The organism is Arthrobacter sp. AQ5-05 (assembly GCF_003287975.1).
In the GTDB taxonomy this organism is placed as follows: Bacteria; Actinomycetota; Actinomycetes; order Actinomycetales; family Micrococcaceae; genus Paeniglutamicibacter.
In genome coordinates, this window is the sequence record NZ_QMKQ01000003.1 from 226,082 (window position 1) to 281,584 (window position 55,503).

Sequence of the window (55,503 nt, forward strand, 5' to 3'; positions counted from 1 at the left end):
TGCGCGGCGGCACCGAAGGGGCCGCCGGTCGCGGAGGCGAACTCCGCCCGGGTGCAGAAGGAAAGCAGGGCGGTCTTGGCCCCGGTGACGTCCCCGGCCGGCAGCTCGATCCGGCCGGCGGGGCGGAAACCCAGCCGGGAGTTCAGCGAGTGGATGGCCGTGTTCGCGGCGTCGGGTTCGACCACGATGCGCAGCACCGCCGGGTCCGCGAAAAGGTGGGCCACCGCGGCCTCCATGGCCGCTGCGCTGAATCCCGGCAGCGGCTTGCCCCTACCGGGGCCGGCGAGCAGCAGGTGCATGCCCTTGTCCCCGTGCCGGTGGGCGTAGCGGCCGGCAAGCACCGAGTGCTCCGGGGCGTAGTGCTCGAGCAGGAACGCCGGCTCCGGCTCGCCCGCACCGCGCGGGGCGGGCAGCAGGCCCAGCAGCACGTGGTGGTGGGCCGAGGCATCGAGCTGTGCGTAGGCCGCGCGGACCTGGGTGACGGTGGTGCCGAACATGCCCCAGTAGCGGGCCCGGTCGGTGTTCACCCACCCGTGCAGCAGCCCGGCGTCTGTCGCCGGGTTCAAGCGGCGGAAGGTGAAGTCGCCGGCTTCGGGCCTGCGGCGGGCCGGGGCGATGACAATGGAGGGCGTGGAAATCATGCGTGGGCTCCTTCGAGCGTGGGGGAGGGCGGTGTGGGGGCGTTGGCGGGGCTGCCGAAGGACTGGAACCCGATGCGTTTTTCCACCGCGTAGTGCTCGTACCCCAGGATCCGGTTGATGATCACCGAGTTGCGGTAGGCGCCCATGCCCAAATCGGGGGCGGTGAAGCCGTGGGTGTGCAGCTCGGCGTTCTGCACCAGCACGTCGGCGTCGTCGCTGATCGCGTAGTGCCGGTCCACATCCAACCTGCCGTCGGGCAGCCGGTTGATGTGTGTCCCGAGGCCGGCCAGGAAGTCCGGCTCGTGGTAGGCGTAGCCGGTGGCCAGCACCAGGGTGTCGGTGGCCGCGGAGAATTCCCCGCCGTCGTCCTGGTTGCGCAGGCGCAGCTCCAGGGCGCCGTCGCGGTGTTCGATTCCCTGCAGGGAGGTGGCGGCGCGGAGGGTGACCGGAACGTGCCCCGAAACCTGGCGGCGGTAGAGCATCTCGTGGATCTCGTCGACCAGATCCGCGTTGATGCCCTTGTACAGGCCCTTCTGGTTGGCGGACAGCGTATCGCGGGTGCCCTGCGGCAGCCCGTGGAAGTGGTCGATGTATTCCGGGGAGGTCATTTCCAGGGTGAGCTTGGTGTACTCGAGCGGGAAGAAGCGCGCGGAGCGGGTCACCCACTGCAGGTGCTGTTCCGGGCCCAGGGTTCCGAGCAGGTCGGCGAAGACCTCCGCGGCGCTCTGCCCGCTGCCCACCACGGCGATGCGGGAGCCGGCGGCGATCGCTGCCCGGGCGGGGCGGTAGCCGCTGCTGTGCACCGCGGCCCCGGTTCCCAGCACGCCTTCGGGGACGGCGGCGGGCACGTGCGGGATGGTGCCGGTGCCCAGCACCAGGTGCCGGGTGCGCACGGTGTGCACTCCGTCGCGGGTGTGCACGTCAAGCTCGTAGAGACCGTTGGCATAGCGGGCGGCGGCCACGTGCGCACCGAAGCGGACGGCGGGAAGTCGGGCGGCTGCCCAGCGCAGGTAGTTGTTGTACTCCTCGCGCAGCGGGTAGAAGTTTTCGCGGATGTAGAACGGGTAGAGGCGTCCGGTGTCCTTCAGGTGGTTCAGGAAGGACAGGGGGTGGGCGGGGTCGGCCATGGTGACCAGGTCGGCCATGAAGGGAACCTGCAGGTGGGCTCCCTCGAGCATCATGCCCGGATGCCAGGCGAATTCCTCGGCGCGCTCAAGCACCAGCACCTCGAGCCCCGGTGCGGTGTCCGCCAGCGCGGCGAAGCCGAGGTTGAAGGGGCCGGCACCGATGCCCACGGCATCCCAGATGCGGTCGTGAAGCGGCGCGCTCATGCGGCAGCCATCCCGGTGCGCATCGAGCAGATGGCCCGGCCGTGGGACACCACGGCATCGAGGATTCCCGCGACGTCCCCGGGCGTGGTGTTCGGGTTCAGCAGCGTCAGTTTCAGGTGGCGCACCCCGTCGATGGTCGTGGCGGCGACCATGGCCGCCCCGGAGTCGTAGAGTGCGGTGCGGATGGCGTTGGCCAGCGGCTCGGTCGCGGTGTTGGTGGCGGATCCGGGGTCCGGCGGCACGTAGCGGAAGACCACGGTGCTCAGTTGCACCTCTGCTGCCAGCTCGAGCTCGGGGTGCTCTTGAACCATCGCTGCGGCGGCGGTCGCGAGGTCCATGACCGAATCGAACAGCTGCCCGATCGTCTCGGTGCCGAGCGCGCGCAGCGTCACCCAGAGCTTGAGGGCGTCGAAGCGGCGGGTGGTGGCCAGGGACTTGTCGACCTGGTTGGGGGTGCGACCGGCCTCGGCTGCGGGATTCAGGTACTCGGCGTGGTGCGAGACCAGGGCGAGGGCGGCCCGGTTGCGGACCAGGATTGCGCTGGAACCGATGGGCTGGAAGAAGGACTTGTGGAAGTCGACGGTCACCGAATCGGCTGCCTCGATCCCGGAGAGCATCCCGCGATGGCGCGCCGAGGCCAGCAGCCCGCAACCGTAGGCGGCATCGACGTGGAACCAGGCCTCGTGCTCGGCGGCCAATGAGCCGATGGCCCCCAGCGGGTCGATGGAGCCGAAGTCGGTGGTCCCCGCGGTGGCCACGATGGCCATGGCGTGCAGCCCGGCCGCGCGGTCCTTTTCCAGTGCGTGCCGGAGGGCGGAGACATCCATCCGGTGGAGCGCGTCGCATTCGATGGCAACGACCGCCTCGGCGCCCAGCCCCAGCAGGGACGCGGAGGTGGAGATGCTGAAGTGGCTGTTGGCGGAGGCGTAGATGCGCAGTCCGGCGAGGCGTTCGGGGAGCGACCCAGGGGTCCCTGCCACCGCGGTGTTGCGGGCCAGCAGCATGGCCTGGAGGTTCGAGGCGGTGCCGCCGCTGGTGAACACGCCGTCGGCTTCCGGACCCAGCCCGGCCAAGCCGGCTGCCCAGTCGATGAGCCGCTGTTCGATGAGGGTGGCGCCGGCGCTTTGGTCCCAGGTGTCCATCGAGGTGTTCACCGTGGTGACCAGGGCCTCGGCGGCAATCGCGGGCAGGGCGACCGGGCAGTTCAGGTGCGCCGCGTAGCGCGGATGGTGGAAGTAGACCGCATCTCGCAGGTACAGCTCGGTCGCTTCCTCCAAGGCCGCGGCTGTGCTGCCCAGCGGTGTGCGCAGGTCCACGGCGTCGAGCCGGGCGCGCAAGGCTTCCGGGCGGGGCCCGGTGGTGGGCCCCGTGGCGGCGGCGATCGATCGGGCAGCGAGCCGGGCTGCGGAGGCGAATTCCTCGGCCATTCTTTCGGCGGTTTCGCTGGTGAGCAATTGCCCGGCAGCAAGATCTGCAGCGGAGGACAGGGGTTGCGCCAATTGACGTTGGGGCGTCATGGGGCTCCTTCAATATCGGGGACTGCCACGATGCGAGATGGATAGGTTATGCTTACCTAACTCGTGACCAGATATTAAAGACATGGAAACGGGAGCTAATGCAACTTAAGTTCAACGAACAACCAAAAAACCGATGTCGGACGGCGTGAAGTGGCCGCCGGGTTTCTGGGTGCCCGGAAACGACCGGAGGCCGCCGATTGCCGGGTGTAACAATTCGCAAGGAACCAAGGAAGAGGCCGGGTGTGGACCGGGCCTGGCGGCGCTGGAAAACGGCACCTTCAAGGGTTGTGCGCGTCCACCATGAATGGAGCCGCGCCCGGAGCCCGGGTGCGATCTTGGGGGGTCTTTAGTCCTCGTGCGTACCGGTGTAGGCGACCACGCTGAGCACCATGTCGGATTCACCCTCGAAGCGGATCTGGATCTGCCCGGCTTCCTGGGTTTCCTGCAGGCCGGTACGCATGCCGCTGGGACCCTCGGAACCGCATGAGCCCATGATGCTGCCGCCTGTTTCCCGTCCATGGCCGTCAATAATCGAGAAGGCGTGCGGTACGGACCTTGAACAGGTCAGTTCAACGCTTATGCGGTCGCTGGTGAGATTGCGGGGCAGTTCAAAGTCCATGCTGGATGAGAAGCGTTCGGCCAGCACCACGTGCTCGCTGCCCGGTTTGCCATCGTCGAGCGGGTGCAGGCCCTGCTGGATCTGCTGGGCGGCCATGGACGGGGGCAGCTGCGAGATTCGTTTTTTCAGTCCGTCCGCGGAATACGGCTGCAGGGGCACTGGTGTTTCGGGCACCTGGAGGGGCAGCGGGTGGGCATCGTGGCTTCCGCCGATCGAGGAGGAAGGCTCCGGGGCATCGTTGTTCCCGTCGATCGGCATGCAGGCCGTCAACAACAGCCCCAGACCGGCCAGAGTCGCAACCACCATCGAAAAACGATTCATGACCTGACCCTATACGCATGCTTCGGCGTGTTGGCGGTCTGGTGGGTTCGATCCCCCATCATTCGGGATTCACTGCCCGTCAGCGTGCGTGAAGGTCACGACGCTGAGTTCCATCCCGGATTCCCGGTCAAAGGCGAGTTGCACCTGGCCCAGCTGGGGGTTGCCCCTGATGCCGATCCCAAAGCCGTTGGGCCCGCCGGGCGAACATTCCGATGACGAGCCGCCCCCCAGCGGGGCCCCGTCGATGTCGAAGAGCATGACCTCGAAGCCGATGCTCCTTGAGCAGGCCACCTCGATGAGGACCCTGTCGCCCGTGTTTTCCCGGGGCAGTGCAAAACGGCTGCTTGCGGTCAATTGCTCCGCCAGAAGCACCCGTTCGCTGCCCGGGACTCCATGGTCGATGGGGTGTGACCCCTGTTGGATCTGGGGTGCGGCCATCGAGCGCGGCAGCTTGGCGATCCGCTGGTCGAGGTCGATGGCGCTGTATTCCTGCAGCGGCAGATCCTCACGCGGCGCTTCGACGGGCGGCACGTAGGTGTCGCCGGTGGAACCCGTGGATTCGTCGGGTGGCGGGATGGAGGCGTTCGTGTCAATCGGCACGCAGGCCGTCAACACGAGGGCAAGGCCGGCCAATGCTGCGATCAATCCCGAAAAACGCTTCATGGCCTCACCTTATCTGCGCCACCCGGTACCCGCTCGCTTCGGCAACCCATCCTTGCAATGTGTCGGATTCCGTCGGGACGTTCCTACGCCAAGAACGAAGAGGCCTTGCCCCTGGACCGGGCACGATGTTGGCTCGAGACATGACACAAATACTGTTGCTGGGTGGGACCGGGTGGCTGGGACAAACGCTTTCCCGCCAGGCTCTGGATCGCGGACACGCGGTGACCGCGCTGGCCCGCGGCACCAAGCCATTTGTCCCCGGGGTCAGCGCCGTGATCGCCGATCGCCAAGCACCTGCCGCCTACGGGCAGGTGGCGGGCCGGGCCTGGGACCTGGTCATCGAGCTCACCGACAGGCCGCGATTCGCCCGGGAGGCGGTGCAGCACCTGGGCGGAGCCGCCGGGAACTGGGTCTTCGTATCCTCGTGTTCGGCCTATGCCCTGCAGTCCGAGCCCGGCGCCGACGAAACCGCCGGGACCGCCGAACCACTGCCCGAGGCTGAAGACGGGGAGGGCGCGGATTTCGGGCGGGCCAAGTCCGCATGCGAGGCACTAAGCATGCACGAGCGCAACGGGAGGGCGCTGGTGGTCCGTCCCGGGTTGATTGGCGGGCCCGGGGACCCGAGTGGACGCAGCACCTACTGGCCGCTGCGTTTTGCCCAGCGCCGGGATCCGGTCCTGGTCCCCGCGGTGCCCAACGGGAACGCCCCTGTGCAAATCATCGACGTGCGCGACCTCGCCGCCTTCATCCTCGACGCGGGACTGGCCGGGGAGCGCGGATACGTCAACGCCGTCGGCGCGTTGCACACCTTGGGGCAGACGCTGGAGATGGCCCGGGAAGCAGCCGCAACCGTGGCGGCCTCGACCGGACACCCGGCGCCCACACACCAACTGGTTGGCTACGACGTTTCCAGGATGGCCGAGGACCGGGTGAATCCGTGGGCAGGTCCCACATCGCTGCCGCTTCTCCTGCCGCAGGAGGACGGATATGCAGGGTTTGCCCGCCGCTCGGATGCCCGTGCCCTGCGGCTGGGGCTGTATCGGCGGAGCCTGCGCCAGACGATTGAAGAGATCATCCGTGGCGGAGGGGGAATCGACGTGGATTCGCTGCGCTCCGGGCTCACTGCGGCGGAAGAGCAGATGCTCATGGGCCGCTGGGAATCAGGACCCGGCCTGGTGGCCCGCGGCGCGGACGGTTGACCTCCGGCGACCGCGGGCCGGAGGATTGGATGGTCCGATTGCCACGAACGGACACGACGTGCTTGTGGTTCTCGCCTTCGCCTAACCGCGCCACGGGCCCCCCATGACTTCCACCCCGAAGTCGGGGCGCGAACGAGGCCATGGTGAAGTCTTGGCGCATCCATCGTCGAATCGAGAACAACCATGCAGCACCACAACCCCATCGTCATTGACCGCCTCGGCTATTCATGGCCCAACGGCGGCACCGTCTTCGATGGCCTCTCCACCAGGTTCTCCAGCGGAACCACCGGGCTGATCGGGCCCAACGGCTCGGGCAAGTCAACGCTTCTGCGGTTGATCGCCGGAGAACTGGAAGCCGTTCGGGGTGCAATCCACGCGGACTCGCAACCCGCCTACCTGGCACAAGACATCGTCCTGGACACCCACCGCAGCGTGGCCGGCCTGATGGGAATCGCCGCCAAGTTGGCGGCGCTGCGGCGCGTCCTGGCGAACACCACCGAGGACCTGGAACTCGACATGGAAACCATCGGGGACGACTGGGACCTGGAGAAGCGTTCGTCGGCGCTGTTGAACGGTTACCTGGAGGTGCCGGTCGCCCCGGAATTCCTGTCGCGGACCGTGGGCACCCTCTCGGGCGGCGAAACCATGGCGGTGGGCCTGGCGGGAGTCGGAATCCGCGGCGGCGGGATCATGCTGCTGGACGAGCAGACGAACAACCTGGACCGGACCGCCCGCCACCGCTTGTACGACATGGTGCAGCGCTATCCCGGAACCATGGTGGTCTCCACCCACGACAAGACGCTGCTGCGGCTCCTGGACTCGTTGGCGGAACTGCGGCCGGTGAATGTGCGCGCATGGCGCGCCGAGAAGTTCGACCTGGTGCGCTTCGGGGACTGGGAATCCAGGGCCGAAGCCAGGGGCCATGAGGGGGACAGTGCCGAGCGCCGTCTGAGCGATGCCCGCCGCAAGCTGGCCATCGAGAAGCGCCAGCGCCGCGAAGCCGAGACCAGGATCGCCAGGCGCTCCAGGCAGGGTCGGAAGGCCGCCGGGTCGATGCCGAAGATCCTGGCCAACTCGCTGCGCAACCAGGCCGAGGTGGCCGCCGCCAAAAACCGAGGCATCATGAAGTCGCATGAAGCGGATGCTGCCGCGGAACCGGCTGCCGCACGTGAGGCGGTGCCGGTTGACCTGCGTATCGCGATCGATCTTCCGGAGACCCGAGTTCCCGCGGGACGCGGCATCGTCGAGATGCCGGTTGCCGGGATCTCCCGCGGGGTGGTGCTCGAACATGACGAGCCCCTGGCGGAGGACTCGGTGCTCGCGATACGGGGGCCCGAACGCATTGGGCTGGCCGGTGGCAACGGTGTCGGTAAATCGACGTTGCTGGGCCGGCTCGAGGCCGGGGCCAAGGTGCCGACGGGTTTCCTGCGCCAGCGGCTTGGCATCGCGGGAACCGACGGCTGGGCGGGCCTCCATGACGGATTGAGCATGTTGGAGAGCCTGCGTCTCGCGGCGCCGGGTGTGGAGCCGGGGACCTTACGGGAGAAACTCGCGGCATTCCACTTCCGTGGCAGCCGGGTCGATGAACCGGTGTCCAGGCTATCCGGTGGTGAAAGGTTCAGGGTTGCCTTGGCGATGATCCTGTTGGCCGACCCAGCTCCCCAGCTCCTGTTGCTTGACGAGCCCACGAACAACCTGGACATGGCCACGATCGAGCAGTTGCTCTCGGCGCTTGAGTCGTTTGGGGGTGCCATGGTGGTGGCCAGCCACGACGACGATTTCCTCGCCGCGCTGGCCACGGACCGTGAATGGGAGATGCAACGGGCGGTTACGTCGCCGGACGCATGACGCCCTTGGTGTGCGGCACATGCTCCGGTGCATGGGCAACCGCCCGGGCGCCGACCTCGGCCAGCGCAATGATGCTGAAGGCATTGAGCCCGTGAAGCGCCCCGACCCATGCAGCATCGAAGGCGACGAAGGCGAGCGTGATCTGCACCGCCACGGCCAGAAGGAGCCACAAGGCCCATTTCAGGCCTGCGTGGGCCAGCAACGCGATGACCACCAGCGCCAGCACAAGCACCGGCACGGCGTACATCCCGATCATGCCGTGCAGCATCGCGGCCAATGGGGGCTCAGCCGGAACCGTTCCGTTTTCCAGGTCGGGGATCAGCCCGAACATCGACCAGGCGATCAGCGCCGCCTGGATCACGACGGCGGCGGCAATGATGTGTGCAACAACCTTGTATGCGGTACGCAACTTGAAGGTCCTTTCCGGGAATTTCTCAAGGTACCGAAAATGATGGCCAGCGCTGGCCACGTGGCCGCATTCCCATGCCAAAGGTGCGAGTGTTGTCGTGTCGTGTGCGCGGCCCAAGCGTTTTGTTGGCTAAGAATAGCCCCGGAAAGCGCCCGATTTCCAGCACAGCGGATGTACCAATTCGACCCGGGGGTGCGGGTGCGAAGCCGAAACACTGGATGCCTACCAAACCTCGGCGATGAGTTCGGCCAACAACTCTTCTGGGTCGACATCCAGTCCGCGCGACTGGAACCAGACGCAGATGTTTTGGCAGTCGCGTTGCAGCAGCCAGACACCGCGCTCATTGCCCGCAAGGTCGACAAATTGCGGCAAATCGATGACCACAAGGCGGTCCCCGGCGGCGAGCACGTTGTAGGGGGAGAGGTCCCCATGGGCAAACCCCAGCCGTGCAAAGACCTTCATGGCATCCACGAGTTGCTCCCAGTAGCGGTCCAGTCGCTCGGGGTCGGGACGCACATGTTGCAGTCGCGGTGCCGCGGCGCCCGGGGCTTCAGGGTCCTCGATGAACTCCATCAGGATTTCCGTGCCCATGATCTGTACCGGATAGGGAACCGGGGCGCCTGCCTCGAAACAGAGCCGGAGGTATTGCCACTCGGAATTGGCCCAGCGAGAGGCCTCAACGATTCGACCGTAGGTGCTGCCGTTTTTCAAGGCCCGGGCATCGCGTGAACGCTTGACGTTGCGCCCCTCGGTGTAGGTCGAGGACCGGGTAAAGGACCTCTGCTCCGGTGACCGGTAGCGCTTGGCAGCCAACAGCACGTGCTGGTCCGAGGTGGCGCGCTCGATCAGGAAGACGTCGGCTTCCTTGCCGGTCTTGAGCACGCCGAGCTCGGTGTCGATGGCACCGGCATCCTCGATGACGAATTCGGGGTACGGCAGGGGCCCGCGCATGAGCTTCTCGGTGGCCGGCCAGGTAGACCAGCGCTGGGATTCCGAGAGCTGGTCGTCAAGATAGTTCCAGTCATCCGCACGATCGGTGTGCCTGGCGTTGGCGCCGGCGGATCGCCGTTCAAAGGTGTCTGGAAAGTTGTTTTCTACGTAATTCTGCATTGCTGGAGTAACTCCTGTGGGAAGGAAAACATGGATCCGGGGTCACGGCTGGGACACTCATTGGTTTCCTCCTCAGGTAGTTACTGTCGCTGTCGGTTCAAGGACACCACAACTCATTGACACATGTCAATCACTTGGAGCTGTGGGTTTGTGGCGGGTGTGGGTGCCATGGTCGAGCATCGCGATAAGCATCTTGGCTGCATCAGGATGGGGTGCACCGGGATACGGCCAACGTGGGCCGCGAAAGCCTGAACGACATCATTGGCCAGCTGGAGCCAAGCGGGTTCGAGTTTGAGGTGATTTTCTGGCCGCTCTGGGCCGCTTTGGGCCGGCCTTGGCTTGCTCACCACGGCGCAGATCTTCAGGCCCGGTCTCGAAATGCAAAAAGACACGGCAGGGCTGATTTAGTGGCTCGTGACGAGCCCGAGGAACCCACCGAGTTCCAATGTCATTTGGGGGAGTTGCTTGAAGGGAGGTCGATGACGCTGGTGGAACTGGGCGAGCGGGTGGGTATCGGCGTGGTGAATCTGTCGATCCTCAAGAACAACCGTGCCAGGGCGATGCGCTTCTCCACCCTGCAGGCGATTTGCAGGGCCCTGGACTGCGAGGCCGGGGAGCTGCTCAGCTACGCTCCGGCGTGGTGGCAAGCCGACGGTCGCCTGCCGACCTTGAGCCGGTGGCGTTGCGGCACTACTTCTTGATGTCGATGATCAGGTTGGTGATCCGCAGCGTGCACAGGCGCTCGCCGGCTTCGTTCTCGATGAGGACCTGGTGGCTGGCCAGGCGCCGTCCCAGGCTGATGGGGGTTGCGGTGATCGTGACGGTCCCTTCGCGGGCGCCCTTGTGGTGGGTGGCCGAGACGTCCACTCCCACCGCGGACTTGCCCATGGTCGAGGCGTGCTTCACCGCGGCCCATGAGCCAACTGCCTCGCCCACGGCCAGCGAGGCACCGCCGTGCAGCAGCCCGAATGACTGGCGGTTTCCCTCCACCGGCATGGTCGCCACGACCCGCTGCACCGATTCCTCGATGATCTTGATGCCCATCTTGATATCAAGCTCGCCCAGGGCAATTTGCCAGACGCCGTCGATGGAGGTTTCCGGGGTGGGCGCGGTAGGGCGCTCTGCGCTCATGCTGCATGTCTCCTGAGTGTCGAGGCTGTGTGACGCCCGAGGCTCGTGGCGTTCTTCCCCATACTGTACTGTGGTTGCTAATACTGACCGATCGTTCAGGAAGGATTTCGTCGATGACGACAACTCCCATTGCTCCACTGGTTCCCAGCTTCGTCCAAAACTCCTGGTGGACCCCCTCCGATCCGGACGGCGGGACCCCCGTGCTGGATGCCAACACCGGCGAGCTCCTGGCCACGGTCAACAGCGACGGCCTGGACCTTGCAGCCGTCGTCGAGTACGGCCGCACCGTCGGCCAGCGCGAACTGGGCAAGCTGTCCCTGCACGAACGCGCCCTCAAGCTCAAGGAACTGGCGCAGTTCCTCAACGAACGCCGCGAGGAGCTCTACGAGATCTCCTACCGCACCGGCGCCACCAAGATCGACTCGATGGTGGACATCGACGGCGGCATCGGCGTGCTGTTCACCTTCTCCTCCAAGGGCCGGCGCGAACTGCCCAACTCCAACGTCATCCTCGACGGACCCATGGAAGTGCTCTCGCGCGACGGATCCTTCGCCGGCGAGCACATCTACACCCGCATCCCCGGTGTTGCCGCACAGATCAACGCGTTCAACTTCCCGGTCTGGGGCATGCTCGAGAAGTTCGCACCCGCCTTCATCGCCGGGGTGCCGACGATCGCCAAGCCAGCCACCCCCACCGGCTATGTCGCCGAGGCGATGGTGCGCCTGATGGTCGAATCCGGCATCCTGCCCGCCGGTTCCATCCAGCTGATCTCCGGCTCCGCACGGACCCTGCTGGATGTGCTGGACTACCGCGACATGCTGTCCTTCACCGGATCCGCCTCCACCGCCTCGGCGCTGAAGGCCCACAAGAACGTCATCGACGGCGGCGTGCGCTTCACCGCGGAGACCGACTCACTCAACGCGGCCATCCTGAGCCCGGACGCGGTGACCGGCACCCCCGAGTTCGAGGCCTTCGTCAAGGCCGTCACCACGGAGATGACCTCCAAGGCCGGGCAGAAGTGCACCGCCATCCGCCGCAACATCGTCCCGGCCGCGCTGGTCGACGACGTGGTCAAGGCCGTGGGCCAGCGCCTCGATGCGCGTGTGGTCATCGGCGACCCGCGCGCCGAGGGCGTGACCATGGGAGCCCTGGCTTCCCTGGAACAGCTGCGCGACGTGCGCGGCGCCGTCGAGGAAATGATCGCCGCCGGCGGCGAGATCGCCTACGGAACCCTTGACGCACCTGTGGTTCGCACCATGGGCGGCGAGGAAAAGACCGTCGATGCCGGGGCCTTCATGTCCCCGCTGATCCTCACCTGGGACGACGTGGAAAACCAGGCCGTGCACAGCCGCGAGGCCTTCGGCCCGGTCTCCTCGGTGATCGGCTACACCGACCTGGACGACGCCATCCACCTGGCGGCCATGGGCGCCGGTTCGCTGGTGGCCACGGTCTGCACCAACGATGCTGACACCGCACGGATACTGACCACCGGCATCGCCTCGCACCACGGGCGCGTGCACATGCTCAACCGCGAAACCGCACGCTCCTCCACCGGCCACGGCTCCCCGGTCCCGCACCTGGTCCACGGCGGCCCGGGCCGCGCCGGAGGCGGCGAGGAGCTCGGCGGCATCCGCTCGGTCAAGCACCACATGCAGCGCACCGCCATCCAGGGCTCGCCCAATATGCTCACCGCCGTCACCGGCGTCTGGCACACCGGGGCCGACCGCGTCATTGCGGGGGACCCGGAATTCGGCGCCGTCGCCGGTGCCATCCACCCGTTCCGCAAGTCGCTGGCCGAGCTGAAGATCGGCGACGCCTACGCCTCACCGCTGCGCAAGGTGTCCCTCGAGGAGATCACCGCCTTCGCCAACGAAACCGGTGACACCTTCTACGCGCACACCGACCGCGCCGCGGCCGAGGCCAACCCGTTCTTCCCCGGCATCGTCGCCCACGGGTACCTGCTGGTCTCCTGGGCGGCCGGGCTCTTCGTCCAGCCCGCCCCGGGGCCGGTGCTGGCCAACTACGGCCTGGAGAACCTGCGCTTCATCACCCCGGTGCCGGACGGGGACTCGATCCGCGTCACCCTGACCGCCAAGAAGATCACCCCGCGCGTCACCGACGATTACGGCGAGGTCGCCTGGGATGCGGTCATCAACAACCAGGACGGCGAGATCGTGGCCACCTACGATGTGCTGACCCTGGTGGAGAAGGAAGACACCACCTACGCCAACTGGGACAAGTAGCACCACGCCGCGCGCCCGCGCCGGCACTTCCATTGGCCGGCCGCCTGATTCCCTTCAAGGGTGCAGGCGGCCGGCCATTGCCGTTTGCCGGTGGCCTGCACCGCGGGCGGGGCGCGTGGTGGGCCGCGCCCCGGATGTGAGAAGGTAGCGGGCAGGGGAATGAACCCCCTTCCGCATGGCCCCCGGCGCCGGTTCGCCCCGCGTGCGTACACGAGGAACGAGGAATCGATGAATGCACCGGTCATCCAGGATGCCAACGCCTGGACCGAACGCGAACAACTTGAATTCTTCGGTTCGCCGGAGTTCGCCGGGATCCTGGCCGAGGTGGTTCGGCCCATGGGGCTGGCGGATGCCAGGATCACCGTGGCCGAGTTGCACCACCGGCCCGGGGCGGGGGTCTCAGGGGTCTTCGAGGCCACCAACGGATCCACCACCCTGTACCTGGGAGCAACGGCCGAAAGGCTTGGGACGGTTCCCGAGGGGACCGTGCACCTGGACAGCGGGCGGGGAAGCGTCATCGTCTGGCTTCACCCGGCCGACCCGCTGCTGCCCGGACTTCCCCTGGCAACCACCCCGACGCTGGTCGAGGAGCACTGGGGAGGGGGCCGGGTGATTGAGGAACTGCGAACCCTGGCCTATCGACCGCTGCGCCGGGCAGTGATGCTGGCCCGATTCGGCGACGGGCAGCAATTGTTTCTCAAGGTGCTGCGCAAGGACGCCGAGCTCCTGCATGGGAAGCACCTGGCGCTGCTGGCCGCCGGAATCCCGGTACCGATACCGGCGGGGCCGCCGATCGACGGGGTCCTGGCATTTCACCGGGCCCACGGAGTGCCCCTGGCCGAGGACCTTATGCACGCCCCGGAGCTGCCGCTGGCGCCGCAACACATCATCGGGCTGCTCGACGCGTTGCCGCAGACCCTCCTGGACGTCCCGGCGCGACCGGCTTGGTCCGACCGCCTGGGCTGGTATGGGCATGCCGCGCAAACCGCCGTCCCCGACCAGGCCGGAAAGATCGGGGAGCTGCTCACACGCCTGGTCCGCATCCTGGAAACCGCGCACCGCGGTGAGCTGGTGCCCAGCCACGGGGACTTCTACGAGGCGAACATCTTCGTCGAGAACGGAACCATCACCGGGCTGCTCGACATCGATTCGGCCGGTCCCGGGTACCTGGTCGACGACCTGGCCTGTTTCCTGGGGCACCTGGCGGTCCTGCCGGACCTGGACGCGCGCTATGGGCGCGTCAACGGCTACTTCGAGCTATATGCCACGGCCTTCGAGGCGGAACTCGGGAACCGCGGGATCTGCGCCAAGGGGCTGTACGCCCGGGCGGCGTGCGTGGTCCTGTCGCTCGTGGCAGGGGCCCGTGACGAGGCGAATCCCGACTGGCATGCAGTGGCCCTGGCCCGGTTGGTGTTGGTGGAACAGTTGCTGGTCCGCGCCGAATAAGCCCACGGTGGCGAAGATGAGAGCGTTCTCATCGGGCTCTCCTCTTCGGCTCACATTCATTGGCCATGCTGGAAGCAGATCAAGAGCAAGACAATGAACGAGAGGTTCGCAGCCATGAAGAAGTCACGTACGTTTTGGTCCATCACCGGTGCGCTGGGCGTAGTCGCCATCGGAGCGGGCGTTGCAGTCGCCCAGCCGATCGCCCCGGCCAACGAGACCGTGGTCATGCAGGAAAGCGCTGCGCAGCACGGATTCTCCTCCGTGGAGCGGGTCGCTGAAAAGGCCGATGCCTCGGCCGCGGTGGCCGACTCGGCACAGTCTGCAACATCCGCAGTCTCGGCCAAATCCGCAGTTTCCCCGGTGTCGGCGAAGTCGGCCGCCTCGCCGGTTTCGGCGAAGTCTGCGTTTTCGCCGGTTTCGGCGAAGTCGGCCGCCTCGCCGGTGTCGGCGGTGTCCCCGATGTCGCCGCAGTCCGCTCCCTCGGCGGCCAGCGCCGCCTAGCGGACAGAAGCCAAGACACGCGGCGGGTGCCGGTTCCATTTCAAGAGCCGGCACCGGCCGCCGACCACGCCGACGGGAACCACACCTACTGGGTGGATATCACCTGCAAGTAGGCAAGCAAGGAAGCGTTCCGGCCGGGTGCCCATTTCGGGCATCCGGCCGGAACGCGTCAGGCACGCAAACCGTGCCGGCCCGACCCGCGGGACCCGCGGGGCCCGCGGGGCGCAACCTCGCCGGCCGCCCGGGCCCGGTGCCGGACTCCCGGCTAGCCCGGTTCCTCGAAGCGGTAGCCCATGCCACGTACCGTGGTGAACCATTCGGCTCCCAGCTTGTTGCGCAGGTAGCGCACGTATACGTCCACGACGTTGGAACCGGGGTCGAAGTCATAGCCCCAGACCCGGGAGAGCAGCTGCTCGCGGCTGAGGACCTGCCCGGGGTTGCGCATGAAGGCCTCGGCCAACCCGAATTCCCTGGCCGAGAGGTCGATCTCGCGCCCGTGCAGACGGGTGCGGCGGCTGCCTGCATCAAGCTCCAACGGCCCCACGCGGATCACCTGGTCCTCGGGCGCCGCCGCCTGCGGACGTAGCCTCAGCCGCACCCTGGCCAGGAGCTCCTCGAAGCGGAAGGGCTTGGCCATGTAGTCGTCCGCCCCGCCTTCGAGCCCGGCAACGGTGTCGTCGATGCTTGAGCGCGCGGTCAGGATGATGACCGGGGTATCGACATTGGTGGAGCGGATCCGCGAGAGCACCGAGAACCCGTCCTCGTCGGGCAAGCCGAGGTCGAGGATGATCAACTCGAAGTCCCCGGTCTGGGCCAGGTAGCCGCCCTCCTTGCCGGTGTCGGCGACGGTCGGCTGGAAGCCGGAGGACTTCAGTCCCTTGGCAACGAAGGAGCTGATGCGTTCCTCGTCCTCAATGATCAGTATCCGGCTCATCTACTTCTCTTTCCAGGCTGGTGGGGATTTCAATGACAAAGGTCGAGCCGACGCCCACGTCGGAGCTGACCCCGACGGACCCGTGATGCGCCTCGGCGATGGCCGAGACGATATTCAGGCCCAGGCCCGAACCCTCGGTGCGCTTGGAGTTGCGGCCCCGCCCGAAGCGCTCGAAGATCCTGGATTGGTCCTCGGCCGCGATGCCGACCCCCTCGTCGCGCACCCAGATGCGCAGCACCGATTCCCTGTTGGTGCCATGGGTGATATTGGTTCCCATGGTGATCGTGGACCCGTCGGCGGAGAACTTCACCGCGTTGGAACACAGCTGCAGCATGGCCTGGGTGATCCGCTGGGGATCGACGTTGGCGGTGGCCTCCACGCGGTGCCCGATCCGCCAGAACCGCTCGCCCAGCGGGCGGGCCCGGTCCAGCAGCTCGTCCAGCAGCGTGCCGATGTTCGTGGGCACGGGTTGGACGAAGTCGACGCTGTTGGAGGTGGCCAGGGTGACCAGGTCATTGATCAGCAGGGACATCCGGTCCAACTCGGCCAGGGCGATGTCCCGCGACTGGTCCACGTCCACCGGATCCGACCGGTCCATGAGTTCGAGATGCCCCTGGATGATGGTCACCGGGGTGCGCAGTTCGTGGCCCACGTCGTCAAGCAGCTGCCGCTGGGAGACCATGGCGTTTTCCACGCGGTCCAGCATGGCGTTGACGGTGATCGTCAACTCGGCCAGGTCGTCGCGCCCGACGACCTCGATGCGCTGGGACAAATCGGATTCGGAGATCTTCCGGGCCGTGTCGCGCAGCAGCGCCACCGGGCGCAGGAACCTGCCCACCAGCAGCCATCCGGCGGTTCCCGCGGCCAGCAGGATGACCATCCCCACCACCATGTACATCACGAAGCCGCGGTTCAGTGCCTGCTTCTCGGCCGCGTAGTCGTAGGCGAAGACCAGGTGTGCCGGGGTCCGGGGCTGTGTGACCGTTAGCGGGATGCTGACCGCGCGATAGGTGGACTGGCTGGTCGGCACGGTCTGCAGCATGATCTTCTCGTCCGGGGCCTCGTGCGCCGCCCAGGCGACGAATCCCGGGTCGTTTTCCAGGCGGGTCTGCACGACCTCGGGGGCCGTCCAACGCACCTTCTGGTTGACCAGGCTCAGCATCCCCTCGTGCCGTGCCGGCAGGGTTTGCTGCATCGCGGTGTACAGCAGCACCTCGGCCGTGAGCGGTTCGGCGGCGGTCGCCAGGTCCGAACTGTGTGCGGCCAGCACCTGGAACTCCTGGACGCTGCGCTTGAGCGAGTCGTCGATGCGGGCGTCCATGGTCTTGACCTGCAAGAGGTAGACCACGGTTCCGGTGACGGCGAAGGCCAGGGTCATCAACCCGAGCATCCCGGCCAGCACCCGGGTGCGGACGGCGAACCCTCGGCGGGCAAAACGGGTGCCTTCGGGCGCGGAGGCAAGTTGTTGGGCGAGCTCGGGAATCCTAATCATCATCGTCCCCGTCGTCGTCATCTCGATCGTCGTCGTCGTCATCGTCATAGGCCTTGGACGGCGGCAGCGGCTTGACCGGCGCCGACTTGCCGGGCAGGACCGTGGGCTTCTTGGACGGGGGGCTGGTCGAAGGCCTGGTCGATGTTGAAACCGATGGCGTTGGCGTGGGCACGGCCGAGGGGCCGGGTGTCGCGGATGTCGGTGACGGGGTGGCGGGCGCGGTGCCTTGCTCGATCGTGATCCCCGGGCCCAGGTTCACCGCCGGCGGAGCCGAAAGTTCCAGGGCAACCACGTAGGCGCCGAAACCCAGTGCCAAGAGCGCCGCCAGCGTGGCCACGATCTTGCCGATCTTTCCCAATCCCATGACCCCAAGTATGGCCGAGATTGATGAGACCCAAATGAGAGCGAGCCCATGTCGGCGTCGTTTCCCGCAAGAGTGCCCCGACAACCGGCCTGCCCGGGCACCGCAGGGGAGGCCGCCGCCCGGCTCCGGCTCATTGACAGGGGCCCGGGGAAGGTCGACCCTGAGGACTGGGACGGCACGGGAAATCGTGGCGGTGGGCGCACGGGGTTGGTTCAGGGGCAGGGCTACGCGAGGGGAACCACAATGAGCAGCTTCGGAGGCATCGAACGAGTCCGGCGAGTTTGGCTGGATGCAGTGCAGGCGGGACCTTCCCTGCTGCAGGGACACCGGATCGCCAGGAACATCCCGAGGCTCCAGGGGGCGGCGGGACCCAACCGGGGCCTGGTCGATGCGGCCGGAAGCGGCGGGCTGCTGCTGCGGTTGCTGGTCATCGGGGATTCCAACGTTGCCGGGACCGGGGCTCCCACGCACTCCGTGGCGCTGACCGGACAGCTGGCGGTGGGTCTCTCTGCGCGGCGGCACCGCCCGGTGGCGTGGGAGGCCGATGGAGCCAATGGCGCCACCATGGAACGCATCCGGTTCGAAGTGCTCGGACTCATCCAGGAACACGACCCCGACATCGTCGTTCTGGTCGCCGGGGCCAACGATGCGATGGCCGGACGGAGCCCCGCGCGTTGGGGCAGTGACCTGCGGGCGGTGCTGGGGGCCTTCCTGGACCCGGGCAGGGAACGGGAAATCGTCGTGGCGGGGGTTCCGCCGTTTCGGTACTTCCCGGCACTTCCGGCACCGCTGAACGAGTTCCTGGAACGCCGGGCCAGCCGCCTGGACGCCGTCTCGGCAGCGGTGTGCGCGGAATTGGGACTGGACTTCGTGTCATTTGCCGATGACCCGCCGCTCGGGGATGCCTTCTTCGCCACCGACCGCTTTCATTCCTCGGTGGCCGGTTACGGGCATTGGGCGGGGTACCTGCTCGATGCCTTGCCGGATCGCGATTCGAACACCGGCTGAGGTGGCCGGCCGCGCAGCAACGCACAGGTGCCTGCCGTTTCCCCGGAGGCGGGGATGCGGCAGGCACCTGTGGTTTTTCGGTCGTGTGGCCGGGTCAGTAGGCCTTGACGCGCTGTTCCACGATCAGGTGGACGAGGGCGAACTGGCCCTTTTCATCGATCGCCTCCAGCGCGGCCTCGAGGGCCGCGGGAACATCGGCGTCGTTCTCGACGCGGATGCCGAAGCCGCCGAAGGCCTGGGCCATCAACGCGAAGTCCGGGTTCTTCAGCTGGGTGCCCGAGATCCGCTGCGGGTAGTGGCGTTCCTGGTGGGTGCGGATGGTTCCGTACTCCTGGTTGTCCATCACGATGACCAGCGGGGTGGCGCCGTACTGTGCCGCGGTGGCCAGTTCCTGGCCGTTCATCAGGAACTCGCCGTCACCGGCGATGGTCACCACGCGGCGGCCCGGGAAGTTCAGCGAGGCCGCGATGGCGGAGGGCACGGAGTACCCCATGGACCCGTTGCGTGCCGAAATCATCGAGGCGTATTCCTCGGTAGGGAAGTAGCGGTGCGCCCAGTTGGTGTGCTCGCCGGCGCCCAGGGTGATGATGGCGTCCTTGGGCAGGGACGGGACCAGGTTGGCCATGAGCGTGTCCATGCGTGCCGGCCCCGCCGAGGGAGTGGCCGGGGGCAGGGCGGCGAATTTTTCCTGTTCGCCGCGCATGCGTTCGGTGAAGGACCTCCATTCGGGCTTGCCGGAGAACTCCATCATGACCAGGTCCCTGACAAAGACATCGGGCTTGGACACGATCTGGTGGGAAACCGGGCCGGAGCGGCCGCGCAGGGACGGGTCGATGGTGACCAGGAAGTTCTTTTTGGACCAGTCCTGGCGCACCAGGAAGCCGTCGGTGATGACATCGCCCGGGACGGTGCCGACGAAGATCAGCAGGTCGGTTTCCTCGAGCAGGTCGTAGGTGGGCTTCGGGCGGCCGTAGCCGATGGGACCGACGTAGGAGGGCGAGCTGAAGGGGATGTTGCCTTCGCAGCGCCATTCGACGGCTGCCGGCAGGTGGTGTTCCTCGAGCCAGGTGGCGAGCTGGCTTGTTCCTTCATGCGTCCAGTCGTTGCCGCCCAAGACGAACAGGGGCTTGGAGGATTGCTGGAGTGCGTTCTTGAGCTCCTTCCAGTCCGTCACGGTCATGCCGCCGCTGGCCACCGGGATCACCGGGTGCAGGCCGGGGTCGACCATTTCCCGGATGACGTCCTCGGGCAATCCGACGACCACGGGGCCGGGGCGTCCGCTCATGGCGGCGAACATGGCTTCGGCCACGATTTCCGAGGCCCGCTCCGCGTGGTCCAGGACCATCACGCGCTTGGCTCCGGTGTCGAACCAGGCCTTGATGTCGAATTCCTGGAAGGCTTCGCGGTCGCGGTGGGCGAAGGGAATCAGGCCCACGAACAGGACCAGCGGCGTCGAGTCCTGCCATGCGGTATGCAGCCCGACGTGCGCGTTGGCGGCACCCGGTCCGCGGGTCACCATGGCGATGCCCGGGCGCTGGTGCATCTTGCCGTCGGCCTCGGCCATGTAGACGGCACCGCCTTCGTGGCGGCAGACGATGGTCTCGATGGGGGAGTGGTGAAGCCCGTCCAAGACGTCCAGGTAGCTCTCCCCGGGAATCACGTACGTGCGTTCCACGCCGTGGGCCACCAGGGTGTCAACGATGATGTGTCCGGCCGACTTCTTGGTCGGCACCTGGACCTCGGCGGGTTCTTGCAGTGCTTGGGTGCTCATGCGTCATTGCTCCTTGCTGTCACCACGGCGAACGGGGACAAGTGTTGCACGGCGGTCACGTCATTGTGCCGCGTCGGGTCGAACTAAATCTGAAGTTTCAGCAAATGTACATGATGCTCGTGCCTGACCCTAAGTATGATGCGAAATGCTTCTGTCATATTGGGTCGTTGATCACAATGTCTTGTCTTTTGCCCAAGCACCGGCAGCAAACCTTGCCGTCCAGCCCGGGGCGGAGGCCGGGTGGGCAGGATCTTGGCACCTTCGGACCTAGGGTGGCACCATGACTGACGGTAGGAATTCCGCTTCGGGACCATGCCTGCGCCCGTGGACCGACTCCGGACAAGACATCGCGGCAATCCTTGATGCCTTCGACAGCGATGACATGGCGGCACAGGCCGGGGAACCGATCAACTCGGATGCGGCGGCCGGGCGTTGGCTGGCCCAGTGGCTCGAGGCGGGGAACCAGGGTGCCGTGGCCTTCGCCATCGACGTGGCGGGCAGGGCCGTCGGGCACGTGATGGCAGGCGCCATCGACCGCCGCCACGACACGGCGTGGGTGTCGTACTGGGTCGCTCCCGAAGCCCGCGGTGCGGGGCTGGCATCGCGGGCGACCGCCGCCCTGGCCGAGCACTGCTTCGGGTCCCTGGGGCTTTTCCGGCTCGAACTGGCCTACCGGGTGAACAATCCGGGCTCTGCGGGCGTGGCCAGGAACGCCGGGTTCCGCGTCGAGGGCCTGGAACGGGCAAAGCTGCGCTACCTGGATGTAGACGGGAACCCGGTGCGGTACGACGTGCAGACCTGCGCCCGGCTGTCCAGCGACGGCCCCGCCCTGGTTCCGCCGCTGCCGCTCGCCCCTGCGGGTACCGCGTAAACCGGGGATCGACGTTGGACGGCAAATGGCCCGGAACCAACTGGTTCCGGGCCATTTGCCGTGACGGAAAAACGCGCCTGTGTCTATGCGGTGTATGGGCTTGGCGGGTACTTCGCGCCAGGCGTCGCGTCGGCTTCCATCGAGGCCTGGGTGGGCAGGTTGCGCCAGGCGAACCAGCCGTAGAGTCCGGCCAGGGCCTGGAAGACGGTGACGCCGAGCAGGGCCAGTGCGGGGTTGGTGTCAAAAAGCAGGGCGACATAGACGATGGCCGACGCGGTACTGGCCAGCCAGGCCCAGCGGTAACCGCACGCGATGCCGAGAAGGGACACGATCAGCGCGGCCTCGGCCGCGAAGGAGAACCACAAGGCGGAGGTTCCCTCGGTGAAGATGAACCCGGAAGTCAGCATGCGGCCCATGCGCAGGGCCGTGAACACCAGCACCAGCAGCAGGCCGATCAGCAAGGACTTGACGCTGAACCCGCGCTGGATGACCTTGCGTCCGAACTTCCCGGAGATCTCGAACTTGGAGAAGCGCCACAGGCCGAAGGCCGCCGCCAGCAGGGCCGGCACGGCGTAGGCGAGCAGGGACGCCTCGAATTGCAGGGCGATGACCAGCGGGCCGGCGAAGATGGCCAGGATCTGTGCCCACCAGCCCAGGTCGTTGCGCCGGGCGAGCAGCACCATGGCGATGCAGCTGAGCAATGCCGAGAGGGCAAAGAGGGCCACCTGGGTTCCGGAATCCGTTCCGGGGGCCTGGGTGAAAAGATTGTAAAAAAGTTCGTCCACGAAGAATGCTGCCTATTCACAAAGAAAATCGGTGGGGGCGGTGCGGTGCCTCAGCTATTGATCGTAGCGCGACTTGAGTTGGTGATCCCTATTGGCTGTTCTGGTGCAATCCATCGAACATCATGGTGATGGCGTGCTCCTCGACCTGTTCGGCCGTGACGTTTCCATCTTCCCTGAACCATTCGACCAGGGAGTTGATGGTGCCGAAGAGCAGCCGGGTGGTGGTGCGAGGGTCGATGTCGCTGCGCAGCGAGCCTTCCCGCTGCGCCTCGACCACCAGGTCCGAGACCTTGCGGTCCACGGCGCGGCGGCGCTGGAGTGCGTCGCGCTCGATCTCGGTGTTCCCGCGCAGCCGCAGCAGCAGCGTCACGTATTGCTGGCGCTTGACCAGGACCCGGATCGTGGAGCGGAGGAAGAACTTCAGGCGCTCCTCGGCGGTGCCCACGCTGGCACGTTCGTCCTCGGCGATGGCCTCGAGCGGCACCAATGCCTCATCGAGGGCCAGACGCAGCAAGTCGCCCTTGGAGGGGACATGGTGGTAGATCGCGGACTTGCTGATGCCCAGGTTCTCGGCGAGCTTGCCCATGGAGGTGGCGTCGTAGCCGTGCTTGTTGAACACCTCCACGGCGATCGAGAGGACGGATTCCTGGTCGTATCCGGGGCGACCGCGCTTGGTCGGTGAGGAGTTCGTAACGCTGGCAGTCATGATTCCTCATTCTCTCACGAACGGTCGGTCCGTAAATCCGGGCCTGGATGCCGCTTGGAGGGGCGGGCGGTGGTGTATCCATCGCCCGCCCCTCCAGGCGGCGGGGGCCGGCCTACTTCTTCTCGCGCAGGTCGTAGATGCGGCGCAGCTTGCCCGAGGAACGGGCCAGGGAACCGGGGTCCACGACGTCGATGGCGCAGGACGAACCGACATGGATCTTGATCTGCTTGGCGAGTTCCTTGCCGGCAGCCTCGGCGCGGTCAGAGGTGCAGTCCTCGCGGCGCTCGATCTTCACCGCGAGCTGGTCCATGCGCCCGGGGCGGGTGATCTCCAGCTGGAAGTGCGGGGAAAGGCCGGGCACCCGCAACGCGATTTCCTCGATTTGGGACGGGAAGAGGTTGACCCCGCGCAGGATGATCATGTCATCGCTCCGCCCGGTGATCCGTCCCATGCGGCGGTGCCCCGGCCGTGCGGTTCCCGGCAGCAGGCGGGTGAGGTCGTGGGTGCGGTAGCGGATGATCGGCAGCGCCTGCTTGGTCAGCGAGGTGAACACCAGCTCGCCGTGCTCGCCGTCGCCCAGGACCCGGGTCTCGTCGAAGGCGTCAATGATCTCCGGGCGGAAGTGGTCCTCCCAGATGTGGCTGCCGTCCTTGGTCTGGTTGGACTCGCCGGCCACGCCCGGGCCCATGACCTCGGACAGGCCGTAGATGTCGCAGGCGTCGATGTCGAACATGACCTCGAGCTCGTGGCGCATTTCCTCGGTCCATGGCTCGGCACCCAGGACCGCGGTCTTCAGCGAGGTCTTGCGCGGGTCGATTCCGGCCCGCTGCATGGCATCGCCGATGGTCAGCAGGTAGGTGGGGGTGCACAGGATTGCGTCGGGCTCGAAGTCCTGGATCAGCGTGATCTGCTTTTCGGTCTGGCCGCCGGACATCGGGATCACGGTGGTGCCCAGGCGCTCGGCCGCGGCGTGGGCACCGAGTCCGCCGGTGAACAGGCCGTAGCCGTAGGCGTTGTGGACCTTCCATCCCGGTTTGACGCCCGAGAGGCGCAAGCAGCGCGCGCCCATCTTGGCCCAGTCGTCCAGGTCCTTCTGGGTGTAGCCGACCACGGTGGCCCGGCCGGTGGTGCCGGAGGATGCGTGGATGCGGGCGACCTCGTGCTGCGGAACGGCGAACATGCCAAACGGGTAGGTCTTGCGCAGGTCTTCCTTTTCCGTGAACGGGAACTTGGCCAGATCCGCCAGTTCCTTCAGGTCGCTCGGGTGCACGCCGGCGGCATCGTACTTTTCCCGGTATAGGGGAACCCTGTCGTACGCGTAGGCCAGGGTGTCCTGCAGGCGCGTGAGCTGGATCGATTCGATCTGATCGCGGCTTATGGTTTCTTCCGGGTCCAACGGGTTGGGCAGTTCGATCCGGGTGGAGGTCTGGGTCATGTCGTGGCCTTACAAGCGATGGGGTTTTGGGAGGGGTAAAGGTTTGGCCCTAGGCGGGCTTGGGGATGGTGCGGGAACGGCCGCGGAACTCGGCCAGCACCTCGTCCTCGGAATCGGGGACGGACTGGAAGATCTGGATGTCGTAGATTCCGCTGCGCCCGGATTGCTGGCGGCGGTTGGCCACGGCGGTCAGCGTCCGGCCGGGGATGCCTGGCTTGAGGAAATTGATGTCCACGCCCGCTGCCACGGTCATGGTGTCGGCCGAGCCGGTGTGCGGGTTGCAGGAGAGCGCGAAGGCGGTGTCGGCGAAGGCGAAGATCATGCCTCCGTGGGCGATGCCGAATCCGTTGAGCATTTCCTTGCGCAGTTTCATGGTGATCGTGGCATGCCCGACGTCGACCTTGAGCACCTCGATGCCCATCCACTCGGATGCGTAGTCGTTCTTCAGCAGGGGATGTGCCAGGGGTGCATCGACGCCGGTGTCGCTCATGAAGGGGCCTCTCAGTTATTTACCGAACGATCATTAGGTAATCCTGAAATGTGAGATAAGTCAAGACGGGTGGGCAGGAATCCCGAGTTTTCGGGCGACATCCATTCGTCATCAAGGACCCAACCGAGCCAAGCGTCCAGCGAGGAGCGCCGGGTCGGGCCCGAATGCATCTGCGGGACGAAAGCCCCTACACGCCACGACGCACCAGGCCCAGACTGAAGGCAGGAGCAAGTACGTGGCATCAAAGGAGTTGAAGTCCGATGCGTAGATTCAGGCGTTGGGAAGATTGGGTCGTGGTGGTCGTTGGGATCGTAATGGCCTTGACGCCCATCTGGTCGGAGGGCATGGGCAATTCGGTGTCGATGCTGATCATCTCCGGGGTGCTGTTGCTGGCTGTCGGGGTGGTCAACCTGGCCGGGCCAAACCTGTTCGGGATCGAGATCGGGCAGGTCCTGGCTTCCATTCTGGCCATCATCCTGCCATGGCTGGGCCACTTCAACGGGACAAATGTCCCGGCGCTCACCGCATGGATCGGTGGGGGATTGGCCTTGCTGGCAACCTTCCTGGCCATGAAGCCCAGCATTGACGTTTCGGAAAAGCTGCACCACCAAGAGGGTTAGGCGCGGCCTGGGCCGCCTGTGCATCCGCCGGCACAACCGTGCGTCGGCGGATGCCTGCGTCTTAGGCATTGTTTCCGCGCGGTTCGGGGCCCAGGTGCCAGGTGCGCAGCGGGGAGAGAAGGAGGGGTAGGGCAGACAGCCCTGCCAGCAGCGCCCAAGCCCACAGCACCGGTTGGATCCCGAAGGCGGACGCCGCAATGCCTCCAGCGATGCTGGCCACCGGCATGATCCCCAGTGTGAAGAAGCGGTTGCCCGCCATGACGGCGCCAAGCCGCGATTCCTCGCACAGCCGCGGGATGACCCCGGCGCCGGCCACGGTCGCCAGCACCAGCATGAATGCCCACAAAAATGACTGTGCGGCCACCCAGGCCAGGGCGGGGCCCGGCAGGATTTCGGCCAGGGCCAGCGCCGCAACGGCCGGCACGCAGCCCAAGGATGCCGCGATCTTCAGTCTTCCGATGCCCAGGAACCCGAGCAGCCGCGGGGCAACAAGCGAGGCAACCAGGCCGCCGCTTGCCGAGACGGTCCCGACCAGGGCGAAGGTTGCGGCGGAAAACCCCAGTGATGAGATCACGAAGACGGCGAGGACCGAGTTGCCCAGCATTGCCGCGGCATTGAGCAACAGGTTCGACAGCAGCAGCGCGCGCATTGTGCGATGGCCAACGGCCATCGACAGCCCCTGGGCGATCGAGCGCCAAAACCGTGGCCTTGGCCCGGCCGCCGGGAGCGAGGGGTGGCCGGAGGCTCGGGGCAGCAGGAGCGCAGAGCACAGGTAGCCGACGCCGCCCAGGACCAAGGCCAGCGGGGCGGCGAGGATCTTCAACCCCGCGGTCGCCATTGCGGGGGTGCCGATCGAGGCCAGGCTGGAGACCCGCTGGAGCCTGGCATAGGCGCCACCCAGTTCGTTGGTCCCCACAAGGGACGGGACCAGCGCCCCGCTGGCCGAGGTGAAGAAGACATCGGCGATGCCCAGCAGTGCGGCGGCCACCAGCAAATGCCACATGTCCAAGGAACCCCGCAGGAAGAGCAGCGGGATCGACAGGATGAGTGCGGCCCGGGCGAGGTCTGCCGCGCGCATGGCCCGGAGCTTGGGGAGTCGGTCGACCAGGGCGCCGATCGGCAGTCCCAGGACCAGGAAGGCCCCGAGTCCCAGGGCGTTGAGCAGGCCGACCTCCGCCGTGCCCGCGCCGAGGCTTGCCACGGCGATCACCGGCAGCAGGGTCCGGGTGGCGTTGTCGGCCAAGGATTCGAAGGCGGTGGATGCCAAGAGCCGCCGGAAGGCCGCCGGGTTTCCCTGCCGTTTCGCCGTCGTTCGTGCTGGTGCCGGATCCACTGCTGAGCGCCTCTCGATCATGTCAGGTGAGTCCTGACAGAATGTCAGGTTTAGCCTGACAGTACAACCCCGTTGATCGCGTAGTGTTGGGATGTGAGTGATACAGGGGCAACGATGGATCCGGCCGACCGGATGGCGGATACCGGCCAGTGCAGCTTTTGCGGGCGTTCCCGGGAAGCCTGCGGCAAGCTTGCCTATGGGCCGGGCGTCGCCATTTGTTCCGACTGCACGGAAAACTGCGCTTCGCTGCATGCCGGCGGGGTCGCCTCCGAGCCCTGGCGTGAAATGACCCAGCAGCAGGTGCTGGAGCTGTTGCCCCGGATTTCCGCGGTGGCCGCGCAGGTCGAGCAGCGCTTGGCCGCGTGGGTGGGCGTCGCCCGGGACAAGGGCGCCAGCTGGGCGCGCGTGGGCGAGGCCCTGGCCATGACACGGCAATCGGCCTGGGAACGGTTCAAGCAGCCCGGCAGCCATCGGGCCAAGGGCCACGAACCGCCGACGGCGGATACCCGGGGCTGAACGCCGGCGAACCGCACCGACCGGGCCAGGGGGTTCCGTTGGGATCGGGCCATGGATGCAAGCATGCCCTCGGCCCTGGTCTTGGCCATCGTGTTTGCGCTGGTGGCCCTGTACGCCCTGTACTTCGTCATCCGCGCCGCGGTGCGCGACGGCATTTGGCTGGCCCGCGCCAAGGAAACCGCCAAGGACCCCCGGAGCGGTCCCGGGCGGCGTGCGAAGACGCCGGCTAGCCTTCCTCCGGCCCCGGGTTGCCCTGCAGGATCCGTGCGTAGAGGTCGCGGATGAACGGTTCCTTGGCCCGGTTGTAGTCCATCACCAGCCCGGCACCGCCGCCGCGGTCATTGATCCGCTCGGCGGACGCCCGCTTGATGCGCGCATAGGCATCCAGGTCGGCCGGATGCGTGCACAGCCACCGGCGGAACGCGACCATGCGTGCGGTCTCGGGGCAGCCCGGGGCAAAGACATGGATGTTGGCTGCCGACAGCCCGGAGCCGGGCCCGGAAACCAGCAGCCGGTGGCCGTACCAATTGCGCTCACGGAGGCGGAAGACGAATCCCGCCGCCTCAAGCCGGGGCACATAGTGCTCCTCGACCCCGGGATCCTCGACGGTCAACACCACGTCAATGACCGGCTTGGCCCACAGCCCCGGCACCGAAGTGGAACCCAGATGCTCGATGGCCAGCGCCCGGGAACCCAGGGCATCGCGCAGGCGCCCGGCAAGCCCGGCAAAATCCTGCGGCCAGGATGCCGACGGCGGAACAACGCGTACGGGGGCCGGGACCGGTTCGCCGTGGATCCACTCCACGGAACCGTCATCCGGCACGGGGTTGCGCAGCAGCGGCAGGTGGGGCAACACGCAGAGGTGGCGGCGGCGAGAAGGCCGGCGGGGATCGGCCGGGGAGGCGCTGGCGTGGAACCCGGCGGCCCGGTAGAAGCCGATGGCGTCGTCCTCGGTGCGCGCGACGACCATAGCCGCCGCGTCCGCCTGGATCCGCCGCACCAGTGCGCCGGCCACCCCCTGGTGCCGCAGCCCCGGGGCCACGGCGAGGTATTCGAGTTCGACCGCGAAACCATCGATGCGCCGATACACGGCCAGCGCTGCGGGTTCCCCCGCCGCATCGTGCACCAGCAGCAGCTGATGGTCCTTGATCCCTTCGATCAGGGCGTCGAGGTCAGCGCCGGTGGCGTCGGAGGCTGCGGTGAGCAGCGCCCGGAACGCGGGGTTTGCCGCGAACCCCGCGTTCCGGTCGCTGCTGATCCGGGGTGTGCTCATGCGCCTTCGCGGTTTAGGCCCAGGGTATCCAGGGCGAAGGCGTAGTCCCAGGCGCGGGTCTTCCAGCCCTCGTAGCGCCCCGAGGCCCCGCCGTGGCCGCCGTCCATCTCGATCTTCATGACGATCGGGGCACTTCCGGTGGTTTCCTCGCGCAGCTTCGCCACCCACTTGGCCGGCTCCACGTACAGCACGCGGGTGTCGTTCAGCGAGGTGACGGCCGCGATCCTCGGGTAGGGCAGGGCCGCGACGTTCTCGTACGGGCTGTAGGACTTCATGTAGTCGTAGACCTCCTTGTCCTCGATGGGGTTTCCCCATTCCTCCCACTCCAGGGCCGAGAGTGGCAACTCCGGATCCAGGATGGAGGTCAGCGCGTCCACGAAGGGCACCTGGGCGATAATGCCGGCGTAGAGCTGCGGGGCGAGGTTCGCCACCGCGCCCATGAGCAGCCCTCCGGCCGATCCGCCCAGGGCCACGATGCGGGCGGGATCGGCCCAGCCGGTGTCCAACAGGTGCTTGGTGGCATCCACGAAGTCGGTGAAGGTGTTCTTCTTGGTCAGTTTCTTCCCGTCCAGGTACCATTGGCGGCCCAGTTCGCCGCCGCCGCGCACGTGGGCGATCACGAACACGACGCCGCGGTCCAGCAGCGAGAGCCGCGGGATGCCGAAGCCCGGGTCCATGGACATCTCGTAGCTGCCGTAGCCGTAGACGAGCACCGGATTGGGGGACTCGTTGGTGATCTCCTTGCGGCGCAGGATGGTCAGCGGGATCCTGGTGCCGTCTGCCGCGGTGGCCCATTCGCGGGTGGCCAGGTAGTTGGCCGGGTCGTAGTTGTTGACCCGGGTCTGCTTGCGCAGGGACAGGGTGCCGTCGGCCAGCATGTAGTCGTAGACGCGGGCCGGGGTGAAGTCCGAGGTGTAGGACAGCCGGATCATCGGTGCCTCGAGCTCAGCGTTGGCCAGCGAGCAGGTGTACAGCTCCTCGTCGAACTCCGGTTCCACGGCCGGGAGCTGGGATTCGGTGCCCAGGCCTGCCAGCGGAAGGACCTGGATGCGTTCGGTGGTGTCCTTGCGCACGGAAATGACCAGGTGGGTGGCCGTGGCGGCGGTGCCCTCGACCTTGACGGTGTCGCGGTGCTCGAGCACCGTGTCCCAGCGCTGCTGGGCGTAGGGCAGGGCGAGCTGGTCGGCGCGCAGCAGCGAGACCATGTTGTTCAGTGCCTTGCGGTCGTGGGTGATGACGTAGGCGCGCCGTCCCTGAAGGGTGACGGGGTCGGCGGTGTGCAGGATGCGGTGCTCGCGGGAGACCAGCATGACCGGGACCGCCCGCTCGTCGGCCAAATCCAGGGTGAGGGTCTCGGAGTACTCGGAGTTGCCGATGGAGATCAGCAGCTCGGTGCGGTCCGCGGAGAGGTCGAAGCCCAGCCACATGCCCGGGTCGTCTTCCTGGAAGATGACCACGTCGGTTTCCGGGTCGGTGCCCAGGGTGTGGGCCTTGATCTGGTGGGGACGCCAGGACTCGTCGACCACGGTGTAGAAGACCCGGGTTCCGTCGGGGGAGAACGCCAGCCCGTAGAACACGTTTTCGATGGTGTCCGGGAGCAGCGCCCCGGTGGACAGGTCCTTCAGGCGCAGGGTGAAGCGCTCGTCCCCGGCGTTGTCCTGGGCATAGGCCAGCAGGGTGCCGTCCTCGCTGACGGCCATCCCGCCCAGGGAGAAGAAGGGCTTGCCCTCGGCCTCCCTGTTCCCGTCCAGCAGCACCTGTTCGCCGGCGATCGGCACACCCGCCTCGATGGCCGGGGGCGTCCAGTCCGCGGCCAGGTCCCCGGTGTCGGTGGCTGCCACGCGACAGTGGATGGCGTATTGGCAGCCTTCGGCCGTGCGGGTGAAGTACCACCATCCGCGCTTGCGGGCGGGGACCGAGAGGTCCGTTTCCACGGTGCGCGCCTTGATCTCGTTGAAGATGGCCTCACGCAGCGGGCCCTGGTTGGCGGTGACCGCCTCGGCGTAGGCGTTCTCATCCTGAAGGTGTGCCCGGACCGCGGGGTTGTCCTTGTCCCGCAACCACTCGTAGTCGTCGGTGAAGGCATCCCCGTGGTGGGTGCGAACGGTGGGGACCTTGGGGGTCTGCGGGGCGGGGAGTGCGTGCTCGGCGTGGCTCATGCTTCCATTCAATCCGACTTGCCGCCCGTTGGGCCCATGGCTTCGCCCAACGCGGACAAATCCGCTTCCCGCCCGGCACCGTGGAAAACGGCCACCGGGGCCCACGGATCGCCACCGGGTGCGGGTGCGGGCGGATCAGCGTCGCGGGGACAACGTCCGGGTGTATTGGACCTGGCCGTTGGCATTGATCAGCTTCACTGTGAAGGCCGAGCCGTCGCCTGGGATCTCCACGTGGCCGAAGTACTGGTGCTCTCCCGAGCGCGGGGAGGCCATGGTGCGGCCGGCCTGCTGGAAGTCGACCCGCGGGCCGAAGGTGCCATCCAGGGCGTTGGGCCCGAAGGAGCCGGCGTTGATGGGCCCGGCCACGAACTCCCAGAACTCGTTGAAGTCGGAGAACGCGGCGCGTTCGGGGGAGTAGTGGTGGGCGGCGCAATAGTGCACGTCCCCGGTCAGGAACACCACGTTCTTGATGTCGTGCTTCTTGATTGCCGCCAGCAGGCGGGCCAGTTCGAGCTCGCGGCCCAGCGGGGTGCCATGCTCGGCGTTGGAGATCGACTCCTGCGCCTTCCCGTCGGGCACGATGAGCCCCAGCGGCAGGTCGTTGCCGATGACCTTCCAGGTCGCGTTCGAGGCGCGCAGCGAGCGGATCAGCCACTGCAGTTGTTCCTCGCCCAGCAGGGAAGTCTCCCTGGTTTCCAACCCGGGCGTGTTCCGGCCCTTGTACGAGCGCATGTCCAAGGCGAACACCTCAAGGTGCGGCCCGCGACGGATCCGGCGGTAGATGCGGGCCGGTTCGAAGCCGGTGCCCGGGCGCAGCGCGCGCTTCTCGGCGATCGGCATGTACTCCTGCCAGGCCCGGCGTCCGCGGGCCGCCAGGACGTCCACCTCGCGCACGGTGTAGCGCGGATCGTCGATGATTTCGCCGGGGTACCAGTTGTTCACCGTCTCGTGGTCGTCCCATTGCGCGATCACCGGGACCTGGGCGTACATGGCGCGCAGGTTGGTGTCCATCATGTTGTAGCGGTGTCGGCCGCGGTATTCGTTGAGGGTCTCGGCGACCTTGGCGACCTCCTCGGTGATGACGTTGCGCCAGATGTTTCCGTCCGGTTCGGTCATCTGCGCGGCGATGGGCCCGTCCGCGTAGATGGTGTCGCCCGAGTGCAGGAAGAAATCGGGCTTCGTTGCGGCCATGGCCGCGTAGCCGCGCATCCCGCCGATCTCCTCGTTGATGCCGTAGCCCTGCCCGGCGGTGTCGGCGGTCCAGACGAAGCTCTGCGCCGCTGATTCGCGGTTGCGCCCGTTGCCGGGGGCCGGAGCGGTGCTGAAGGAACCGGTGCCGCTTTCGCTGCGCCGGCCGGATTCGTCCTCGAAGTACAGCTCCATGGCGAATCGGGTGCCCGCGGGCAAACCGCGCGCATTGATCTTGGCCGTGAAGTCGGTGCCGGCGTGCGCCTGGGAACCGGCAAGCTTCACGGTGCGGGCGAAGCGCCCCGCCAGCGGATGGCCCGCCTCGTCGGTGGCACGCAAGGTGGCGTGCCGGCGCCCCGGTCCGGAGGCGCGCGACCACAGGACGGCGGAATCCGTGGAGACATCCCCGGTGGAGATGCCCGAGGGCAGGGTCAGCCGGCGGACAGCCAGCGGCACGCCGGCCGGGCGCTGCGCCGCGAGGGCGGAAGGAGCAGCGGGGGAGGTTGCGGCCAGGGCGGAGAGCGCCGCGGCGCCCTTCAGCAGCGAGCGGCGATTCGGGAGCGGGGAGATATCCATGGACCCCAGCCAACAACACCCCGGAAACCGGAGCCTTGCGCCGCGGTTAACGTCCGCCCAACCTTTGCCGGAACGGCCCGTTGCCGTGCCGTGCGGAGCCAATACGTCGGCCACCTGCCACCCGGTGGCAGGATGGCTTCGTGGGCACAGCGCATGGAACCGGCGGGCAGCAAGCCACCAAGGACATCTGGAAGTCGGTGCTGGCCTATGCTCCGGGCAACCTCGAATACGACCGTGCGCTTTCGCGCCACCCCGGGTACCAGGCGGCAGTGGCCGTGGACGGGGAAATCCTGGGGGCCTTCAGCGCGGGGTACGCACGGATCGACCCCGAAGAGGCGATGACCGACGGGCACCTGTTCCGGGTGGCCTCGCACTCCAAGACCTTCACCGCCACCGCCGTGATGCTGCTGCGCGGGGAAGGCAAAATGACCCTCGAGGACACCCTGGGCCAATGGCTGGCCCCGCTGGCCGGCAGCCCGGTGGAACACGTGAGAGTGCGCGAACTGCTCTCCCATTCCGCGGGGGTCACCCGCGACGGGGCGGAGGCCGACTTCTGGGCCCTGGGCCGGGCGTTCCCCGGGGCCGAGGAACTGCTGCAGGTGCTGCAACCGGGAAGGTGATCGAACGCAACGAACACTTCAAGTGCTCGAACATCGGGTACGGGCTGCTCGGCCTGCTCGTCGAGGCGGCAGGAGGACTTCCCTTCGCCGACTTCGTGGATGCGCGCATCCTGGCACCCCTGCAGCTGCGCGACACCGGCGCGGACCTCGACGAACGGGCGGGGGAACTCGCGACCGGGTACGGGACGCTCGCGCTCGCCGGAGACCACGGTGCCCTGACGGGACGCACCCGGATCGAACACATCCACACCCGGTCGCCGGGAGCCGCCACGGGCTTCCACTCCACGACCTCGGACATGCCCAGGTACTTCTCCTCCCACCTCGTGGGACCCGGCACCGGTGTGCCGGACGATGACTCCAAGCGCCTGATGCAGCGCGAGGCCGAGGACTCCGGGGCGCCGGGGCGCGGCTACGGGCTGGGATTGATCATCCAGGACGTTGCCGGCCACGGGAGTTTCGGCCGCAGCGGCGGCTACCCCGGGCACATCACCCGCACCTGGGCGGTTCCCAAGACCAAGGTGGTGCTCAGCGTGCCGACCAACGCCATCGACGGGCCGGCCACCGAATACGGCGAACGGCTCTTTGCCCTCGCGGCGCTCGCCGGGAAACCCACGCCCGATTCCTGCGCAGGGGTGGATGAAGAGGTCTTGCTGCGCTTCACCGGCAGGTTTGCCTCCCTGTGGGGCGTGGTGGACATCGCGGCGCTCGGCGGGAAGCTGTACCGGATCAATCCGGCGGCCCCCGTGGCCGTCGAGACCACCGTTCCGCTGGAATTCGTGGACGAGGCCACCCTCAGGTCCCTCGATCCCAACGGATTCTCCGGGTACGGGGAAGTGATCCGCTTCGAGGTCGACGTGGCGGGAGCATTGACGATGCGCGGACCCGGGGGCATGCTCTTTGAACGTCCGACGGGCTTCCACGCTCCCGCGGTGCTTCGGGTCCCGGCCGGCTGTGAGCCGGGCATGGAACCCGGCGCAGTGTCACGGTCGGGCAACAATGCCGGGGCAAACCGGCATTCTTCCCGCGTGGATGGTGCCGTCGGCGACCATCAGCATCTAGGCTATGACCCGTGTTAGCGCCCTCGCACCACGGAGGCGGAACCTGCAACCAAGGAGATGAACGACTTTTGAAGACGTCCAGAACGACTCGAGGTCCCAGGACCTGGCCCAGGGCGGTGATTGCCGCCGCCATGGGCATGTTCCTGGTGTTCGGCGGAGCCGGGGCCGCCATGGCGGCCCCGACCGACAACGGTGTCGAAGGCAAGACCTTCGTCATCGGCACAGACACCACCTTCGCTCCCTTTGAGTTCCGCGAGAACGGGGAGCTGACCGGAATCGACATGGACCTGGTCCGCGCGATCGGCGAGGCCGAAGGGTTCGAGGTCGAGATCCGTTCCCTTGGGTTCAACGCCGCATTGCAGGCGCTGACCTCCAACCAGGTCGACGGAGTGATCGCCGGCATGTCGATCACCGACGAACGCAAGCAGGTATACGACTTCTCGGAACCCTACTTCGAGTCCGGCATCCAGATGGCGGTCGCCAAGAACGACGACACCATCAAGGGCTATGAGGACCTCAAGGGCAAGACAGTGGTCGCCAAGACCGGGTCCGAGGGCGAGGCCTACGCCAAGTCGATTGCCGGGCAGTACGGTTTCACCGTCAAGTCCCTGGACCAGTCGGCAACCATGTACGAGTCCGTCAAGTCCGGTTCCGCCGTGGCCGTCTTCGACGACTACCCCGTGCTCGCCTACGGCGTGGCCCAGAACAACGGGCTGAAGACCGTCACCGACAAGGTCCCCGGAGGGTCCTACGGATTCGCCGTGAACAAGGGCAAGAACACCGCCCTGCTGGCCGCCTTCAACGACGGGTTGGCCAAGCTGAAGGCCGACGGCGATTACCAAGAGATCCTGGACAAGTACCTGGCCAATCCGACCGCCGCCCAACCCACGACCTTCCTGGACCTGCTGGCCAAGTCCTTCCCGGCACTGATGAGCGGCCTGAAGAACACGCTGCTGGTGACGATCATTTCCTTCGCCGTGGCCATGGCGATCGGCCTCTTGGCCGGGTTCATGAAGATCTCCCACAACATCGTGTTGCGCGGAATCGCCACGACCTTCGTCAACATCTTCCGCGGCACCCCGCTGCTGCTGTGGGCCTTCATGTTCTACTTCGGCCTCCCGCAGCTGACCGGGCAGCCGATCAACATCTGGGTTGCCGGCGTGCTGACGCTGTCGTTGAACTCCGGCGCCTACGTCGCGGAGATCGTGCGCGGCGGCATCCAGTCGGTGGACCCCGGACAGCTTGAGGCCTCACGTTCGCTGGGCCTGGGCTACGGCAAGTCCATGCAGAAGGTCGTGGTCCCGCAGGCGTTCAAGATGATGACTCCTTCCCTGATCAACCAGCTGATCATCATGCTGAAGGATTCCTCGCTGCTGTTGGCCATCGGTTTCGCCGAGCTCCTGTACCAGGGCCAGCAGATCTACGCGGCGAACTTCCGCGTCACCGAGACCCTGCTGATCGTGGGCGTCATCTACTTCGTGGCCGTCATGGCCCTGACCAAACTGGCAAACTACGCCGATCGGAGGTTCAACAAGTGAGTGCATCACCGGTTGAAACACAAAAGCCAGCCAAGATCACCGTCAAGGGACTGCGCAAGTCCTTCGGCGCCAACGAGGTGCTCAAGGGCATCGACGTCGAAATCGGTGAGGGCGAGGTGGTATGCGTGATCGGTCCCTCGGGCTCGGGCAAGTCCACGCTGCTGCGCTGCCTGAACAAGCTCGAGGAGATCTCCGCGGGCCAGGTGGTGGTTGACGGCTTCGACGTCACCGACCCAAAGATCGACATCAACGAGGTCCGCCGCCACGTGGGCATGGTCTTCCAGCACTTCAACCTCTTCCCGCACATGTCGGTGGCCGAGAACATCATGCTCGCCCCGGTGGAACTGAAGAAGGCAACCAAGGTCGAGGCCCGGGCCCAGGCCATGAAGCTGCTTGACCGCGTGGGCCTGAAGGAAAAGGCGGACGCCCGCCCGGCGTCGCTTTCCGGCGGCCAGAAGCAGCGTGTGGCCATCGCCCGCGCGCTGGCCATGAACCCCGGCATCATGCTCTTTGACGAGGCCACCAGCGCCCTTGACCCGGAAATGGTCGGCGAGGTGCTCCAGGTCATCCGCGACCTGGCGGCCGAGGGCATGACCATGGTCCTGGTGACCCACGAGATGGGCTTCGCCAAGGAAATCGGGGACCGGGTGATCTTCATGGACGCAGGAGTGGTCTGCGAGTCGGGCCGGCCGGACGAACTGTTCGGCAACCCGCAGCAGGAGCGCACCAAGGAGTTCCTCTCCAAGGTCCTCTAAGCGGGCGTCCGCGCAGGAAGCGGCACCGCACCCTGGCCCAAGGCCGGGGTGCGGTGCCACCGCCGTTTGGCCTCCGGAGCCCGCCCGTGAACCAAAGCTAGTCCCGGCAGGCCGATTCCCGCACTTTGCACGGCATGGTTGGGGCATCCAGGGTGGATGGCTTGGGAAGGCATGGACCATGGGGCTTTTTGGAACTGCTGGACGGGCCGCGGTCGCCGGTTCGGTCGTGGGCCGCGTCCAGCGCAAGCAACAGCAGCGGTTTGCCGCCAAGGATGCTGCGGCGGCAGGCGTGCCGGCCGTGCCAACGCAGGCTCCGGCAGCCGCGGCGTTGCACGAGGCGGCACCCGTCGAATCGGAGACATCCCCGGTCGGCCTGACCGACCAAAAACTGGCCCCGCTCAAACAGCTCGGGGAACTGCTGGACGCGGGTGTGCCCACCGACGAGGAATTCCAGGGCAAAAAGGCCAGGATCCTGGCCCTGCAGCAGGACCGGGGAATGGCCCGGAGGGCTGTTCGCCTGCTGCACGGATGGGAGGGGGGGTTCCGCATCGTGTGGCGCCGCCCCTTCGTGCCTCAGGGGCAGTCGCGACGTTGGGCGCTCAACCCTTGCCGCCGGGGTGCCGGCCCGTTCCGTAGGCGATGCCGGGCTTGGGGTTGCCCACGAGCTGGCTGACCGTGACGAAGTGGTAGCCCTGGGCGCCAAGGTCCGCCAGGATCTTGGGCATGGCCTCGAGGGTGGACTTGTGGATGTCATGCATCAGGACGATGGAGCCGGGCACGATCTTCTCTGCCGCCTTGGTGGTCTTCTTGGTGTCACGGGTCTTCCAGTCCAAGGTGTCCACGCTCCACAGGGCCACCGGCACGTCCAGCGACTTTTTCAGGCCCTTGGGGATCACCCCGTAGGGCGGCCGCACCAGTGTCGGCGCGGCACCGGTGGCCTTCTTGATGGCCTCCTCCGTCTTGCGCAGCTCGCGCTGCCCGGCAGCCAGGGACAGCTCGGTGAGGTCTTGGTGCGAGTAGGTGTGGTTGCCGATCTCGTGCCCCGCGGCCACCTCGTCCCTGGCGATGCCGGGATGTTTTTCGACGTTCTTCCCAATGAGGAAGAACGTGGCCTTGGCGTTGTGCTCGTCCAGGAGCTTCAACAGTGCTTCGGTGTACGTTCCCGGGCCGTCGTCGAAGGTCAGGGCCACGCACTTGACCTTGCGGCAATCCGGCGCCGCGGGTGCGGGTGGCTTGGCGGCGGCCGGTGAATCGGCAGCGGTGCTTGGCTCGGCCCCCTGGCCCAACCGGTATCCGCTCCAGTGCTCGCTCAGCGGTGCTCCGCAACCGGCCAGGAAAAAGAGCAGCACCACGGAGGTGAGGAAGCGAAATGCGGTGGAGCGGGAAGCCATGATGACCATGTTGCCGGTTTAACCTGCGAAGTTCCTCAACCGGTGCAGTGTTACGCCAGACGCGTGGCGGACCCGGGCCACGGCAGCAGCGCTGCGTGTAGCCGGAGTGGCAACGAATGTCACTTAAGTTGAAGGTTCAAGTAAGTTCGTGGCAGGGTTGTCTCCGGGACAAGGGCCGAAGGAATCGGCCCGCCGCACCCGCCCGCCAGCAGGCGGCCGGGTGCATTGAATCTACGTAAGGATTTCCTGATGGATGCTGCAACAAAGACCCCGGCCCTGGCCGCCACCGCACAAACCATGCTGCGCGTGGTGATTGGTTTCCTCTTTGCCGCCCACGGGTGGCAGAAGTACTTCCAATACACCCTCGACGGCACCACCGCGGCATTTGGCCAGATGGGCGTGCCGGCCGCCGGCCTGGTGGCCCCGGTGGTGGCAACGCTGGAGATCGCCGGAGGCATCGCCCTGGTGCTCGGCGTGCTCACCCGCGTCTTTGCCGTGCTGCTGACCGTGAACATGCTTGGCGCGCTGGTGTTGGTGCACGCGCCGGCCGGCGTGTTCGTCGAGGCAGGGGGCTTCGAGCTGGTGCTCGCCCTGGCGGCAGGTGCCGCGGCCATCGCGCTGCTGGGCCCGGGCCGGTTCTCCGTGGACAGGTTCATTCCGGCCCGCATCGCCGCATAGTCTCCGGGGCGCATGCGAGGACCCCCGTGGGCCCAGTTCAATTCCGGTTTCGTCCACGGGGGTCCTTGCCTGGGGGATGGCTACTTGGCGTCGATGGGGATCAAAAGATCCTTGACGGCCGGGTCGGTGCGCAGGAACTCCTGCACCGCCGGATCCTGGAATGCCGCCACCAGGCTCTTCACATTTTCGGTGTCGGCGAATTCGGTGCCGATGGTCAGCTGCCCGGCAAACTCGTCCGGGGCCGCCGGGGCGAAGATCTGCTGCCTCAGCGGAACCTTGGCCGAGACGTAGTACTCGGTGTAGCCGACCGCGGCATCAAGGTCGGGCAGCGAGCGCGACTGGGCGGCGAAGTCCAGCAGCTTGAACTTGATGCCCTTGGGGTTTTCCGCGATGTCCTTTTGCGTGGCCTTCCACTTGTCCATCGAGGGGTCGAGCTTGATCAGCCCGGCGCGTTCCAGCAGCCACAGGCCCTGTGCTTCGTTGGCGGGGTCGGAGTACAGGGAAATGGTGGCCCCATCAGGGATCTCGTCGACAGACTTGTACTTCTCGCTCCAGATCCCGAATCCCCAGCGGAAGACCGGGGTGGCCGCGGCGAGCTTGAAGTCGGGATTGGCCTCCAGCACCTGGGAGAGCCAGAGCTTGTGCTGGTAGATGGTTCCGGCGACCTCGCCGGTGGACACCGCCCGGTTCAGCGTCGTCGAATCGGCCAGCCCCTTGAAGGCCACGTTGATGCCGTACTTGGGTGCAACATTTTCGGCCACGAAGTTCACCAGGGCTTGCTCGGCGTGGTTGCCCTCGGCGGTGACCACGGTCAACGTGGCCCCGGCAACGGTGTTCGGCGACTGGGTGTCCGCGTTGGAGCCGATGATCGCGCCCGCCGTGATGGCTGCGGCCAAAGCGATGGCGGCCAGGGTCCAGGGCCACTTCTTGTGCTTTTGGATGGTGAAGCCGTGGGATTCGCTCACTGGCTTGGTCTCGGGATCTGTGATGGTCATGGGGGAACTGCCTTTCGGGCGCGGGAGTGAACAAGCGATTGCTGGTCGGGAGCAGGAGGATTGCCCGGGCCCGGGCCCGGGCCTGGGCCCGGGGGCGGGGGCGGCGCGGTGCCGGGTTCGCTAGGCCCGGCGGCGCAGGTGCGGCGTGGTGGCTCTGACCAGGGCGTCTCCGCCGACTTGGACGATGGTGACCATCGCGATCAGCAGGAGCACGGTGGCCAGCATGACCGTCTGGTCGAAGCGCTGGTAGCCGTAGGTGACGGCGACGTAGCCGATGCCGCCGGCGCCGATGGTCCCGGCGATGGCCGAGTACTCGATCATCGCGATGGTATTGATGGTCAGCCCGCCCAGGATCGCCGGGACGGCCTCGCCCAGCTGCGCGGTGCGGATGATCTGCAGCGGGGATCCGCCCGAGGCCCGGGCGGCGGCGGTGACCGAGCGCGGGACATCGCGCAAACAGTTCTCCACGAGCCGGGCGAAGAACGGGATGCCGGCCAGCGACATGGGAACCACGGCGGCGGCAATGCCGATGTTGGTGCCGGTGACAAAGCGGGTGAATGGGACGATCGCGGCCATCAGCACCAGGAACGGCAGGGACCGGCCGATGTTCACGATCCAGCTGAGCACCGAATAGGTGCCGCGGTGCTCGAAGAGCCCTCCGGGAGCCATGTTGTGCAGGGCGACGGCGATCGGGGTTCCCAGGGAAACGACGACCAGCATCACGATGCCCACCATGGCCAGGGTCTCGCCCAGGGCCGGGACCAGCAACGCCGGAAGTTCCGGCAGGGGAGTGTCGGCCAGGGCGCGGATCTGCACCGCGGCGGAAATGTTCAGGCCCATTGGAGTTCCTCCGTGGCTCGGGTTGCGGGTGTGGAAGGATGCGGGTCGGCGGCGCGGGGGACCGCACGCAGCCCGTAACGGGCGAAGGCCGCGGCTGCCAGACGCTCGGGGGAGCGGAGCCCGACGGTGGCGTTGCCGGTGCTGGTCCCGCCGATGGACTGGATGGTGGCGGCCAGCAGGGCTGCCGGCTCGCCGAGGTCTGTCGAGATCCGTTGCAGCCAGTCCGCCGGGACGGAGCGCGAATCGTAGGTCACGTGCCAGGCCCGTGACCCGGCCGCCGGATCGGCCGAAGACAGCTGCGGCTGCAGGGCCCGGCCAAGGATCGAGTCGTGGTCGGTGAGCAGATCCACCAGGGAACCCTGCTCGGCGATGCGTCCGTGCTCCAGCCGGGCCGCGGAGTCGGCCACGTGCAGCACGGTGTCCATTTCATGGGTGATGAACACGACCGCCAAATCCAGGTCATCGCGCAGCTGGCGCAGCAGTGCGACGACCGAGCGGGTGGTTTCCGGGTCCAGGCCGGAGGTCGCCTCGTCGGAGAGGAGCACCGAGGGACGCAGCGCCAGGGCGCGGGCGATGCCCACGCGCTGGAGCTGTCCGCCGGACAGCTCGAATGGGTAGTGGTTGGCGCGGTGCGACAGCCCGACGCGTTCGAGCAGCTCGGCAACCCGCGCCGCGGTCTCCGCCGGGGTCACCCCCAGATACTGGAGCGGCAGGGCAATGTTCTGCGCCGCGGTGCGGCGCGAGAGCAGGCTGGCGGATTGGAAGATGGTGCCGATACGTCGCCGGGCGACCCGCAGCCTGCGTTCGGGGAGGCGTGCGAGGTCCTCGCCGTTGACGATGACCTGCCCGGAGGTGGGGCGTTCGAGCAGGTTGATGCACTGGGCCAGGGTCGACTTGCCGGCGCCCGAGGGGCCCACGACGGCCAGGATCTGGCCGGTGGCGACCTCGATGTCGAGGCCGTCGAGCACCGTGACGGCGCTGTCCCCGTGTCCGTAGACCTTGGTGAGGTTCTTCAGGCTGATCATGCGTTCGGCTCTCCGTGCTGGCGTGGCACCGTGGGGTGCCATCGGGTTTTCGGGCTCCGGCCCGGCGGTCGGCGCCGGGGGATGAACCATTGTGTGCCGGAGGAAAAGGGCCGTGCCACGGGTCGTTCACACGATGGAACCCAGCGACTTCTTGCGTCATCTGCGGGACCTGTTTCCGGGCCCTTGCCGTGTCGGGGAGACGGCGGCGGCACCCATCCCGACTTTCTCCGTCATGTTCGGGCGACGCCGGGCCCGGGCATGGTAACGGTCGACGCGACGGCGGCCAGGCCGGGTCGGTGATTGACGAAAAGGCGGTCGTCCGCATATCCTGAACGAACGGTCAGTAAATAATTCTTTGTCACAGTGAGGTGAGCACTATGGCTGCACAGCAAGAAAGCGGCGGATCGCTATCCGCGGTACTTTCTCCTGAGGAGCAAGCAGGGCAGGATCGGTTCAACCAGATCATTGCCGACGATTCGCGCATCGAACCGCGCGACTGGATGCCCGAGGCATACCGCAAGACCCTGACGCGGCAGATGTCGCAGCACGCGCACTCCGAGATCATCGGCATGCAGCCCGAGGCCAACTGGATCACCCGGGCTCCGTCGCTGAAGCGAAAGGCCATCCTGATGGCCAAGGTGCAGGACGAAGCCGGCCACGGACTCTACCTGTACTCCGGCACCGAGACCCTGGGAACCCCGCGCGATGTGCTCAACGAGCAGCTGATGACGGGCAAGGCCAAGTACTCCTCGATCTTCAACTACCCGGCACGCTCCTGGGCGGACATGGGCGCGATTGGCTGGCTGGTCGACGGCGCAGCCATCGCCAACCAGGTCCCGCTGTGCCGCGCCTCCTACGGCCCCTACGGCCGGGCCATGGTGCGCATCTGCAAGGAGGAATCCTTTCACCAGCGCCAGGGTTTCGAGATCCTGCTGGAGCTGGCCAACGGCACGCAGGCGCAGAAGAAGATGGCGCAGGATGCCATCAACCGCTTCTACGCCCCGTCACTGATGATGTTCGGACCCCCGGATTCCGATTCCCCGAACTCGGGGCAGTCCACCGCGTGGAAGATCAAGCGGTTCTCCAACGACGAATTGCGCCAGCGCTTCGTGGGCATGATCGCCGAGCAGGTCAAGGTCCTGGGCCTGACCCTTCCTGACCCGGAGTTGCGCTTCGACGCGGAAACCGGGACCTGGATCCACATGGAACTGGACTGGGTCGAGTTCAAGGCAGTCATCGCCGGCAACGGGCCCTGCAACGCGCAGCGCCTGCAGCGCCGCCGCGATGCCCACAACGAAGGCGCCTGGGTGCGCGAAGCTGCCGCGGCATACGCGGCAAAGATGGCTCGAAAGACCGAGGTTGCATAGATCATGACCGAAACACACGGCACCTGGCCGCTCTGGGAAGTTTTCGTCCGTTCCTCCCGAGGGCTCTCGCACGTCCACGCAGGATCCCTGCACGCACCGGACGCGGAGATGGCGTTGAAGAACGCCCGGGACCTGTACACCCGCCGCAACGAAGGCATTTCGCTGTGGGTCGTGGCCAGCACCGACATCATCGCCTCCGACCCCGACGCCAAGGGCATGTACTTCGAGTCCCCCCAGGGCAAGGACTACCGCCACGCAACGTACTACACCAAGAGTGAGGGCGTGAAGCACCTGTGAGCGCACACGACATCGACCATTCGCTGGATTCCTTCGGCGACGCCACGGCCTCTGCCACCCGCGTCACACCGGGCAACGCCCTGCGCCCCGAGGACATCGCGATCCAGCAGGAGAAGCCGACCGACCTGGTCGCGCAGTACGCGGTTCGCCTGGGTGACGACGCATTGATCCTGGCGCAGCGCCTCTCGCACTGGATCTCCCGCGGACCGGAACTCGAGGAAGACATCGCCTTGGGGAACATCGCCCTGGACCAGCTGGGCCACGCCCGCTCTTTCCTCACCTACGCCGGCAAGGCCTGGGACAAGACCGAGGACGATTTGGCCTACTGGCGCGAGGAAGAAGACTTCCGCTCGCTGCACATCGTCGAACAGCCCAACGGCGACTTCGGCGTGACCATCATGCGCCAGCTGATCATCTCCATCTACCAGCACCTGCTCTACACCGAGCTGCTGCAGTCCTCCGACCCGACGATTGCGGCGATTTCCGCCAAGGCCGTCAAGGAGGTCGACTACCACCGCGACCACGCCATCGCCTGGACCCTGCGCCTGGGCATGGGTACCGAGGAATCGGCCCGCCGCATGCGCCACGCCCTGGCTGTGCTCTGGCCCTACGTGGGGGAGATCTTCGAGGACGAGGAACTGCATACCGCGCTCGGCGACGTCGCCGTGGCGCCCTCGACCCTGCGCGCCGCCTGGGACGAGGATTTCGCCTCCGTCTTGTCCGATGCCGGGCTCGAGGTACCAACCGTTCCGTACGCAATGGCACGGGGCCGGCGCGGCGAGCACTCCGAGCACCTTGGCTTCATCCTGGCCGAGATGCAGGTGCTGGCCCGCAAGCACCCCGGCGCCACCTGGTAAGCAAAGGACACAAGACATGATTGCCACCATCGCCGAGCTCCGTGAGATCGCCTCGCGCGTCACCGACCCCGAGATCCCTGTGCTCACCATCGCGGATCTGGGGATCCTGCGGGATGTGGAAATGGAGGATGGCACAGTGGTTGTCACCATCACGCCCACCTACTCCGGATGCCCGGCGATGGACGCAATCACCGAGGACCTCGGAATCGTCTTCAAGGAATCCGGATACGACAATGTCCGGGTCAACCTCGTCCTGTCCCCGGCCTGGAGCACCGACTGGATGACCGAGTCGGGCAAGACCAAGCTGGAGGCCTACGGCATTGCCCCGCCCACGGGCACCGGCCACCGCGGCCCGGTGACCTTGGGGCTGGCCGTGAAGTGCCCGCAGTGCCATTCGCTCAATACCAAGGAACTTTCCCGCTTTGGTTCCACCGCCTGCAAGTCCATGTACCAATGCAAGGACTGCCTGGAACCCTTCGACTACTTCAAGGTGCTCTCATGACAGACACGACTGCCTCCCTGCCCACCGACGGGGGCATTGATCCCGAGGTCCCGGGCCGCCGCCGGACCACGTTCCACACCCTCACCGTTGCCGAGGTCCGCAGGCTCACCGCCGACGCCATCGAGGTGACCTTCGCTGTCCCCGCCGAGCTGGCCGGACAGTACGACTACCTGCCGGGCCAGTACGTGGCCCTGCGCAAGGAGCTCGAGGACCTCGACGGCAACATGGTCGAGTTGCGCCGCAGCTACTCGATCTGTGCCGAGCCCACGGACGGCGAAATCCACGTGGCCATCAAGCGCGACATCGGCGGCATCTTCTCCACCTGGGCCAACGAGTCGCTGGTCGCCGGGGACACCATGGATGTCATGAGCCCCACCGGCGGCTTCATCTCCAAGCACAAGATGACCGGGATGAACGACCCCGAGTCCATTGACGTGGAAAACGAGGACACCTTCGTGGCGGTGGCCGCCGGCTCGGGCATCACCCCGGTCATGGCAATCGCCCGCACGGTGCTGGCAGCCAACAAGAAGGTCCACTTCGATTTGGTCTATGCGAACAAGGCCGCCATGGACGTGATGTTCCTGGAGGAACTGGCCGACCTCAAGGACCGCTACCCGGCGCGCTTTGCGCTGCACCACGTGCTGAGCCGCGAACAGCGCATCTCCCCGCTGCTCTCGGGCCGCATCGACGCAGAGAAGCTGAACAAGCTGCTGGGCGCGGTCATCCGCACCGACCAAGTCGACGAATGGTTCCTCTGCGGCCCCTTCGAGCTGGTCCAGCTGGTGCGCGACAACCTCGCCGCCCAGGGCGTTCCGGCAGAAAAGGTCCGCTTCGAGCTGTTCACCACCGGCGAGCCGCACCGCCCCGAGGGCAACATCGGCCGCCCGGTCGTCATCGACGAATCCGACGAGACCTACTCGATCGGCTTCAAGCTCGACGGCCTGCAGGGAGAGGTCAAGAGCCCGGTCAAGGCCCGCGAGACGGTCCTGAACGCGGCCCTGCGGGTCCGCCCGGATGTCCCGTTCGCCTGCGCCGGCGGAGTGTGCGGCACCTGCCGCGCCAAGGTCATCGAGGGGGCGGTGAACATGGACGAGAACTACGCCCTGGAACCGGACGAGGTCGAGAAGGGCTACGTGCTCACCTGCCAGTCGCGCCCCACCACCGAACGTGTGCTGGTCGACTACGACGCCTAGGAACAAACAACACCGGCAAGGATCCATCCGCGAAAGCGGGTGGATCCTTGCCATAGCACCCGAGAAACCCCCAGTGAACGGACCCACGATGATTGAACTGAACATCACCGACGGCGTTGCAGAGATCGTGCTCAACGCCCCGGAAAAGATGAACTCGCTGAACGATGCGGCCCTGGGGGAACTGGAAGCCGCCTATGACAAGGCAGCCGAGGGCGTGGAAACCGGGCAGGTGCGCGCGCTGCTGCTGCGCGGCGAGGGCCGCGGCTTCTGCGCCGGGCGCGACATCTCCGGGGTGGTCCCCGCGGACGACGACGTCATGGGCTACCTCGGTGGCAAGGTGCAACCCCTGCTGGCCAAGATGTCTTCCTTCCCGGCACCCACCTTCGCCGCGGTGCAGGGTGCCTGCCTGGGTGTCGGGCTGGGCCTGGCCATCGCCACCGACGTGGTCTACGTGGCCGAAAACGCGAAGATCGGTTCCCCCTTCGCCAACCTGGGCGCGACCCTGGACTCGGGAGGACACTGGCTGTTCACCGAGCGCCTGGGCACGCACCGCACGTTGGACTTGATCTACACCGCGGAGCTGATCAGCGGTGCCGACGCCGTGGCTTCGGGGCTCTTCTCCCGTGCCATGCCCGCCGACGAGCTGCTGGAAACCACGCGCGGGATCGTGGCAAAGGTCGCCACCGGCGCCACCGAGGCGTTCCGCGCCTCGAAGGAACTGGTCGCCGAGATCCGCGACGCCCGCCTGGGTCTGTGGGAATCGATGGCCAACGAGAACCAGGCGCAGGCCGACCTGTGTGACACCGAGGACTACGCCGAGGGGTTCGCGGCGTTCCAGGAAAAGCGCAAGCCGGTCTTCAAGGGCTAGGTTTCCCGGCTGTACCCCGAACGGCGTCCCCGCACTGCGTGGGGCGCCGTTCGTGTATGCGGGCAGTGGTTCCCCGCCGGGGTTACTGTGGCATTCCGGGTTCGGCCAGGTCGCGGCGCGGCTTCGGGCATCGCAGTGCCTTCCGGTTTCGAGCTGTCGGCCTGCCTGATCCAGGGCAGCTTCAACCATGGACTCGGTGTGGCATCGGATCTGGGTTTGGAGTGTCAGGCCAAGGTACTTGAGCCACGCGCCGGGGCACTCCGTGGTGCACTCGTGAACGAAGCTCCTCTGGTTTCCTATGGGCGTTTCGTTAGTATCGTGGCAACGTCGCTATTGGCCCGAAGGTGCTCCAGCGCATCGGGGGACAACAGCCGCACCAGGTAGACGATTCGGCGGCGTTCGTCCTCTGAACCCTGGAGAATGTTCTCGTGGTGGGCCACTCGAATGCAAGTTGGCGGCCGCACGCGTTCCGCCGCCCGACTTCGAGGTGGCTACGGTCGTGAAGGAAAGCGGCGCTGAGTCAGGCGTCCCATTCGGATAGGTCGAGGGCGCGTGTGCGAGTGCCTCCTGCCGATGCGAAGTAGGGTTGATGCGCAAGCCCTTGATGACCGCTGTTTCATGTTACTCGGGCCATGAATTGGAAACTCCGGTATTTCGCCTCGGCGGACCCGGAGTTTTTCTTTTCGTGCAACTTGCCGGCTTAGAGCAGGTGGGCTCGGCCTGCGTGTTCAATGGCGCTGGTTGCTGGGCGCAGGGGTGGCACCGGAACTGGCGAGAGTAGTCCGGGGACTTCACTGTTTCCCGTATCAACTGCATGTCAAAAATCCTTTACATCGACTCGTCTTCAATTTATGCTCAGGAGTCAAAGATCTTTGACATTGGAGGGTTCGGGACGTGGCCGATGAAGAGCGTATTTCCTGGGTGACTGTGGTTTCCTGCGGACTTGGCATGCTGGCCTTCGTCGGTCTGGTGTTGATGCGCCTGATCGGGGGGACGGCTGTGGCGGAGCAGAACTATTCAATGCCGATGATTGCCTGCATGGCTGTCATGATGGTGCCGATCCTGGCCGCCAAGATTTGGACGGGAACGCGGAACCAGGACAAGGAAGACGGCCCCGACGAGCGGGACCGGGAGATTGCCCGTCACGGCGACCAGGCCAGGTACCAGGTGCTGCTGGCGACATGTGTTCCGTTGCTGTCGATGGCGTTCAGCGGCGCCGAACATTTCTGGATCGCAGCGGCTGTCTTTGCCGGTCTCGGTACCTCGTTCATCGTCGGAGCCGGGGTGCAGATTGGCGGATACCGGCGCGGCGTGCCCGCATGGTGAACCGTGGCCGGCTCGGCAATTCCATCCGCGGGCTCAGGGCTACCGCCGGCGGTATGACGCAGGCCGAGCTCGGGGCCATGGTCGGGGTGACGCGCCAGACCATCATTGCCATTGAGCAGGGGAAGTACTCACCGTCACTGGAAACGGCGTTCCTGATTGCCGGAGCCCTGAAGCACCCGCTCACTGAGGTGTTCACGTACGAATACGCGACCCCGTTGGGCGCCGGGAACTAGGTTTCCTTGCGGTTTCCTCCACGCGGCAGCACAAGCAGTGGGACCGCAGCGAAGGCCGTTATTCCCACCCAGATCCATATGGCGTTCTGCAGGCCCAGCGCGTCCCCGGCCAGGCCCCCAACGATTCCCAGGACCGGCACCGGCCCCATGGTGAACACCAGCCGGAATCCTTGCTGTCGTCCCATCATCTCGTCCGGGGTGAACTTGGCCAGCAAGCCGTAGGCTGTGGCGTTGTAGGAAACCATCAGCGCGTTGTAAAGAACCGAATGGCACACCACCAAGGCGATGGCTGCACCCGGGGCGGACGCGGCCAAGGGGAGAAGGGCAACGGCAAACGGCAGGCTGAGGATCGACAGCGCCAAGACCCGGTTCTCGCCCAGCCTCCTGACGAGCGCGGGAACGGCAAGGGAGCCGAGCAGTCCGCCGACGGCGATGGTGGAGATGACCAGCCCGATGACCTGGGGGCTGAACCCCAGGACCTTGACGAAATAGAGGGTCTCCAACGCCGAGCCGAAGGCCAGGCCCATGTTGGTGATCGCGGATGAGGAGACCAGGGCACGAATGCTTCGGTGCTTGAGGGTGAAGCGCAGGCCTTCGCCGAAGGACTCCCTGAATCCGACCCTTGTGGCGGGATCCTCCGGGGGCCCGATGGATCCGGATTTCTTCCCGAAGCCCCACAGCAGGGTTGCTGCGGCCAGGAGGTTTGCAGCCCCTGCCACGATGAGGGTGAACGGCGCCGACATGACGGCGACAAGTACGCCGGCGAATCCCGGGGAGATGACCCCCACCGAGGTGTCCACGGTTTCCTTGCGGGCGTAGGCGCTGGAAACCAAATCGCGTCCCACGATGCCGGGGATCGCCGATCCGGCACCCATGCCCCACAGCATGCCTGCCACTCCGACCAGGAACGACACGATCACCAGCTGCTGGTAGGTCAGCACGCCGGCGGACCAGGCCAGCGGCACCGAGAAAATCGCCAACCCGGAGGCCAGCTGTGCCCACATCATGGTCTTCACCCGGTTGACGCGGTCGAGCATGATGCCCGCGGGGATGGCCAGAAGCAGGAAGGCCACCGACTCGGAGGCGTTGAGGAAGCCGATCTGGGTGGCGTTGGCACCGAGGGCATAGATGGCGACCAGGTCGTTGGCAACGTTCAGGATACCCGAGGCGACGGCGCCAAACGCGATGGACAGCAACAAGGTCGGGAACCCGGGGCGGTGTCGGAGCAGGTGGACGGGCGCGGCCGCCGGTGGAGCGGTGCCAGGCGTTTTGTCCACCGTTTCCTCGTCCATGAAGTCCCCGCTCGTCCGCCCCGGATCATGCCATTGGGAAGAGTCTATGGGTGCTGCGGCACTTAGCGCGTGTCGACGTCCTCGAAGACCAGGAACGTCTGGGTGTCCAGGACTCCGGGCATGGCCTGGATCTGCTCAAAGATCACCCGGCGCAAGTCCACGTTGTCCCGGGCGCGGACCAAGAGGATCACGTCGAAGTTCCCGCCGACCAGGCCGATGTGGTGGACCTCGGGCATCGCGGCGAGGCGCTCGCGCAGCTCGCGCCAGGAGTGTTGGCGCAATTTCAGGGTGACGTAGGCGCTGGCCCGCAGGCCGGCGCGGAGCGGATCGATGACCGCGGTGTAGCGCGTGATGACCCCTTCGTCCTGGAGCCGGTTGATCCGGGAATAGGCGTGCGCGCGCGAGACGTGCACCTTTTGCGCGACGGTGGTCACCGACTGCCGACCGTCCTTGGTGAGTTCCTCCAGGATCCGTCGATCCACCTCATCGAGCCGAACCGAGGGAGTCTCCATCAAATGCCTCTTTCCGCTTTGTCCAAAAACCGCCATGTAGTGACGGTCACACTTTCAATCTGTCTCCAAGAGTAGCGATCCTATGCGCACTTTTCCAGAATATTGCAAGAAGCTGGATACATTTCAGTCCAAATACCCATACTTAAGGCAAGAACTGATGCTTGGGCGGACATGGCCCAATGCCCGCGTCCCGCAAAAACCAGAAAGGCGTGAACCGTGACGACCACCGAACCACGCGATGCAATCGAGCAGGTGAGCAGCAAATTCGGGATCACCCCCGAGGACTACATGCTCCCGGCGCGCACCGAAATCCACATGCTCGACATCAATGGGAAGCTGCACCCCTCGGGGCAGCAAGGGGCCGAACCCGGCCACGAATATCCGTTGCCGAGCCCCAAGGCCCTGGTGGACGCCTACGAGCAACTGGTCATCGGCCGCCGCGTCAACGACCAGAATTCCGCACTGGTGCGCCAGGGACGCATGGCCGTCTATCCTTCCAGCCACGGGCAGGAGGCCTGCCAGGTGGCAGCAGCCCTGTGCCTGGGCGAAGACGACTGGATGTTCCCCACCTACCGCGACACCGTCGCGGTGATGGCCAAGGGCGTGGCACCCATGGAGGTGATGGCCGGGTTCCGCGGGGACTGGCACAGCGGGTACGACCCGAAGCAGTACAAGGTCTCGATCCAATCCACGCCGTTGACCACCCAGCTGCTGCACGCGGTGGGCGTGGCCCATGCGGCCAAGCTTCGCGGCGAGGACACCGTGGTGCTGGCCATGTGCGGCGACGGCGCCACCAGCGAGGGCGACTTCCACGAGGCACTGAACTTCGCGGCGGTCTTCAACCTGCCGGTGATCTTCTTCGTGCAGAACAACCAGTACGCGATCTCGGTGCCGCTGTCCCAGCAGTCTGTTGCCCCTTCCCTGGCCCACAAGGCCGTTGGCTACGGCATGGCCGGCGAGCGCGTGGACGGCAACGACCTGGTGGCCCTTTTGGCCGTGCTGGGCCGTGCGGTCCGCCTGGCCCGCGAGGGCAACGGCCCGCTGCTGGTCGAGGCCCACACCTACCGGATGCAGGCACACACCAACGCCGATGACGCCACCCGCTACCGCGAGGATTCCGAGGTCCAGGGCTGGATCGCCAAGGACCCGGTCACCCGCATGCGCACCTACCTGGCCGATGCCGGACTGCTGCCCCAGGACACCGAGGAGCGGATCGCGGCCCATGCCGAGGCCGTCGCCAAGAACCTGCGCGACGGCATGAACTCCGAGAACGTTCCGGACCCGGCCGACCTGTTCGCCCACGTCTATTCGACACCCACCACCCAGATGGCCGAGCAGGCAGCGATGCTCGCCGACGAACTCGCCCGCGAGGAGGACGCAAAATGAGCCCCACGGTAACCACTTCTTCGGCGGCCAACGGCAACGTTTCGGCCGCCACCGCCGCTGCCGCGGCACGCACCGCCGACGCCGGCACGCAGCCGGTCACGTTTGCCAAGGCCCTGAACACCGCGCTGGCCGACTCCATGGCCCTTGAGGAATCGGTCCTGGTCTTCGGCGAGGACGTCGGGGTCCTGGGCGGGGTCTTCCGCATCACCGACGGACTGACCAAGCGCTTCGGCACCGGACGCTGCTTCGACACCCCGCTGGCGGAGTCCGGCATCGTGGGCATGGCCATCGGCATGGCGATGAACGGGATGCGCCCGGTCATCGAGATGCAGTTCGACGCCTTCGCCTACCCGGCCTTCGAGCAGATCGCCTCGCACGTGGCCAAGATGCACAACCGCACCAAGGGCAAGATGCCCCTGCCGATGGTCATCCGGATCCCGTATGCCGGCGGCATCGGGGGAGTGGAGCACCACTGCGACTCCTCCGAGTCCTACTACGCCCACACCCCGGGGCTGAAGGTCTTCACCCCGGCGACGGTGCGCGACGCGTACCTGATGCTGCGCGAGGCCATCGACTCCCCGGACCCGGTCATCTTCATGGAACCCAAGAAGCTGTACTGGACCAAGGAGCAGGTGGACTTGGAGGCGCTGCGGCTCTCGCACGAGACCGACGCCGTGCCGCCGACCGAGGGCCGGGCTGCCATCGCACGCTCCGGCACCGACGCGACGCTGATCGCCTACGGCCCCTCGGTGTCCACCGCCATGGCCGCGGCCGAGGCGGCAGCCTTGGAGGGCCGCAGCCTCGAGGTCATCGACGTGCGCACCATTGTTCCGCTGGATGACGCGACGATTTGCGCGTCGGTCCGCAAGACCGGGCGCGCCGTGGTCATTGCCGAGGCCCCGGGCTTCGCCTCGGTCTCCAGCGAGATCGTCGCCCGGATCCAGGAGCGGTGCTTCCACTCGCTGGCCGCTCCGGTGCTGCGCGTGACAGGGTTCGACACCCCGTACCCGGCACCGAAACTCGAGAAGTACTACCTGCCGTCCGTCGACCGCATCCTGGATGCCGTGGATGCACTGCAATGGGAGGAAGGGGCATGAGCGTGAAAACCTTTTTGTTGCCGGACCTCGGTGAGGGATTGACCGAGGCCGAGCTGGTCAAGTGGCTGGTTGCCGTGGGCGACACCATCGTCATCGACCAGCCGATCGCCGAGGTGGAAACCGCCAAGTCGATGGTGGAGGTGCCAAGCCCCTACGCCGGGACCGTGCACGAGCTGCACGGAGCCGAGGGCCAGATGATGCTCGTTGACGCTCCGCTGTTCTCCGTGCTGGAGGAAGGCGCGGTGGCCCCGGCAGCGCCCGCCGCGGAACCCAAGTCCGGCATCCCGGAGCGTGAGGTCGCCCAAAGCTACCGCGAGGAGGAGCGGGCCGGAGCCAAGGCCCCGGCGAGCGAAGGCTCGGGCAACGTGCTGATCGGCTACGGAACCCCGGAGGGCCTCTCGGCCAAGGCACGCAAGCGCCGCCCGCGCCCCGGAGCCGGCACCGCACCTGCCACCGCCATCGGGGTGACCGCCGCTGCCGCGCCGCGCCGCGCACCGCTGGTGATCTCCCCGTTGGTGCGCAAGCTGGCCAGGGACCACGGCATCGACATCGCCACGCTCAACGGCAGCGGTGCCGGCGGGCTGGTGCTGCGTTCGGACGTCGAGGCGGCTGCCACCGCAACGCCAGCGCCGGCGGCACGGACCGCGGCACCGTTCGCCGAACCGGCACGCGTGGCTGTTCCCGCGGCGGCCGCGGCGTCCGCAGTCGAAGGCGGCATCGATGCGCGCTCGGGCCTGGGGATTTCCTCCAGGACCCCGATCAACGGCGTGCGCAAGACCATCGCCCAGGCCATGAGCCGCTCGCGCAGCGAGATCCCCGAGGCCACGGTGTGGGTGGACGTGGACGCCACCAACCTGTTGCAGATGCGTTCTGCCATGAAATCCACCAACCCGGAAAACACCCCGGGACTGCTGGCCTTCATTGCGCGCTTCGTGGTTGCCGGGCTGCAAAAGTACCCGGCGCTGAACACCCGCATCGAGTACAACGCGCAGGGCGAAGCCGAGATCATCGGCTTCGACGGCATCAACCTGGGCATTGCCGCGCAGACCGAACGGGGCCTGATGGTCCCGTCCATCCGCAACGCCCAGCAGCTCAGCGCCCGCGGCCTCAATGCCGAACTTGCACGACTGACGGAGGTCACCCGTGCTGGCAAGGCCACGGTCGCCGAGCTCACCAGCGGCACCTTCACCCTGAACAACTACGGGGTTTTCGGTGTCGACGGGTCCGCAGCGATCATCAACTACCCGGAGGTCGCGATCCTGGGCGTCGGGCGGATCATCGACAAGCCGTGGGTCGTGGACGGGGAACTCGCGGTCCGCAAGCTCACCGAGCTGACACTGGCGTTCGACCACCGGGTCTGTGACGGCGCCACGGCCGCGGGCTTCCTGCGCTTCGTGGCCGACGCGATGGAGAACCCGGCCTCGGTGCTGGCGGACCTGTAACGGATTTCCGCATCGCGGCCATGCGGGTGCCCGCGGCGACAGGTTCCTCGTGGACCCTCGCCGAGGGCACCTGCGCATCCGCTGCCGGGGGATACATGGGATACGGCCGCCGGTGCAGTATTCGGGTCGCCAGCGCCAACCGCTTCGGCCGGACCCTGGACCAGCTTCCCACCACCCCTATTGAAAGCCGCGGCGACCAACTATCCTGATGCCATGGAAAAGCTACCTGCTGAATACGAGCATTACCTTGTAGGCAAGGACGAACTCCACATCGAAACTGTCCTGCCGATCTTCCGGGAGTCCATGGCCGAGGGCAAGTACGGGGTGCACATCCGCGGGCTCGGCGGCCATTCCGAACAGGCCTTCGTTGACGAGACCGTCCCCTTCGGGAAGATCAAGATCACCGTTCCCTAGCACCTCCCGTTCCGCGGTGGTGCAACTCGATTCCCCGGCATGCCCATGCGGTCTCCGGGGAATTGGTTTTGCCTGGACGGATTTTCATGCAGAATGTGGATATCGCCAAAACACCGGCACCGCCCGGCACCGAGGAATTGGGGACCCGCTATGAAGCAGCCCTTGGTACCCAGAGTGGAACAGCTTGCCCCGCATTGCTGGCGGCTGCTCAACCACGGATTTTCCATGAACACCGGCCTGATCGTGGGCCAGGACCGCGCCGCTGTCATCGACACCGGCTCCGGGCCGCGGGAAGCGGCGGGCCTGTATGCGGCCATCCGAAAGATCACCGACCTCCCCTTGCTTGTGGTCAACACCCATGCCCATGGCGACCATGTCTTTGGCAACAGCTACTTTGCCGCAAAGGGCGTGGAAGGCTTTCACGCCACGGCCGCGGCAATAGAGCACCTGCGCCGCAGCGGAGAGGCCGAGCGTCAGCTGGTGCGCTTCCTGGAACCGGAGATGGCCCTGCGCAAGGGAGACCACTCGGGCATCATCGTGCCAGGCAACGTCGTCGCGGAAACCGGGGGCACGCTGGACCTCGGCGGCTTCACCGCGCAGCTCTTTGGTCTGGGCCCCGGGCACACCGGTGGGGACCTGCTCGTGCGCTGCGGCAAGGTGCTGTTCACCGGCGACCTGGTCGAGGAGGGCGGGCCGCCGAACTTCGAGGACTCGGACCCCTATCACTGGGCGGAGTTGCTGGGCCGGCTCGTGCGCGAATGCGACGCCGACGTGGTGGTGGTTCCCGGGCACGGACACCCGGTGGACCTGGAATTCGTGCGCCGACAGCACCGCGAGATGCTGGCTGCGATCCTGGAGGGGGAATCCATCGTGCGCTCCTGGCCGACCGGAAGCTTCGACCCCACCGCCCACCAATTGGAAGTGCTGCCCTACGGCCCCGAACAGTCCACGGTCTTCCTGCAAAGGCTGAGCAAAACCATGCCATAGCCGGTTCAGTAGGATGAACACATGAGTGAGCAACCCTTTAGCCTGCGTAGTATCGCGGTGAAAGTGTACTCACCTTCCCTGCTGTACGGACTGGGGCTCGGTGCCGTCACGCCCATCATCGCCCTGTCCGCCCTGGAACGCGGTGCCAACCTGGCCACGGCCGCACTGGTCGTCACCTTGGTCGGCGTCGGATCCCTGATCTCCAACGTCCCCGCCGCGGTGCTGACCACGAAGGTCGGCGAACGCCTTGCCATGGTCTTCGCTGCGGGGTGGGCAGCCCTGGGCATGGTGCTGGGCATCGTGCCCTCGAATCTGGGCCTCTTTGCCGTG

The 55,503-nt window shown here is 66.6% G+C and carries 56 protein-coding genes (2 of these 56 only partly in view); 30 read left to right on the top strand and 26 right to left on the bottom strand.

What is annotated here, in order from left to right; translation table 11 throughout:
- From DQ353_RS05480 to DQ353_RS05500, 5 genes are all read right to left on the bottom strand, one after another.
- Positions 1 to 641, bottom strand: partial view of a GNAT family N-acetyltransferase gene (locus DQ353_RS05480; RefSeq protein ID WP_113761769.1) — the 5' end (the start) only. Its footprint begins 1,846 nt before the window's first position; 641 of the gene's 2,487 nt are visible here — the first part of the coding sequence; its start codon is at positions 639 to 641; its stop codon lies beyond the left edge, outside the window.
- The gene (locus DQ353_RS05485; protein ID WP_113761770.1) at positions 638 to 1,972 is read right to left on the bottom strand and encodes a lysine N(6)-hydroxylase/L-ornithine N(5)-oxygenase family protein; all 1,335 of its coding nucleotides are present in this window, start codon (positions 1,970 to 1,972) and stop codon (positions 638 to 640) included. Before DQ353_RS05485 ends, DQ353_RS05480 begins: the two co-directional genes overlap by 4 nt.
- On the bottom strand, positions 1,969 to 3,489 hold the full coding sequence (locus tag DQ353_RS05490) for a pyridoxal phosphate-dependent decarboxylase family protein (protein WP_220093973.1): 1,521 nt from the start codon (positions 3,487 to 3,489) through the stop codon (positions 1,969 to 1,971). Before DQ353_RS05490 ends, DQ353_RS05485 begins: the two co-directional genes overlap by 4 nt.
- 346 nt (positions 3,490 to 3,835) lie before the next feature.
- Entirely contained in the window at positions 3,836 to 4,429 is a 594-nt protein-coding gene (locus DQ353_RS05495) for a hypothetical protein (protein ID WP_146755207.1), read from the bottom strand.
- Between the two features lie 69 nt (positions 4,430 to 4,498).
- Positions 4,499 to 5,092 (bottom strand): hypothetical protein, encoded by a 594-nt coding sequence (locus tag DQ353_RS05500; protein WP_113761772.1) that lies wholly within the window; start codon positions 5,090 to 5,092, stop codon positions 4,499 to 4,501.
- Positions 5,093 to 5,232: 140 nt separating this feature from the next.
- Here DQ353_RS05500 and DQ353_RS05505 point away from each other — a divergent pair, with 140 nt between their 5' ends.
- Both DQ353_RS05505 and DQ353_RS05510 read left to right on the top strand, forming a co-directional pair.
- Positions 5,233 to 6,291, top strand: coding sequence for a Rossmann-fold NAD(P)-binding domain-containing protein (locus tag DQ353_RS05505; protein WP_146755208.1), 1,059 nt, complete (start codon positions 5,233 to 5,235; stop codon positions 6,289 to 6,291).
- 183 nt (positions 6,292 to 6,474) lie between these two features.
- Positions 6,475 to 8,139, top strand: coding sequence for an ATP-binding cassette domain-containing protein (locus DQ353_RS05510; protein WP_113761774.1), 1,665 nt, complete (start codon positions 6,475 to 6,477; stop codon positions 8,137 to 8,139).
- Here DQ353_RS05510 and DQ353_RS05515 read toward each other — a convergent pair.
- Both DQ353_RS05515 and DQ353_RS05520 read right to left on the bottom strand, forming a co-directional pair.
- On the bottom strand, positions 8,120 to 8,548 hold the full coding sequence (locus DQ353_RS05515) for a hypothetical protein (RefSeq protein WP_113761775.1): 429 nt from the start codon (positions 8,546 to 8,548) through the stop codon (positions 8,120 to 8,122). The two genes, DQ353_RS05510 and DQ353_RS05515, sit on opposite strands and share 20 nt — an antisense overlap.
- A gap of 222 nt (positions 8,549 to 8,770) precedes the next feature.
- Positions 8,771 to 9,658 (bottom strand): serine protein kinase RIO, encoded by an 888-nt coding sequence (locus DQ353_RS05520; RefSeq protein ID WP_113761776.1) that lies wholly within the window; start codon positions 9,656 to 9,658, stop codon positions 8,771 to 8,773.
- 407 nt (positions 9,659 to 10,065) lie between these two features.
- Here DQ353_RS05520 and DQ353_RS05525 point away from each other — a divergent pair, with 407 nt between their 5' ends.
- The gene (locus DQ353_RS05525; RefSeq protein ID WP_220093976.1) at positions 10,066 to 10,359 is read left to right on the top strand and encodes a helix-turn-helix domain-containing protein; all 294 of its coding nucleotides are present in this window, start codon (positions 10,066 to 10,068) and stop codon (positions 10,357 to 10,359) included.
- Here DQ353_RS05525 and DQ353_RS05530 read toward each other — a convergent pair.
- Complete coding sequence (locus DQ353_RS05530) at positions 10,349 to 10,789, bottom strand: PaaI family thioesterase (RefSeq protein WP_113761777.1); 441 nt, start codon at positions 10,787 to 10,789, stop codon at positions 10,349 to 10,351. The two genes, DQ353_RS05525 and DQ353_RS05530, sit on opposite strands and share 11 nt — an antisense overlap.
- A 113-nt stretch (positions 10,790 to 10,902) precedes the next feature.
- Here DQ353_RS05530 and paaZ point away from each other — a divergent pair, with 113 nt between their 5' ends.
- The 3 genes from paaZ to DQ353_RS05545 all read left to right on the top strand — a co-directional run bounded on the left by paaZ (position 10,903) and on the right by DQ353_RS05545 (position 14,979).
- Positions 10,903 to 13,032, top strand: a complete 2,130-nt coding sequence (paaZ, locus tag DQ353_RS05535; protein ID WP_113761778.1) for a phenylacetic acid degradation bifunctional protein PaaZ — start codon at positions 10,903 to 10,905, stop codon at positions 13,030 to 13,032.
- Between the two features lie 228 nt (positions 13,033 to 13,260).
- Positions 13,261 to 14,478 carry a phosphotransferase gene (locus DQ353_RS05540; RefSeq protein ID WP_181578256.1) on the top strand — a complete coding sequence of 406 codons (1,218 nt, stop codon included), beginning with the start codon at positions 13,261 to 13,263 and terminating at the stop codon, positions 14,476 to 14,478.
- A gap of 93 nt (positions 14,479 to 14,571) precedes the next feature.
- A complete protein-coding gene (locus DQ353_RS05545) occupies positions 14,572 to 14,979 on the top strand; it encodes a hypothetical protein (RefSeq protein WP_113761780.1) in 408 nt (135 codons plus the stop codon).
- 265 nt (positions 14,980 to 15,244) lie between these two features.
- Here the strand turns inward: DQ353_RS05545 and DQ353_RS05550 are convergent, their stop codons facing one another.
- From DQ353_RS05550 to DQ353_RS05560, 3 genes are read right to left on the bottom strand one after another with little or no spacing between them, the layout of a single operon-like run.
- Complete coding sequence (locus tag DQ353_RS05550; RefSeq protein ID WP_113761781.1) at positions 15,245 to 15,913, bottom strand: response regulator transcription factor; 669 nt, start codon at positions 15,911 to 15,913, stop codon at positions 15,245 to 15,247.
- The gene (locus DQ353_RS05555) at positions 15,891 to 17,408 is read right to left on the bottom strand and encodes a sensor histidine kinase (RefSeq protein ID WP_286166623.1); all 1,518 of its coding nucleotides are present in this window, start codon (positions 17,406 to 17,408) and stop codon (positions 15,891 to 15,893) included. The genes DQ353_RS05550 and DQ353_RS05555 overlap by 23 nt, the downstream gene beginning before the upstream one ends.
- Positions 17,398 to 17,769, bottom strand: coding sequence for a hypothetical protein (locus DQ353_RS05560; RefSeq protein WP_113761782.1), 372 nt, complete (start codon positions 17,767 to 17,769; stop codon positions 17,398 to 17,400). Before DQ353_RS05560 ends, DQ353_RS05555 begins: the two co-directional genes overlap by 11 nt.
- 243 nt (positions 17,770 to 18,012) lie before the next feature.
- Between DQ353_RS05560 and DQ353_RS05565 the strand changes: the two genes are divergently transcribed.
- The gene (locus DQ353_RS05565) at positions 18,013 to 18,777 is read left to right on the top strand and encodes an SGNH/GDSL hydrolase family protein (protein WP_181578257.1); all 765 of its coding nucleotides are present in this window, start codon (positions 18,013 to 18,015) and stop codon (positions 18,775 to 18,777) included.
- 94 nt (positions 18,778 to 18,871) lie between these two features.
- On the opposite strand, the gene DQ353_RS05570 is transcribed toward DQ353_RS05565, so the two are convergent.
- Positions 18,872 to 20,548 (bottom strand): thiamine pyrophosphate-dependent enzyme, encoded by a 1,677-nt coding sequence (locus DQ353_RS05570; RefSeq protein WP_113761784.1) that lies wholly within the window; start codon positions 20,546 to 20,548, stop codon positions 18,872 to 18,874.
- A 280-nt stretch (positions 20,549 to 20,828) separates the two neighbouring features.
- Here DQ353_RS05570 and DQ353_RS05575 point away from each other — a divergent pair, with 280 nt between their 5' ends.
- On the top strand, positions 20,829 to 21,419 hold the full coding sequence (locus tag DQ353_RS05575) for a GNAT family N-acetyltransferase (protein ID WP_113761785.1): 591 nt from the start codon (positions 20,829 to 20,831) through the stop codon (positions 21,417 to 21,419).
- Between the two features lie 83 nt (positions 21,420 to 21,502).
- Here DQ353_RS05575 and DQ353_RS05580 read toward each other — a convergent pair whose 3' ends face one another.
- The 4 genes from DQ353_RS05580 to paaI all read right to left on the bottom strand — a co-directional run bounded on the left by DQ353_RS05580 (position 21,503) and on the right by paaI (position 24,835).
- A complete protein-coding gene (locus tag DQ353_RS05580; protein ID WP_113761786.1) occupies positions 21,503 to 22,204 on the bottom strand; it encodes a nicotinamide mononucleotide transporter in 702 nt (233 codons plus the stop codon).
- Between the two features lie 88 nt (positions 22,205 to 22,292).
- Positions 22,293 to 22,910 (bottom strand): TetR/AcrR family transcriptional regulator, encoded by a 618-nt coding sequence (locus tag DQ353_RS05585; protein WP_113761787.1) that lies wholly within the window; start codon positions 22,908 to 22,910, stop codon positions 22,293 to 22,295.
- Between the two features lie 112 nt (positions 22,911 to 23,022).
- Positions 23,023 to 24,345, bottom strand: coding sequence for an AMP-binding protein (locus tag DQ353_RS05590; protein WP_113761788.1), 1,323 nt, complete (start codon positions 24,343 to 24,345; stop codon positions 23,023 to 23,025).
- A gap of 49 nt (positions 24,346 to 24,394) precedes the next feature.
- Positions 24,395 to 24,835, bottom strand: a complete 441-nt coding sequence (paaI, locus tag DQ353_RS05595) for a hydroxyphenylacetyl-CoA thioesterase PaaI (protein WP_113761789.1) — start codon at positions 24,833 to 24,835, stop codon at positions 24,395 to 24,397.
- Between the two features lie 260 nt (positions 24,836 to 25,095).
- Here paaI and DQ353_RS05600 point away from each other — a divergent pair, with 260 nt between their 5' ends.
- Positions 25,096 to 25,455: an SPW repeat domain-containing protein gene (locus tag DQ353_RS05600; protein ID WP_502696376.1), complete on the top strand. Its 360-nt coding sequence runs from the start codon at positions 25,096 to 25,098 to the stop codon at positions 25,453 to 25,455.
- A 61-nt stretch (positions 25,456 to 25,516) separates the two neighbouring features.
- On the opposite strand, the gene DQ353_RS05605 is transcribed toward DQ353_RS05600, so the two are convergent.
- Positions 25,517 to 26,809, bottom strand: a complete 1,293-nt coding sequence (locus DQ353_RS05605; protein ID WP_181578258.1) for an MFS transporter — start codon at positions 26,807 to 26,809, stop codon at positions 25,517 to 25,519.
- Between the two features lie 72 nt (positions 26,810 to 26,881).
- Between DQ353_RS05605 and DQ353_RS05610 the strand changes: the two genes are divergently transcribed.
- Positions 26,882 to 27,304 carry a ClpX C4-type zinc finger protein gene (locus DQ353_RS05610; RefSeq protein ID WP_220093974.1) on the top strand — a complete coding sequence of 141 codons (423 nt, stop codon included), beginning with the start codon at positions 26,882 to 26,884 and terminating at the stop codon, positions 27,302 to 27,304.
- A gap of 51 nt (positions 27,305 to 27,355) precedes the next feature.
- Entirely contained in the window at positions 27,356 to 27,589 is a 234-nt protein-coding gene (locus DQ353_RS05615; RefSeq protein WP_113761792.1) for a DUF6019 family protein, read from the top strand.
- Here DQ353_RS05615 and DQ353_RS05620 read toward each other — a convergent pair.
- The 3 genes from DQ353_RS05620 to DQ353_RS05630 form a co-directional block, all read right to left on the bottom strand.
- Positions 27,531 to 28,577 carry a GNAT family N-acetyltransferase gene (locus DQ353_RS05620; RefSeq protein WP_220093975.1) on the bottom strand — a complete coding sequence of 349 codons (1,047 nt, stop codon included), beginning with the start codon at positions 28,575 to 28,577 and terminating at the stop codon, positions 27,531 to 27,533. The genes DQ353_RS05615 and DQ353_RS05620 overlap by 59 nt on opposite strands.
- A complete protein-coding gene (locus DQ353_RS05625; protein ID WP_113761793.1) occupies positions 28,574 to 30,736 on the bottom strand; it encodes a S9 family peptidase in 2,163 nt (720 codons plus the stop codon). Before DQ353_RS05625 ends, DQ353_RS05620 begins: the two co-directional genes overlap by 4 nt.
- Before the next feature lie 135 nt (positions 30,737 to 30,871).
- The gene (locus DQ353_RS05630) at positions 30,872 to 32,500 is read right to left on the bottom strand and encodes an alkaline phosphatase D family protein (protein ID WP_113761794.1); all 1,629 of its coding nucleotides are present in this window, start codon (positions 32,498 to 32,500) and stop codon (positions 30,872 to 30,874) included.
- Positions 32,501 to 32,640: 140 nt separating this feature from the next.
- Between DQ353_RS05630 and DQ353_RS05635 the strand changes: the two genes are divergently transcribed.
- The 4 genes from DQ353_RS05635 (at position 32,641) to DQ353_RS05650 (ending at position 36,471) form a co-directional block, all read left to right on the top strand.
- Positions 32,641 to 33,120 (top strand): serine hydrolase domain-containing protein, encoded by a 480-nt coding sequence (locus tag DQ353_RS05635; protein ID WP_181578259.1) that lies wholly within the window; start codon positions 32,641 to 32,643, stop codon positions 33,118 to 33,120.
- Positions 33,117 to 34,196 (top strand): serine hydrolase domain-containing protein, encoded by a 1,080-nt coding sequence (locus DQ353_RS05640; protein WP_181578260.1) that lies wholly within the window; start codon positions 33,117 to 33,119, stop codon positions 34,194 to 34,196. Before DQ353_RS05635 ends, DQ353_RS05640 begins: the two co-directional genes overlap by 4 nt.
- 113 nt (positions 34,197 to 34,309) lie before the next feature.
- Positions 34,310 to 35,716, top strand: coding sequence for an amino acid ABC transporter substrate-binding protein/permease (locus tag DQ353_RS05645; RefSeq protein WP_502696377.1), 1,407 nt, complete (start codon positions 34,310 to 34,312; stop codon positions 35,714 to 35,716).
- Positions 35,713 to 36,471, top strand: a complete 759-nt coding sequence (locus tag DQ353_RS05650; protein ID WP_113761798.1) for an amino acid ABC transporter ATP-binding protein — start codon at positions 35,713 to 35,715, stop codon at positions 36,469 to 36,471. The genes DQ353_RS05645 and DQ353_RS05650 overlap by 4 nt, the downstream gene beginning before the upstream one ends.
- A 599-nt stretch (positions 36,472 to 37,070) precedes the next feature.
- On the opposite strand, the gene DQ353_RS05660 is transcribed toward DQ353_RS05650, so the two are convergent.
- A complete protein-coding gene (locus DQ353_RS05660; protein WP_113761847.1) occupies positions 37,071 to 37,862 on the bottom strand; it encodes a polysaccharide deacetylase family protein in 792 nt (263 codons plus the stop codon).
- Between the two features lie 249 nt (positions 37,863 to 38,111).
- Here DQ353_RS05660 and DQ353_RS05665 point away from each other — a divergent pair, with 249 nt between their 5' ends.
- Complete coding sequence (locus DQ353_RS05665) at positions 38,112 to 38,540, top strand: DoxX family protein (protein WP_113761799.1); 429 nt, start codon at positions 38,112 to 38,114, stop codon at positions 38,538 to 38,540.
- A gap of 80 nt (positions 38,541 to 38,620) precedes the next feature.
- Here DQ353_RS05665 and DQ353_RS05670 read toward each other — a convergent pair whose 3' ends face one another.
- From DQ353_RS05670 to DQ353_RS05685, 3 genes are all read right to left on the bottom strand, one after another.
- The gene (locus DQ353_RS05670) at positions 38,621 to 39,535 is read right to left on the bottom strand and encodes a MetQ/NlpA family ABC transporter substrate-binding protein (RefSeq protein WP_113761800.1); all 915 of its coding nucleotides are present in this window, start codon (positions 39,533 to 39,535) and stop codon (positions 38,621 to 38,623) included.
- A 120-nt stretch (positions 39,536 to 39,655) separates the two neighbouring features.
- Entirely contained in the window at positions 39,656 to 40,375 is a 720-nt protein-coding gene (locus tag DQ353_RS05680; protein WP_113761801.1) for a methionine ABC transporter permease, read from the bottom strand.
- Complete coding sequence (locus DQ353_RS05685; protein ID WP_113761802.1) at positions 40,366 to 41,400, bottom strand: methionine ABC transporter ATP-binding protein; 1,035 nt, start codon at positions 41,398 to 41,400, stop codon at positions 40,366 to 40,368. Before DQ353_RS05685 ends, DQ353_RS05680 begins: the two co-directional genes overlap by 10 nt.
- Positions 41,401 to 41,777: 377 nt before the next feature.
- Here DQ353_RS05685 and paaA point away from each other — a divergent pair, with 377 nt between their 5' ends.
- The 8 genes from paaA (at position 41,778) to DQ353_RS05725 (ending at position 48,043) form a co-directional block, all read left to right on the top strand.
- The gene (gene paaA / locus DQ353_RS05690; RefSeq protein WP_113761803.1) at positions 41,778 to 42,767 is read left to right on the top strand and encodes a 1,2-phenylacetyl-CoA epoxidase subunit PaaA; all 990 of its coding nucleotides are present in this window, start codon (positions 41,778 to 41,780) and stop codon (positions 42,765 to 42,767) included.
- 3 nt (positions 42,768 to 42,770) lie between these two features.
- On the top strand, positions 42,771 to 43,064 hold the full coding sequence (gene paaB / locus DQ353_RS05695; protein ID WP_071212832.1) for a 1,2-phenylacetyl-CoA epoxidase subunit PaaB: 294 nt from the start codon (positions 42,771 to 42,773) through the stop codon (positions 43,062 to 43,064).
- Positions 43,061 to 43,921 (top strand): 1,2-phenylacetyl-CoA epoxidase subunit PaaC, encoded by an 861-nt coding sequence (paaC, locus tag DQ353_RS05700; RefSeq protein ID WP_113761804.1) that lies wholly within the window; start codon positions 43,061 to 43,063, stop codon positions 43,919 to 43,921. Before paaB ends, paaC begins: the two co-directional genes overlap by 4 nt.
- Before the next feature lie 16 nt (positions 43,922 to 43,937).
- Positions 43,938 to 44,423: a 1,2-phenylacetyl-CoA epoxidase subunit PaaD gene (paaD, locus tag DQ353_RS05705; RefSeq protein WP_113761805.1), complete on the top strand. Its 486-nt coding sequence runs from the start codon at positions 43,938 to 43,940 to the stop codon at positions 44,421 to 44,423.
- Positions 44,420 to 45,616, top strand: coding sequence for a 1,2-phenylacetyl-CoA epoxidase subunit PaaE (gene paaE, locus DQ353_RS05710; RefSeq protein WP_113761806.1), 1,197 nt, complete (start codon positions 44,420 to 44,422; stop codon positions 45,614 to 45,616). Before paaD ends, paaE begins: the two co-directional genes overlap by 4 nt.
- An 88-nt stretch (positions 45,617 to 45,704) precedes the next feature.
- Entirely contained in the window at positions 45,705 to 46,484 is a 780-nt protein-coding gene (locus tag DQ353_RS05715) for an enoyl-CoA hydratase/isomerase family protein (RefSeq protein ID WP_113761848.1), read from the top strand.
- Positions 46,485 to 47,378: 894 nt separating this feature from the next.
- Positions 47,379 to 47,810, top strand: a complete 432-nt coding sequence (locus DQ353_RS05720) for a hypothetical protein (RefSeq protein ID WP_113761807.1) — start codon at positions 47,379 to 47,381, stop codon at positions 47,808 to 47,810.
- A complete protein-coding gene (locus DQ353_RS05725) occupies positions 47,804 to 48,043 on the top strand; it encodes a helix-turn-helix transcriptional regulator (RefSeq protein WP_113761808.1) in 240 nt (79 codons plus the stop codon). Before DQ353_RS05720 ends, DQ353_RS05725 begins: the two co-directional genes overlap by 7 nt.
- Here the strand turns inward: DQ353_RS05725 and DQ353_RS05730 are convergent.
- On the bottom strand, positions 48,040 to 49,335 hold the full coding sequence (locus DQ353_RS05730) for an MFS transporter (protein ID WP_113761809.1): 1,296 nt from the start codon (positions 49,333 to 49,335) through the stop codon (positions 48,040 to 48,042). The two genes, DQ353_RS05725 and DQ353_RS05730, sit on opposite strands and share 4 nt — an antisense overlap.
- 62 nt (positions 49,336 to 49,397) lie before the next feature.
- The gene (locus DQ353_RS05735) at positions 49,398 to 49,847 is read right to left on the bottom strand and encodes an Lrp/AsnC family transcriptional regulator (protein ID WP_113761810.1); all 450 of its coding nucleotides are present in this window, start codon (positions 49,845 to 49,847) and stop codon (positions 49,398 to 49,400) included.
- 216 nt (positions 49,848 to 50,063) lie between these two features.
- On the opposite strand from DQ353_RS05735, the gene DQ353_RS05740 reads away from it, so the two are divergent.
- The 6 genes from DQ353_RS05740 to DQ353_RS05765 form a co-directional block, all read left to right on the top strand.
- The gene (locus tag DQ353_RS05740; protein WP_113761811.1) at positions 50,064 to 51,233 is read left to right on the top strand and encodes a thiamine pyrophosphate-dependent enzyme; all 1,170 of its coding nucleotides are present in this window, start codon (positions 50,064 to 50,066) and stop codon (positions 51,231 to 51,233) included.
- Entirely contained in the window at positions 51,230 to 52,330 is a 1,101-nt protein-coding gene (locus tag DQ353_RS05745) for an alpha-ketoacid dehydrogenase subunit beta (RefSeq protein ID WP_113761812.1), read from the top strand. Before DQ353_RS05740 ends, DQ353_RS05745 begins: the two co-directional genes overlap by 4 nt.
- Positions 52,327 to 53,772, top strand: coding sequence for a dihydrolipoamide acetyltransferase family protein (locus DQ353_RS05750; protein ID WP_113761813.1), 1,446 nt, complete (start codon positions 52,327 to 52,329; stop codon positions 53,770 to 53,772). Before DQ353_RS05745 ends, DQ353_RS05750 begins: the two co-directional genes overlap by 4 nt.
- 213 nt (positions 53,773 to 53,985) lie before the next feature.
- Positions 53,986 to 54,186: a hypothetical protein gene (locus DQ353_RS05755; protein WP_113761814.1), complete on the top strand. Its 201-nt coding sequence runs from the start codon at positions 53,986 to 53,988 to the stop codon at positions 54,184 to 54,186.
- Between the two features lie 174 nt (positions 54,187 to 54,360).
- Positions 54,361 to 55,173 carry an MBL fold metallo-hydrolase gene (locus DQ353_RS05760; RefSeq protein WP_181578261.1) on the top strand — a complete coding sequence of 271 codons (813 nt, stop codon included), beginning with the start codon at positions 54,361 to 54,363 and terminating at the stop codon, positions 55,171 to 55,173.
- A gap of 21 nt (positions 55,174 to 55,194) precedes the next feature.
- Positions 55,195 to 55,503 carry the beginning of an MFS transporter gene (locus tag DQ353_RS05765; protein ID WP_113761816.1) on the top strand. Its footprint extends 891 nt past the window's final position, so only the first 309 of its 1,200 coding nucleotides appear in the window; its start codon is at positions 55,195 to 55,197; its stop codon lies off the right edge, out of view.

Coding starts and splice junctions, on each gene's coding strand:
- DQ353_RS05570 (WP_113761784.1), bottom strand. CDS start 20,548: ATGAGCACCCAAGCACTGCAAGAACCCGCCGAGGTCCAGGTGCCGACC.
- DQ353_RS05750 (WP_113761813.1), top strand. CDS start 52,327: ATGAGCGTGAAAACCTTTTTGTTGCCGGACCTCGGTGAGGGATTGACC.
- DQ353_RS05485 (WP_113761770.1), bottom strand. CDS start 1,972: ATGAGCGCGCCGCTTCACGACCGCATCTGGGATGCCGTGGGCATCGGT.
- DQ353_RS05605 (WP_181578258.1), bottom strand. CDS start 26,809: ATGATCGAGAGGCGCTCAGCAGTGGATCCGGCACCAGCACGAACGACG.
- paaE (WP_113761806.1), top strand. CDS start 44,420: ATGACAGACACGACTGCCTCCCTGCCCACCGACGGGGGCATTGATCCC.
- DQ353_RS05510 (WP_113761774.1), top strand. CDS start 6,475: ATGCAGCACCACAACCCCATCGTCATTGACCGCCTCGGCTATTCATGG.
- DQ353_RS05565 (WP_181578257.1), top strand. CDS start 18,013: ATGAGCAGCTTCGGAGGCATCGAACGAGTCCGGCGAGTTTGGCTGGAT.
- DQ353_RS05540 (WP_181578256.1), top strand. CDS start 13,261: ATGAATGCACCGGTCATCCAGGATGCCAACGCCTGGACCGAACGCGAA.
- DQ353_RS05615 (WP_113761792.1), top strand. CDS start 27,356: ATGGATGCAAGCATGCCCTCGGCCCTGGTCTTGGCCATCGTGTTTGCG.
- DQ353_RS05725 (WP_113761808.1), top strand. CDS start 47,804: ATGGTGAACCGTGGCCGGCTCGGCAATTCCATCCGCGGGCTCAGGGCT.
- DQ353_RS05620 (WP_220093975.1), bottom strand. CDS start 28,577: ATGAGCACACCCCGGATCAGCAGCGACCGGAACGCGGGGTTCGCGGCA.
- DQ353_RS05590 (WP_113761788.1), bottom strand. CDS start 24,345: ATGACCCAGACCTCCACCCGGATCGAACTGCCCAACCCGTTGGACCCG.
- DQ353_RS05490 (WP_220093973.1), bottom strand. CDS start 3,489: ATGACGCCCCAACGTCAATTGGCGCAACCCCTGTCCTCCGCTGCAGAT.
- paaD (WP_113761805.1), top strand. CDS start 43,938: ATGATTGCCACCATCGCCGAGCTCCGTGAGATCGCCTCGCGCGTCACC.
- DQ353_RS05630 (WP_113761794.1), bottom strand. CDS start 32,500: ATGGATATCTCCCCGCTCCCGAATCGCCGCTCGCTGCTGAAGGGCGCC.
- DQ353_RS05545 (WP_113761780.1), top strand. CDS start 14,572: ATGAACGAGAGGTTCGCAGCCATGAAGAAGTCACGTACGTTTTGGTCC.
- DQ353_RS05685 (WP_113761802.1), bottom strand. CDS start 41,400: ATGATCAGCCTGAAGAACCTCACCAAGGTCTACGGACACGGGGACAGC.
- DQ353_RS05755 (WP_113761814.1), top strand. CDS start 53,986: ATGGAAAAGCTACCTGCTGAATACGAGCATTACCTTGTAGGCAAGGAC.
- DQ353_RS05680 (WP_113761801.1), bottom strand. CDS start 40,375: ATGGGCCTGAACATTTCCGCCGCGGTGCAGATCCGCGCCCTGGCCGAC.
- paaZ (WP_113761778.1), top strand. CDS start 10,903: ATGACGACAACTCCCATTGCTCCACTGGTTCCCAGCTTCGTCCAAAAC.
- DQ353_RS05600 (WP_502696376.1), top strand. CDS start 25,096: ATGCGTAGATTCAGGCGTTGGGAAGATTGGGTCGTGGTGGTCGTTGGG.
- paaA (WP_113761803.1), top strand. CDS start 41,778: ATGGCTGCACAGCAAGAAAGCGGCGGATCGCTATCCGCGGTACTTTCT.
- DQ353_RS05715 (WP_113761848.1), top strand. CDS start 45,705: ATGATTGAACTGAACATCACCGACGGCGTTGCAGAGATCGTGCTCAAC.
- DQ353_RS05745 (WP_113761812.1), top strand. CDS start 51,230: ATGAGCCCCACGGTAACCACTTCTTCGGCGGCCAACGGCAACGTTTCG.
- DQ353_RS05555 (WP_286166623.1), bottom strand. CDS start 17,408: ATGATGATTAGGATTCCCGAGCTCGCCCAACAACTTGCCTCCGCGCCC.
- DQ353_RS05735 (WP_113761810.1), bottom strand. CDS start 49,847: ATGGAGACTCCCTCGGTTCGGCTCGATGAGGTGGATCGACGGATCCTG.
- DQ353_RS05625 (WP_113761793.1), bottom strand. CDS start 30,736: ATGAGCCACGCCGAGCACGCACTCCCCGCCCCGCAGACCCCCAAGGTC.
- DQ353_RS05550 (WP_113761781.1), bottom strand. CDS start 15,913: ATGAGCCGGATACTGATCATTGAGGACGAGGAACGCATCAGCTCCTTC.
- DQ353_RS05585 (WP_113761787.1), bottom strand. CDS start 22,910: ATGACTGCCAGCGTTACGAACTCCTCACCGACCAAGCGCGGTCGCCCC.
- DQ353_RS05670 (WP_113761800.1), bottom strand. CDS start 39,535: ATGACCATCACAGATCCCGAGACCAAGCCAGTGAGCGAATCCCACGGC.
- DQ353_RS05530 (WP_113761777.1), bottom strand. CDS start 10,789: ATGAGCGCAGAGCGCCCTACCGCGCCCACCCCGGAAACCTCCATCGAC.
- DQ353_RS05665 (WP_113761799.1), top strand. CDS start 38,112: ATGGATGCTGCAACAAAGACCCCGGCCCTGGCCGCCACCGCACAAACC.
- DQ353_RS05660 (WP_113761847.1), bottom strand. CDS start 37,862: ATGGCTTCCCGCTCCACCGCATTTCGCTTCCTCACCTCCGTGGTGCTG.
- DQ353_RS05730 (WP_113761809.1), bottom strand. CDS start 49,335: ATGGACGAGGAAACGGTGGACAAAACGCCTGGCACCGCTCCACCGGCG.
- DQ353_RS05575 (WP_113761785.1), top strand. CDS start 20,829: ATGACTGACGGTAGGAATTCCGCTTCGGGACCATGCCTGCGCCCGTGG.
- paaI (WP_113761789.1), bottom strand. CDS start 24,835: ATGAGCGACACCGGCGTCGATGCACCCCTGGCACATCCCCTGCTGAAG.
- paaB (WP_071212832.1), top strand. CDS start 42,771: ATGACCGAAACACACGGCACCTGGCCGCTCTGGGAAGTTTTCGTCCGT.
- DQ353_RS05645 (WP_502696377.1), top strand. CDS start 34,310: ATGGGCATGTTCCTGGTGTTCGGCGGAGCCGGGGCCGCCATGGCGGCC.
- DQ353_RS05495 (WP_146755207.1), bottom strand. CDS start 4,429: ATGAATCGTTTTTCGATGGTGGTTGCGACTCTGGCCGGTCTGGGGCTG.
- DQ353_RS05560 (WP_113761782.1), bottom strand. CDS start 17,769: ATGGGATTGGGAAAGATCGGCAAGATCGTGGCCACGCTGGCGGCGCTC.
- DQ353_RS05500 (WP_113761772.1), bottom strand. CDS start 5,092: ATGAAGCGTTTTTCGGGATTGATCGCAGCATTGGCCGGCCTTGCCCTC.
- DQ353_RS05520 (WP_113761776.1), bottom strand. CDS start 9,658: ATGCAGAATTACGTAGAAAACAACTTTCCAGACACCTTTGAACGGCGA.
- DQ353_RS05505 (WP_146755208.1), top strand. CDS start 5,233: ATGACACAAATACTGTTGCTGGGTGGGACCGGGTGGCTGGGACAAACG.